The following is a 57224-nucleotide window of genomic DNA, read 5'->3' on the forward strand; positions in this document are numbered from 1 at the left end:
CACGTCGAGCAGCACCACCTCGGGCGCGAGCGAGGCGACCAGGCCGACGGCGGAGTCGACGTCGGCCGCCTCCCCGACGACCTCGAGCTCGGGGGTGGGTGTCGGGGTGGCGTCGGCGTCCGGCGCAGTGGTGCCGGAGTCGGCGCCCGGTGTGGAGTCCTGGACGCGGATCGACCCGCCCTCCTGGGCGATGCGGACCACGAACTGCTCGGCCTCGGGATCGCCGAAGGTCTGCGTCCACAGCTGACGGCCGTCGGCGGTGCGGACCTCGCGGGGCGCGTCGATCGCGCCTCCGTCGGCGTCCAGAACGAGGAGCTCGGTGTCCTCCGTGGTCGCCTCGAGGCGGACCGCCGTTCCCGCCATCGTGGCGACGGACACGTGCCCGTAGCCGATCCAGAGGTCCAGCGGCTCGCCGGAGGTCTCGTAGCCGGGTGCGACCGTGACGCGCAGGTCGCTCGCCGCGAGCGTCGCGTAGCGGCCGGGAGCGGCGCTCGAGAAGCCGTAGGTGCCCAGCACGGGGAGCAGCTCGCGGTCGGTCGGCAGCACGGCGGCGCAGGCGGCCGTGACCAGCGCGACCGTCGCGAGGGCGACCAGCGCGATCGCGCGCCTCCGGAACAGGCCGGCGAGCACGATCACCACGGCGAGCACGAGCGCGGCCGAGGCGGCTCCGACGACGAGGGCCGTCGGTCCGGAGGCGGTGAGCGAGACCAGTGCGCCGGTCAGGGCGGCGGCGCCCAGGGCGAGCAGCGTGAGGCTCGCCCGCAGCCGGGGGTTCGCGGCGCGTCGGAGGCGCTGGCGCTCCAGGCGCGCGGCGGTGACGGCGGCGGCGGCGAGTCGCGCCTCCTCCGCCCGGGCGCGGGCCGTCTCGCGGGCCGTCGCGCTCTGCTGGGCGCGGAACGCCTCCCGCTCGGCCCGCCAGGCCTCCTGGCGCTCGCGCCACTCGGCGACGGCCTCGGGGGACGAGGGGCGCTCGTCCTGCAGCCCGGGGTCGGGTGCGGGGTAGGCGGGAGCGGAGGGCGCGGGGTAGGGGAGCGTCGCGGAGGGGTGTGCGGACGGGGAGCCCTGGGCCGGGTGAGCGGCCGCGTCGTCCGACCGCCGGCTCCGCCGCACGATCCAGACCACGAAGGCCACGATCAGCCCGAGCACCACGAGCGACCACAGCGTCCGCCCGGTCGCGGGCGCCCAGGGCATCGCCCCGGTGTACGCGCCGCCGAGCGACCAGAAGCCCTGCGCCACCGGCAGCATCGAGGCGAGCACGAGGACGCCGATCCCGGCGTGCACCCGGTCGAGCGAGCCGCGGAGCAGCCGCTCCACCGGCAGGGCGCCGTCCTGGTCGGGCAGCAGCAGCCAGGCCGCGGCGTAGAGGAGGAGCGCGGGCCCGCCCAGCACCGCGACGACGAGCACGATCCCGCGCACGATCAGCGGGTCGATGCCGAGCCGGTCGGCGATCCCCGCGCAGACGCCGCCGATCCAGCCGGGACGGCGGGGCAGGTCGAGGCCTCGCAGCCAGAGCACGAAGCGGTTCTCGGGCGCGGGGGGCGGATCGGCCAGGCCTGGGGCTCCCGGGCCGGGGCTCTCGGGGCCGGCGCTGTCCGGGCCGGGGCTGTCGGGGCCGGCGGCTCCGGGATCCGTCCCGATCGGCGTCGTCGCTGTGCCTTCCGCGCCCGTGCCGTCCGGCTCCGCGGAGCCCGGCGGGGTCGTGCTCTGTCCTGTCATGCTGCGAGTCTCCCGTGCGCCCCACGGCCCGGACCATCGGGGGAACCCCTGATCCGACCCCGAGAGCACCCCCGATCGTGCGGCCGACCTGTTTGGATGCAGGGGTGAGCACAGTCCCCGGCACCGCCGTCCGCCCCCCGCTGCAGCGGCCGCGGACGATGCTGCTCGGCGGAGTGTGCACCGCGGTCGCCGACCACCTCGGCTGGAGCGTGCGGAGGACCCGCCTCCTGGCCGTTCTCACGACCGCGCTCGGCGGGGGCGGCGCGCTCCTCTACCTCTGGCTCTGGGCGCTGGTGCCCCTCGCGCCGCTCGACTCGCGCGACGCGGATCCGGCCGTCCGCCGCTCCGCTCCCGTGGCCGGCCTGCTGACCCTCGCCGCCGCCGTCGCGGCGCTCGCCGTGCTGATCACCGTCGACAGCGGTGACGACGCGGACATCACGCGCGCACTCGTCGCCGTCGGCCTGCTCGCGGGAGGAGCCGTCGGCTGGAGTCTCGGACTCGACCGCGGCGACGCCGTCCGCCCCGCCCGGTACGGCTCCGCGGTGCGCCTCGCCTCCTGCGCGCTGCTGGTGCTCGCCGGAGCGGCCGTGCTCACCGGCCGCCCGAGCGCGCTCAACGCGGTGCTCGCCGTGGGCGTGCTGCTGATCGCCGCCGGTGTGCTGGCCGCGCCCCGGGTGGTGACCCTCTGGTCCGAGCTGATGGGCGAGCGGGCCGCCCGCGTGCGCGAGGAGCAGCGGGCCGAGATCGCCGCGCACCTGCACGACTCCGTGCTGCAGACCCTCGCGCTCATCCAGAACCGCGCCGGAGCCTCGAGCGAGGTCGCCCGCATCGCGCGCGCCCAGGAGCGGGAGCTGCGCGACTGGCTGTTCGAGCGCGACGTCCCGGTCGCCAACGACCTGGCCGCCGAGGTCCGGGCGATCGCCGCCGCCGTCGAGCTCGACTACCCCGTGCACCTCGAGGTGGTGGCCGTCGGAGCGTCCGTCCCCGGCGCCGCCGCGCTCCTCGCCGCGACCCGCGAGGCCGTGCTCAACGCGGCCCGACACGCGGGCGGCGACGTCTCGGTGTACCTCGAGTCCTCCGTGCAGGGCGTCGACGTGTTCGTGCGCGACCGCGGCCCCGGCGTCGTCCTCGACGAGGTGCCCGGGGACCGCCTCGGCATCCGCGAGTCGATCATCGGCCGGATGGCGCGCGCGGGCGGCAGCGCGACCGTGCGTCCCGGAGTCGGCGGCACCGGCACCGAGGTGCATCTGCGGCTCCCCGCGGAGGTCGAGCGGTGACCCGCGTGCTGCTGGTCGACGACCACTCCATCTTCCGCTCCGGCCTGCGGGCCGACCTCGCCCCCGAGCTCGAGGTCGTCGGGGAGGCGGCCGACGTCGACTCCGCCGTCGGCCTGGTCGCCTCGCTCGCGCCCGAGGTGGTGCTGCTCGACGTGCACCTGCCGGGCGGTGCGGGCGGAGGCGGGGCCGAGGTGCTGCGGCGCAGCGCCGGGTCGTCGTCGCGCTTCCTGGCGCTCAGCGTCTCGGACGCCGCGGAGGACGTGGTCGGCGTGATCCGCGCCGGCGCCCGCGGCTACATCACCAAGGCCAGCTCCGGAGCCGAGGTCAGCCGGGCCGTGCTCGCGGTGGCGGGCGGGGACGCCGTGTTCTCGCCGCGCCTGGCCGGCTTCGTGCTCGACGCCTTCGGGGCGCTGGCGGGCGAGCAGGCGGAGTCGGTGGACGAGCTCGACCGGCTCTCGGCCCGCGAGCGCGAGGTGATGCGCCTGATCGCCCGCGGCTACGCCTACAAGGAGGCGGCCGCCGAGCTCTTCATCTCGGTCAAGACGGTCGAGTCCCACGTCTCCGCCGTCCTCCGCAAGCTGCAGCTCTCCTCCCGCTACGAGCTCACCGCCTGGGCCTCCGCCCGCCGCCTGCTCTGAGGCGCGCGCGAGCAGTCAACCCCGCCCCTCCTCCCGCTCCTGCCGTCCGACACTGTCGGGACACGACAGGAAAGGACGACCCGATGGTGACCACCACCCCCGCTCTCCCGACCCTGGCCGAGCTCCTCCGCGACTCCCGGCCCGTGTCGCAGCTCTACGTCGACCTCGCGATCGACTCCGGGGATCCGCCGGACATCTCGCTCGAGCGCGCCACGTCCCTCGGAGACGAGCTCGCCCGCCAGGGTGCGCCCCAGGCCGACATCCGGGCCCTCACCGCTCTGCTCGAGGAGGCCGGGCGCCCCCAGGGCGGCTGCTGCCTCTTCGCGGTCGCCGTGGACGGGAGGGTCGTGCTGAACGAGGTGCTGCCGGGTCGGCCGGTCGCGCCCGAGGGCGTCTCCTACAGCCCGCTCCCGGACATCGTGCCGCTGCTGCAGCACCGGCCCGACCTGCGCGTCCTCGTCGTCGAGACCTCGCGGGACGGCGGCGAGATCCGCCTGCACCGCCTGGGCGCGCAGCGACCCGAGGCCGAGCAGGCCGTGCAGGGCCGCACCGACACCCTCCACAAGGCGCAGGCCGGCGGCTGGCGGCACGACCGGTTCCACCACCACGCGGAGGAGATCTGGCGGCGCACGCAGGCCGAGCTCGCCGCCGCGGTGGACGAGCTCGTGCGCGTGCACCGGCCGCGCCTGCTGGTCGTCGCGGGGGACATCCACGCCCGGCAGCTGCTCGCGCAGCAGCTCTCGCCGAGCAGCGCCGCGATCCTGGCCGTCGAGCCCGTGAACACGCGGGCCGCCGGCAGCGAGGAGGGGGCGCTGGAGCGGTTCGTCGACGAGCAGCTCGACCGGATCCTGCTGCGCGAGAAGGAGGACGTGCTCGACGCCCTGCGCACCGGGGAGCCGCGCCGCATCGTCGAGTACTCGCTCGGCGCGATCGTCACGGCGCTGGCCTCGGCGCAGGTCGAGACGCTGGTGCTCGACCCCGGCCGGCTGCGCGAGCGCGCTCTGCTGGCGCTCGCCGCGGAGCCGTGGGTCGCGTCGGCCCCGGAGGAGGCGCTGGGCGCCGAGGTGATCGACTCCGTCGACGCCGCCCTCGCGCTGGCCCGCGCCGCCGTGCTCACGGACGCGCGCGTGCTCGTCACCGACTCCCGCACCGCTCCGGAGGGGGCCGACGTGGTGACGCTGCCGCACGACGCCGACGCCGCGGCGATCCTCCGCTGGCGCACCGGCCCGCCGGTCCCGGGGGCCTGAGCGGCGGGTCCCCGAGCGTGGCAGGGCCCGGGCCCCGATCCTGTGATCGGTCCCGGGGGCCTGAGCGGCGGGTCCCCGAGCGCGACAGGGCCCGGGCCCCGATCCTCTGATCGGTCCCGGGCCCTGTCCGGCCTCACGCCTGCGGGTCGTCCTCGCCCTCGGCGGCCGCGCGGCGGCGCGCTCCGAGGCCGAGCGCGGTGGCGCCCGCGGCCAGGAGCGCGGTGGCGCCCGCGATCAGGCCGACGCTCTCGACTCCGGTCGAGGCCAGCCCGCCGCCCGAGCCGCCGACGGGCAGCGGGGTGGGCGTGCCGGTCGGCGCGGTCGTGGGCACCGGGGACGGAGCCGCGGTGGGCGCCGCGGTCGGCCCGGCGGTCGGCGCCGTGGTGGGAGTCGCCGTGGGCGCGGTGGTCGGCGGGGTCGTCGGTGCCGTGGTCGGCCCGGCGGTCGGCGTCGGAGTCGGCGCCACCACCTGCGAGGCCGGCAGGATCTGCACGATGGTCGGACGCGGTGCCGCCACCGCCCCCGCCGCCGTGGATCCGTAGTCCGGGAAGAACGAGGTCGGCGCCTCGAAGGTGCCCTCCTCGCCCGGGTGCTGCACCGCCACGAACACGTGCTGGTCGAGGTCGTGGACGATCGGTCCGCAGGTCTCGGCGTCGCGGGGCACCGAGAGGAACTGCTCCACTCCGCCGCGCGTCGCGCCCTCGAGCGCGACCTTGAAGAGCCCGTCGTTGTAGCCGATGCCGCTCGGGGCGCCGTCGGTCGAGATCCAGAGGTTCCCGACCGAGTCGAAGGCCAGGTTGTCCGGGCACGAGATCGGCGAGACCTGGTCCGCCGGGAAGCCGGAGAAGTAGACGACGTCGCCCTGCGCCTGGTCGCCGCAGAGCATCAGCAGGTTCCAGGTGAAGGTGCGGCCGGTCTGGTCGCCGCCGTCCTCGATGATCTCGACGATGTGGCCGTCGCGGTTCTCGGTGCGCGGGTTGACCTCGGTCGCGCCCTCCTTGGCGCCCTCGGTGCCGCGGGCGGAGTTGTTGGTGCAGGCCACGTAGATCCGGCCGCTGACCAGGCTGGGCTGCACGTCCTCGCAGCGGTCCATCTTGGTCGCGCCCGCGGCGTCCGCCGCCTGGCGGGTGTGCACGAGCACCTCGGCGACGCTCATCCCGGCGATCGTCGAGGCGCCGTTCAGCACCAGGGGCAGCCACTCGCCGATGCCGTCGAAGCCGCCGTCCGAGGGGACCGCCCCGGTGCCGGTGATCTCGGCCACGGGGGAGTCGCCGGTGAAGCGGGCGACGTAGAGGTCGCCCTCCTCCAGCAGGGTCTTGTTGTGGGCGCGGTCGCCCTCGATGTAGCGCTTCGTCGAGACGAACTTGTAGAGGTAGTCGAAGCGCTCGTCGTCCCCCTGGTACGCGACCACGCGGCCGTCCGGGGCGATGATGACGTTCGCGCCCTCGTGCTTGAGCCGGCCGAGCGCCGTGTGCTTCTTCGGCGTGGAGTCGGGGTCGAAGGGGTCGAACTCCACGATCCAGCCGAAGCGGTTCGGCTCGTTCTCGTAGCCCGGGGTGCGGGCGTCGAAGCGGGGGTCGTCGAGCTCCCAGAGGCGCGAGGTCTCGGAGTCGGCGAGGCCGTAGCGCTTCTCGGCGTCGCTCGTGCCGACGGCGCGGAAGTAGCCGTTGAAGTTCTCCTCGCCCGAGAGGATCGTGCCCCACGGCGTCGTGCCCCCGGAGCAGTTGCCGAGCGTGCCGAGCACGGTGCGGCCCTCGGGGTCGGCGACCGTCTTCAGCAGGTCGGTGCCGGCGGCGGCGCCGGTCACCTCGTAGGGGGTGTCGAGCAGGTAGCGGCGGTTGCGCTCGCCCCCGCGGACGTAGGCCCACGGGCGGTCGACCGCGGTGCGGACCAGCTCGACGACGCTGAGGCCGTGGGCGGCGCGGCCGACGGCGCGCACGCGCTCCGGCTCCTCCTCGAGCTGCGCGGCCGGGAACATGATGCTCTCGTTCGTGTACTCGTGGTTCACGACGAGCAGGGCGCGGAGGCGCTTCGAGCCCGGGATCTCGACGATGTCGGTGTAGTCGTTGTTGTAGCCGAACTGCGCGGCCTGGGCAGCCTCCGTCTGGTCGGCGATGTCGAAGGCGGGGCTGTCGGCGAAGAGCGGGTCGCCCCAGCGGATGATCGGCTGCCAGGCGAAGCCCTCGGGGACCGTGAACCGGTCGACCGTGTACGGCACCGGAGCGATCGGAGTGAAGGCGAGCGGCGAGCCGTCGGCCGAGGTCGCCACGGCCGCCTCGGCGGTGGGTGCTCCTCCGGCGGACGCGACGGCGACGGTGACCGCGCCGGCCAGGCCGAGGCCGAGGGCGCTGCGGCGGGAGAGCTGCGACGAGACGATGTCGCGGAAGTAGCTGTTGTGCGACGTGTTGCAGGTCGCGGTGGAGCAGGCGTTGGCGCACTTCAGCGCGCAGGTGACGGGGCTGCGCTTGCCGCGCACGTGGCCGGCCATCGGGAGGAGGAGCGGGCGGCGGGCGGTGTCCGACATGGAGGTCCTTCGATCACGAGCAGGAGACGCGATCGAGGCAAGCAGGGGGAGGGGTCGCCGATGCCGCCGGGTGGAGGCTCCTCCCTGAACGGATTGTGAACGTTCTCACAAGAAGGTGAGGCTCACCTTCCCTCCCGGCGGCCCTCCGAGCGCGCCTCCAGGACCGCCCCGACGTTCCCCGCGATCCACTCGACGACCGGCAGCAGACGCTCCGCCAGCTCCGCTCCCAGCGGCGTCAGCCGGTACTCGACGTGCGGCGGGACGACCGGCCGCGCCTCGCGGTGCACGAAGCCGTCCTCTTCCAGGATCCGCAGCGTCTGGGCGAGCATCTTCTCGCTGATCCCGCCGATCCGGCGCCGCAGAGCGCCCCAGCGCAGCGTGCCCGGAGCGAGCGCCGCGAGCACCAGGACGCCCCACTTGCTGGTGACGTGCCCGAAGACCTCGCGGCTCGGGCAGTCGGCGGAGTAGACGTCCCCGGCGAGCAGGGGGGAGTCGGCGATCGTCATGGGTGCTCCTCGGGACAGGGGTGATGACAGTACTAACGAAATAGTGGGTACTGCATTCCGGGAAGCAGGAGGAGGATGCGCCGGTTGCACCCTCCTGGCGGCGGACCCCGCCCGCCCCACCCGTCAGGAAGGACCCCTCATGACCATCGTCGTCACCGGAGCCACCGGCCACCTCGGCCGTCTCGCCGTCGAGCACCTGCTCGCCCGCGGCACCGCCGCCTCCGACATCGTCGCCACCGGCCGCGACGCCGCGAAGCTCGAGGCGCTCGCCGCCGACCTCGGCGTCCGCACCGCCGTCGCGGACTTCGACGACTCCGCCTCGCTCGACGCCGCCTTCTCCGGCGCCGAGGCCGTCCTCCTCGTCTCGGGCTCCGAGGTCGGCAGGCGCGTCGCACAGCACACCGCCGCGATCGACGCCGCCGTCCGCGCCGGCGCGCGCCTGGTCTACACGAGCGCCCCGAAGGCGACCACGAGCGCGCTCATCCTCGCCCCCGAGCACAAGGCCACGGAGGAGGCGATCGCCGCCAGCGGCGTCCCCGCTGTCATCCTCCGCAACGGCTGGTACAACGAGAACTACGAGCAGACCGTCGCCGAGCTCGCCTCCACCGGCAGCACCCTCTCGAGCGCCGGCGAGGGCCGCGTCGCCAGCGCCGCGCGCACCGACTACGCCGAGGCCGCAGCGGTCGCCCTGACCGACCCGTCCCTGGTCGGCACCGTGCACGAGCTCTCCGGCGACACCGCCTGGAGCTTCGACGAGCTGGCCGCGATCGTCGCCGAGGTCGCCGGACGCGACGCCGCGATCAGCCACGTCTCCTCCGACGAGCACGCCCGCGTCCTCACCGGCGCCGGCGTCCCCGAGGGCGGAGTCGGCTTCGTCGTCGGCCTCGACGCGAACATCGCCGACGGCCTCCTCGGCGGGACCGACGGCTCGCTCGCCCGCCTGATCGGGCGGCCGACCACGCCGATCCGCGCGTACGTCGAGGAGCAGCTCGGGCGCTGACGCTCCGGCGTCCCCGTCGGCCACCGTCCGGCTCGCAGGAGCAGTCCGCCCCCGCGAGCCGGACGGTGGCGCGCCCGGCCCTCCCGCGGCTCCGCGCCGGGCACTCCCGTCCGCGGCTCCGCGCCCGCCCTCCGCGGCTCCGCGCTCGACCCGCCGCACCTCGCGCCACCGTGTCGGCGCCCCGACGTAGGCTGTCCGCCATGACCTCGACGACGCCTCGCTCCGGTATCGACCGCTCCGAACTCGACCCCGCGACGCGCCCGCAGGACGACCTCTACCGGCACGTCAACGGGCTCTGGATCGACCGCACCGAGATCCCCGCCGACAAGGCGCGCTACGGCTCCTTCCACGTGCTCCAGGAGGAGGCGGAGAAGGCCGTGCGCGACATCATCGTCGAGGCGCAGACCGCGCAGCACGGCACCGAGGAGCGACTGTTCGGCGACCTCTACGCCTCCTTCATGGACGAGGAGCGGGCCGAGGAGCTCGGCGCCGCCCCGATCGCCGACGACCTCGCCGCCGTGCAGCGGGTCGACTCGATCCCCGGCCTGCTCCGCGCGGTCGGCGCCTTCGAGCGCACCGGCGTCCCCGGGCTCTTCGGCCTCTTCGTCGACAACGACCCGGGCAGCCCCGAGCGCTACCTCGTCTTCGTCAACCAGGGCGGCCTCGGCCTGCCGGACGAGAGCTACTACCGCGAGGAGGAGTTCGCCTCCGTCCGCGAGGCCTACACGCCGTTCGTCGCGCGGATGCTGGCCCTGGCCGGCATCGACGCCGCCGAGGCCCGCGCCGAGCGCATCGTCGCCCTCGAGACCGACCTGGCTGCCGCGCACTGGGACAAGGTCCGCAGCCGCGACAGCCAGGCGACCTACAACCTCCGCTCCTGGTCCGAGGTCGAGGAGCTCGCCGCGGGCGTCGACCTCGGCGTCTGGCTCACCGCGATGGGCGCTCCGGAGGGGGCGCTCGCCGAGGTGGTCGTCCGCCAGCCGAGCTTCCTCCAGGGTCTCGCGGGCCTGCTCACCGAGGACCGGCTCCCGGCCTGGCGCGACTGGCTGTCCTGGCAGGTGATCCGCGGAGCCGCGGCCTACCTGTCCAGCGGCTTCGTCGACGCCAACTTCGACTTCTACGGCCGCACCCTCACCGGCACCCCGCAGAAGCGGGAGCGCTGGAAGCGCGCCGTCTCGCTCGTCGAGGGGTCGCTCGGCGAGGCGGTCGGCCGCACCTACGTCGCCCGCCACTTCCCCGAGACGGCGAAGGCCGCGATGGACGTGCTGGTCGCGAACCTCATCGAGGCGTACCGCCGCTCCATCGTCGACCTGGAGTGGATGAGTCCCGCCACCCGCGAGCGCGCGCTCGAGAAGCTCGCGAAGTTCACGCCCAAGATCGGCTACCCGGTGCGCTGGCGCGACTACTCCGCCCTCTCGATCGACCCGGCCGACCTGCTCGGCAACGCCCGCCGCGTGGCCGAGTTCGAGTTCGCCCGCGAGCTTGGCAAGATCGGCCGCCCGCTCGACCGCGACGAATGGTTCATGACCCCGCAGACGATCAACGCGTACTACAACCCGGGCTTCAACGAGATCGTCTTCCCGGCCGCGATCCTGCAGTTCCCCTTCTTCGACGAGGCCCGCGACCCCGCCGCGAACTACGGAGCGATCGGCGCCGTCATCGGCCACGAGATCGGCCACGGCTTCGACGACCAGGGCTCGCGCTTCGACGGCGACGGCCGCCTCACCGACTGGTGGACCGAGGAGGACCGGGCCGCGTTCGAGGAGCGGACGAAGGCGCTCATCGCGCAGTACGACGCGCTCGCTCCCGCGACCACGCCCGGGCACCACGTGAACGGCGCCCTGACCATCGGCGAGAACATCGGCGACCTCGGCGGTCTCGGCATCGCCTGGAAGGCGTACCTGCTCTCGCTGGACGGCGAGGAGCCGCCCGTCGTGGACGACCTGACAGGCGCCGAGCGCTTCTTCCTCTCCTGGGCGCAGGCCTGGCAGCAGAAGTCCCGCGACGAGGAGACGATCCGCCTCCTCGCCATCGATCCGCACGCTCCGGCCGAGTTCCGCTGCAACCAGATCGTCCGGAACATCGACGAGTTCTACGCTACTTTTGACGTCTCCGAAGGCGACGCCCTCTGGCTCTCCCCGAGCGAGCGCGTCACCATCTGGTAGTCGCCGCCGACCACCTCCGCACCACGGACGAGGAGCCCCGGGCATCGAGAGCCGACCGATGCCGCGGGGTCGTCCGCCGATCGCGCGTCCTGCCGGCGCGTGAGGACTCAGGTCCCCCCTCCGCACGACCGCACTCCCGACCCGTAGAGGGGCCGTACCCGTGGTGATCCCCACCAGCGAGACCCGCCGTGAGAGCCGACGCAACCGCCGGGGGCGCCACAAGGGCGGCGGCGACCGCGAGAACTTCCAGCGCGGCTTCGACGCCCTCGGCCGTCTCGCGATCGACGGGGTCGTCGTCTCGGCGCGCGCCGTCGACCTGGCGACCGGCCGCACCCTGTTCGCGGTCGACGACTCCGTCTCGATGCCCACCGCCTCCCTCGGCACCGTCGTGCTGCTGATCGAGGTCGCCGCCCGGCTGGAGGACGAGCTGCAGGAGAACCTGCGCCTGGTCGACCGGACCGCGGCGGACGCGGTCTCGGGCTCCGGGCTCTGGCAGCACCTCCAGGTGCCGTCGATGCCGATCGCCGACCTCGCCGCCCTCGTCGGGGCCTCGAGCGACAACCTCGCGACCAACGTCCTGCTGCGTCGCGTCGGCCTCGACGCCGTGCGCGAGCGGGCGGAGGCGCTCGGCCTCTCCCGCACCGCCCTGCTCGACGTCGTGCGCGACGAGCGCGGCCCGGACGACGCGCCGCAGCTCTCGATCGGCTCCGCCCGCGAGCTGACCTGGCTGCTCGCCACGCTCGCGAACGGCGAGATCGTCGACGCCGCCGTGAGCTCGCGGGTGATCGGCTGGCTCTCGCTCGGCACCGACCTCTCGATGGTCGCCGCCTCGTTCGGGCTCGACCCGCTCGCCCACCGCCACCCCGACCACGGCGTCCTGCTCGTCAACGCGACCGGCACCGACGTCGGCGTCCGCGCCGAGGCCGGAGTCCTCCGCGGCCCGCGCGCCGGAGTCGCCTACGCGGTCGCCACCCAGTTCGACGACACGACCCTGCACTACCGCCTCGCGGTGCTGGAGGGCATGCGCACCCTCGGGGCCGACCTGCTCGAGTACGTGCACTGACGGCTGCCGGGACGGAGGCTCCACCGGAGCAGGCCGATCCCGCGGGGCCCCTCGGGTGCCCCGTCAAGTCCGTGACCGCCTCCGGGGGCGCGACCTAGGCTGCCCGCAGCGGCGCCGCCTCCCGGGCGCACCGCGGAGAGGGAACCATGAGCAGCTTCGGCTTCGACGCCCCCGAGGACGTCACCGACACCACCCGCCCCGACGGCGACTCCCTGCCGGTCCCGCCGGAGGACCCGGCCGAGATCGACGACCCCGAGTCGATAGACGAGGCGCTCGACCAGGGCGCCGACGCCCGCCTCGGCGACGACCAGGACCCGCCGGAGCACCCCTTCATCCCGTCGCCCAGCTGATCGGCCGGCCGGGCGCCTCAGCGGCGCCCGGCCTTGTCCGACCTGGCTGCTCCTCCGAGCCGACTACTCCTTCGACCCCGGCTTCAGGCGGTTCGCGAGGCGCTTGATCGGGTGGGCGGGCTCGCGCTCCGCCGGATCCTCGACCTCGAGGCCGTAGAACGTGCCGATGTCGCCGACGAACGCCTTGCGGCGGGCCTTGTCGTAGGCGCGGATCTCGCGGCGGAAGGCGATCACCGTCGCGACGCACATCAGGATCATCACGACGCTGAACGGCAGGGCCGAGAGGATCGCGGCGGTCTGCAGGGCGTCGAGGCCGCCGGCGACCAGGAGCGACAGGGCGAGCAGCGCGGTCGCGACGGCAAAGAACACGCGGATGCGGTTGCGCGGCTCCGGCTCGCCGCCGGTCGCGATCATCGACATCACCAGCGCTCCGGAGTCGGCGGAGGTCACGAAGAAGACGCCGATCAGGAGGATCGCGCCGATCGTCAGCACCGAGCCCGCGGGCAGTCCCTGCAGCATCGAGAAGAGCGCCAGGTTGGTGTCGACCGAGCCGTCGGCGCCGACGAGGCCGCCGGCGCCGTAGAGCTCCCGGTAGATGGCCGTGCCGCCGAGGACGCTGAACCAGAGGAAGGTCATGATCGTCGGCACGAGCAGCACGCCGCCGACGAACTCGCGGACCGTCCGGCCCTTCGAGACGCGGGCGATGAAGATGCCGACGAACGGCGCCCACGACATCCACCAGCCCCAGTAGAACGTGGTCCACGAGGCCTGCCACTGCTCGCCCTCGCGGCCGGCGTAGGCGCTGACCGTGAAGGTCAGGCCGATGAAGTTCTGCAGGTAGTTGCCGAGCGACTGCACGAACTCGCGGAGGAGGAACTGGGTCGGGCCGGCGACGAGCACGAAGACGAGGAGCGCGGCGGCGAGCAGCAGGTTGCCGGTCGAGAGCCACTTCATGCCCTTGCCCACGCCCGAGATCAGCGAGAAGACGGTCAGGCCCGTGACCACGGCGATGACCACGATCTGCACGGTGAGCGACGACTCCACGATGCCGCTCGCCTCCAGGCCCGCCGAGATCTGGGTGACGCCCAGGCCGAGCGAGGTCGCGACTCCGAACATGGTGCCGACCAGGGCGACCACGTCGATCGCGTTGCCCCAGCCGCCGCGGACCCGGCGGCCCAGCAGCGGCTCCAGCGCCCAGCGGATCGACACCGGCCGCTTGCGGCGGTGGATCGCGTAGGCGAGGGCGAGGCCGACCACCACGTAGATGGACCAGGCGTGGACGCCCCAGTGCAGGTAGGTCTGCGAGATCGCGCTCTGCGCGAGCTGCGTCTCGGTGCCGGTGACGCCCGGGCGCGGAGTGGCGAAGTGGGTGAGCGGCTCCGCGACGCCGTAGAAGACGAGGCCGATGCCCATGCCGGCGGCGAAGAGGAGCGAGATCCAGGCGAGCATCGAGAACTCGGGCTCGTCGTCGTCGGCGCCGAGCTTGATGTCGCCGAAGCGGCTGACGCCCATCCAGATCGCGAAGGCCACGAAGACCGCGGCGATCAGCACGTAGTACCAGCTGAACGTGTTGACGACCGTGGTCTGCAGTGTCGAGAACACGGAGGTCGCGGCGTCGGGCGCGAGGATCGCGAAGGCCGCGATCGACAGCGTGAGGACGGCGGCGGGCCAGAAGACCCACCGCGCGAGGCGGTGCGGAGGGGCGGTCGTGCCCGCGGTGGCGGGGGCGGTGTCCGGGGAGGACGGGTGCTCGGACATGGGGTCCTCTCGTCGGCGGCAACCGTCCACGGTACACGGGGGCCCGTCGGCGGCCCCGGCCGGGGGAGCCGGGCTGGCATGATCCGGCCCCGGTGCGGGAGGCTGGACCCGTGCAGTTCAGAGTGTTCACCGAACCCCAGCAGGGCGCGAGCTACGAGGACCTCCTCGCCGTCGCGCAGGCCGCCGAGAGCCTCGGCTACGACGGCTTCTTCCGCTCCGACCACTACCTCCGAATGGGGGACGGCGACCCCGGCGTGGGCCCGTCCGACGCGTGGACGACGCTCGCCGGCCTCGCCCGCGAGACCGAGCGGATCGCGCTCGGCACCCTCGTCTCCTCCGTCACCTACCGGCCGCCGGGGATCCTCGCGATCCAGGTCGCCCAGGTCGACGCGATGTCCGGGGGCCGTGCCGAGCTCGGCCTCGGCACCGGCTGGTTCGAGCAGGAGCACGCCGCCTACGGCATCCCCTTCCCTCCGCGCCGCTTCGACCTCCTCGAGGAGCAGCTCGAGATCGTGACCGGCCTGTGGTCGACGCCGGTCGGCGAGCGCTACTCCTTCGCCGGCGAGCACTACACGCTGACCGACTCCCCGGCCCTGCCCAAGCCCGCCCGCCTGCCGCTGCCGGTGATCGTCGGCGGCGGCGGCCCCAAGCGGACCCCGGCGCTCGCGGCGCGGTTCGCGAGCGAGTTCAATCTGCCCTTCCCCGAGTTCGACGCGATCCCGGGGGCCTTCGAGCGCGTCGACGAGGCGTGCCGGGCGATCGGGCGCGAGCCCTCGTCGCTCGTGCACTCGGTCGCGCTGATCGCGGTCGGCGGAGGGGACGAGGCGGAGTTCACGCGTCGTGCGGCGGCGATCGGCCGCGAGCCCGCCGAGCTGCGCGAGCACGGAGTGGCCGGCGGCGTCGACGAGGCGGTCGACCGCCTCGAGTCCCTCCGCGAGGCCGGCTGCGAGCGCGTCTACCTGCAGTTCATGGACCTGCAGGACCTCGACCACCTCGACTTCTTCGCCCGGGAGGTCCTGCCGCGCCTGTCGGCGTAGGGCGGGCGCCGCTGCTGACTCTGCTCCGACCGTCCAGGAGTCGTCGCACTCGCGCTCGACTGCGACGACTCCTGGCTTCTCGCGGTCCCCGCCTCGTGCCCCCGCGCCGAGTGCGACGACTCCTGGACACTCGCGGGCTGCGGGCGGCGCGCTCCGGGCCGCGCGCCCGGGCGTCCGCCCGCGCCGCGGCCTACGCTGGAGGGATGGCGGACACGATCGAGCGCGCGGACGAGCGCCTGGCGACCCGCTCGGCGGCCGAGGTCCCGTGGATCGTGCTGGTCTGGGACGATCCGGTCAACCTGATGTCGTACGTCTCGTACGTCTTCCGCAGCTACTTCGGCTTCGGCCGGGCCGAGGCGGAGCGGCTGATGCTGCAGGTGCACACCGAGGGGCGCGCGGTCGTCGCGACCGGCAACCGCGAGGAGATGGAGCGGCACGTGGAGGCGATGCACGGCTACGGCCTGTGGGCGACGCTGCAGAAGGCCGACGCGTGAGCGCCCCGCTGCTCCCCGCCGCCGCGGAGACCGGAGAGCACCCCGCTCGCGGCATCCGAGGACTCGGCTGATGCGCGCGTTCCGCCGCGACTCCTCCGGAGCGGCCGTCGCCCGCTTCGACCGCGAGGAGGCCGGGATCCTCCGCCACCTGGCCGGCGAGATGCTCGAGCTGCTCGACCGCGGGGCGTCCTCGGAGGAGGCCCGCTCCGATCCGGCGCTCGCGCGCCTCCTGCCCGACGCCTACCGCGACGACGCCGAGGCGGCCGACGAGTTCCGCCGCTTCACCGCTCCGGACCTCGCCGCCCGCAAGATGGACGACGCCCGCGCCGTCACGGCGGCCCTCGACGCCGGCGACGGCACGAGTCACGGCCGGATCTTCGAGGGGCTGGGTGAGGTCGCGGTCCGTCTCGAGGAGCCGCAGGCGATCGCCTGGCTCCGCGCACTGACCGACATGCGGCTCGCTCTGGCCGTGCGGCTGGGGATCGACGACACCGACGACGTCGTCCCGGAGGAGGGGAGCGCGGCCGCGGTCCGCAGCGTCTACGACTGGCTGGGCGGCGTGCAGGACGGACTCGTCCGCGCCGTCGACGTGTGATCCGCTCGTCCCTCCAGCGATTCCACAGCTGTGGACAACCCTGTGGAAAGGTGTGGAGAACCGGCTCCGGGAGCACCTCCGAACGGCGGAGCGCCGGGCGCGGGGGTGTGGAAACGCGTAGCGTCCACCCTGTGAACACTCCGAGCACCGCCGACGCCCAGCGCACCGCCGACGACATCCAGGACTCCCGGGCGGTGCGGACCCTCGCCCGCGGCGGCTTCGCGGCGAACGGCCTCGTCCACCTCCTGATCGGAGTGATCGCGCTCGGCGTGGCCCGCGGCGGCGGAGGCGAGGCCGACCAGAGCGGTGCTCTCGGCGCCCTCGCGGCGCAGCCCGGCGGTCTGGTGATCCTCTGGATCTGCACGGTCGGCCTCTTCGGCCTGGCGCTCTGGGGGCTGCTCGAGGCGTTCCTCGTCCGCCCGCGCGAGAGCGCCCTGAAGACCTGGGGCAGCCGGCTGAAGGAGGCGGGCAAGGCCGTCGTCTACGGCGCCCTCGGCGTGACGGCGCTGAAGTTCGCGACGGGCGGCGGGTCGAGCTCGTCCGAGTCGTCCGAGAGCGCGAGCGCGCAGGTGCTCTCGGCGCCGGGCGGAGTCGTGCTGCTCGTGATCGCGGGACTGGCCGTCCTCGCGGTCGGCGGCGTCTTCGTGTACCGCGGAGCGAGCAGGAAGTTCCTCGAGAACGTCGCGGAGCCGGGCGGCACGGCGGGCACCGTCGTCACCGTGCTCGGCGTCGCCGGCTACGTCGCCAAGGGCGTGGTCCTCGGCGCTCTCGGCGTGCTGCTGATCGTCGCCGCCGTCACTCACGATCCGGAGCAGGCGGGCGGGCTCGACGAGGCGCTGAAGTCGCTCGTGGAGCTGCCGGCGGGCGTGCTCCTCCTCGGCTTCGTCGCGGTCGGGCTCATCGCCTACGGGCTCTTCTGCTTCGCCCGCGCGCGCTGGCCGCGCCTCTGATGTCGGATAGCGGATCCGCTCCTTACATGTCACCCCCCTTCCGCGCAACTGGTCCCGCCGTCACGGAGTCGGTGACACGCTGGGGCCTGTGAGTGCTGGAGGCGAGGACGCGACCGGTGGACGGGTGCGTCCGCCGCTGACGCAGGACGCCGCCCGTCTGCTGGCCCGCTCCGCCACGGGGGACGCCTCCGCTCTGGGAGAGCTCGTCGACCGCTTCGGCGGCCTCGTCTCGGCGTGCGTCGGCACGGTCCAGGCCGACCCGGCCGGCCGCGACCGGCTCTGCACCGACGTCTTCACCGCCGTCTGGCGCCGCTCCCGCGAGGGCGCCCGCTCGCCGGAGCCCGTGCTCTGGGTGCTCGAGGTCCTCTGCGAGACCCTCGGCACCGCGCACGAGCTCGCCCGGCGGCCGCTCGGCAGCGGCCTGCTCGCCCTCGACTGCCCGGACCGCGAGCTCCTGCTGCTGGCTGCGGCCGGCGGCTTCTCGCAGGCCGAGATCTCGGCGCTTGCCGGGATCGACGAGCTCCGGCTGCGCTCGATCCTCCGGAACGCGCTCGAGACGCTCCAGGGCCGCGACAGCGATCTTCTGACGGCCTGACCGCCGGAGCCGTCGCGGGAGTAAAGTTGAGTCCGTCGAACTCAACTTTCGAGCCACGGAGGAGACCCCCATCATGCAGGCCGGTCGGATGCCCCAGCAGGACGAGAAGTCCGCACTCGAGCAGTACGGCGTCAACCTGACCGCCATCGCGGCGAGCGGCAAGCTCGACCCGGTGATCGGGAGGGACGCCGAGATCCGGCGCGTCAGCCAGGTGCTCACGCGCCGCACCAAGAACAACCCCGTCCTCATCGGCGAGCCCGGCGTCGGCAAGACCGCCGTCGTCGAGGGGCTCGCGCAGCGGATCGTCGCGGGCGACGTCGCCGAGAGCCTCAAGGGCAAGCAGCTCGTCAGCCTCGACCTCTCGGCCCTGATCGCCGGAGCGAAGTACCGCGGCGAGTTCGAGGAGCGGCTGAAGGCCGTGCTCCAGGAGATCGAGGAGTCCGACGGCCGGATCATCACCTTCATCGACGAGCTGCACACGCTGATGGGCGCGGGTGGAGGCGAGGGGTCGGTGGCGGCCGCGAACATGCTCAAGCCGATGCTGGCGCGCGGCGAGCTGCGGATGATCGGCGCGACGACGCTCGACGAGTACCGCCAGTACATCGAGAAGGACGCCGCTCTCGAGCGCCGCTTCCAGCAGGTCTTCGTCGGCGAGCCGACCGTCGAGGACACCGTGGCGATCCTCCGCGGGCTGAAGGAGCGCTACGAGGCGCACCACAAGGTGGCGATCGCCGACTCCGCCCTGGTCGCCGCCGCGTCGCTCTCGAACCGCTACATCACCTCCCGCCAGCTGCCGGACAAGGCGATCGACCTGATCGACGAGGCCGCGTCGCGGCTGCGCATGGAGATCGACTCCGCTCCCGTCGAGATCGACGAGCTGCGCCGCTCCGTCGACCGGCTGAGGCTCGAGGAGCTGGCGCTGAAGAAGGAGAAGGACGAGGCCTCGAAGGCGCGGCTGGAGAAGCTGCGCGAGGACCTGGCCCGCCGCGGCACCCAGCTCGAGGAGCTGCAGGAGCGCTGGGAGCGCGAGCGCGCCTCCCTCAACCGCGTCGGCGAGCTCAAGAACCGGCTCGACGCCCTGCGGATCGCCGCCGAGCGGGCGCAGCGCGAGGGCAAGCTCGAGCGCGCGTCGAAGCTGCTCTACGGCGACATCCCGGTGATCGAGCGCGAGCTCGCGGCCGCCGAGGCGGAGGAGGAGCCGGCCGAGGGCCGCATGGTCAACGAGCAGGTGACGGCCGACGACATCGCCGCGGTGATCGCCGCCTGGACGGGGATCCCCGTCGGGCGCCTCCTGCAGGGCGAGACCGAGAAGCTGCTGCACCTCGAGACCGAGCTGCACCGCCGACTGATCGGCCAGGACGAGGCGGTGTCGGCCGTCGCGGACGCGGTGCGCCGCACCCGCGCGGGCATCTCCGACCCCGACCGGCCGACCGGCTCCTTCCTCTTCCTCGGGCCGACCGGGGTCGGCAAGACCGAGCTGGCGAAGGCGCTCGCCGACCACCTCTTCGACGACGAGAAGGCGATGGTCCGCATCGACATGTCGGAGTACGGCGAGAAGTTCGCCGTCTCGCGGCTGGTCGGCGCCCCTCCCGGCTACATCGGCTACGAGCAGGGCGGCCAGCTCACGGAGGCGGTCCGCCGCCGCCCGTACTCGGTGGTGCTCCTCGACGAGATCGAGAAGGCGCACCCCGAGGTGTTCGACGTCCTGCTCCAGGTGCTCGACGACGGCCGGCTCACCGACGGCCAGGGGCGGACGGTCGACTTCCGCAACACGATCCTCATCCTCACCTCCAACCTGGGGTCGCAGTTCCTCGTGGACCCGGCGCTGTCACGGCCGCAGAAGGAGGAGGCGGTCCAGCAGATGGTGCGCCAGGCCTTCAAGCCCGAGTTCGTGAACCGGCTCGACGACATCGTGATCTTCGACGCGCTCGACCGCACCGAGCTCGGCGAGATCGTGTCGCTGTACGTCGACCGGCTGTCGAGGAGGCTCTCGGAGCGACGGCTCGACCTGGCGGTGACGCCCGCGGCCCGCGGGTGGCTGGCCGAGCGCGGCTACGACCCGCAATACGGCGCGCGGCCGCTGCGCCGGCTGATGCAGCGGGCGATCGACGACCAGCTGGCGACGGCGCTGCTCGGCGGCACGGTGCGCGACGGGGACGTGGTGCTGGTGGACGTGGCGCCGGACGGCGAGAGCCTGTCGGTGACGGCCGGGATGCCCGCGTCGGACTGACCGGGGTGCTCGACCCCTGTCGCGAGTCCGCAGAGGTCGCGGTGGTCGCGGTCGACGCCGACGTCTAGGGGGACGGGAAGGAGCGCGCCGGCGGTGACGGGAGGTCCCTCCACAGGGCGCTCGCGGGCGGTACTCGTCCACAGTGGCGGGATCCGCGGGCGGCGCGTCCGGCGGGCTCCGTAGCGTCGGCGGCATGTCCTTCGAAACGCCCGGCCCCCGCATGGCCGACCTCCCTCCCGAGGAGCGGCCGAGGGAGCGCCTCCGCGCCTACGGACCGGAAGCGCTCACTGACGCCGAGACCCTCGCCGTGCTCATCGGGGCCGGCGTCCGCGGCGCCAACGCGACCGTCGTCGCGCAGCGCCTCCTCGCGCGCTTCGGCGGCATCGACGCCGTCGCCCGGGCCGGGGTGGGCGATCTGATGCGGCACCGCGGAGTCGGCGAGGTCGCCGCCTGCCGCCTGGTCGCCTCCTTCGAGCTGCGGCGGAGGATGAACCGCGCCTCGCGCGCCGCCCGCGTGACCGACGCCGCCGGCCTGGCCGGGCTCGTCGCTCCGCTGCTGGCCGCCCGGCCGGTCGAGACCGTGCTGGCGGTGGCGCTCGCCGAGTCCGGAGCCGTCCGCGACGTCCTGACGCTGGCCGACGGAGCCCCGGCGCACGCCGAGATCCCCGTCGCCGCCGTGCTCGCCGAGGTGCTGGCGCGCGGCGCGGCGGGCATCGGCCTGGCGCACAGCCACGCGGGCGAGGCCGTGGTGCTCCCCTCCGACCGTGCGGCGACGCGGGCGGTCGCCGACGGGGCAGAGGCGTGCGGCCTGCGGTTCCTCGCGCACGTCGTGATCGGGCGCGACGGCTGGGCGGAGGCGCAGCCGTGACGCGGCGCAGGGCTGCTGCGGGGCTGCTCCGTTCCGGCACGACGCCTCCCGCCCCGCGCCGGACCGCCCCCGGCTCTCCACCCGTGCCGCGTCGGCGCGCGTTCGTGCAAGCCCCCGCCTCTCCGGCACCCGCGGCCGGTCGCGGGCGTACCGTGGACGCCGACCCCACCCCCCTCCCGACCAGGAGCACCCATGCGAGCAACACTCATCCACGGCGAGCGCGACATCCGACTCGAGGAGGTCCCCGACCCGCAGCTCTCGACGGGGCGCGACGCGATCGTCCGCGTCACCGCGGCCTGCGTCTGCGGCTCCGACCTCTGGCCCTACCGCGGCGTCACTCCCACCAAGGAGGCGCACCGCATCGGCCACGAGTTCGTCGGCGTCGTCGAGGAGATCGGCGACGACGTGCACGACGTCGCGGTCGGCGACTTCGTGATCGCCCCGTTCTACGTCTGCGACGGCACCTGCGCGAACTGCGCCAACGGCGTCTCCACCTCGTGCCTCACCGGCGGCTGGTGGGGCGCCGAGGTCCGCGAGGAGGGCTTCGCGGACGGCGCCCAGGGCGAGAAGGTGCGCGTGCCCCTCGCCGACGGCACGCTCTTCCGCGTGGGCATCGATCCGGACCCGGCGCTCATCCCCAGCCTGCTCACCCTCGCCGACGTGATGGGGACCGGCCACCACGCCGCGGTCTCGGCCGGCGTCACCGCTGGCTCGACCGTCGCGGTCGTCGGCGACGGCGCGGTCGGCCTCTGCGCCGTCCTGGCGGCCAAGCGCCTCGGCGCGACCACGATCATCGCGATGTCGCGGCACGAGTCGCGGCAGAACCTCGCCCGCCGCTTCGGGGCGACCCACATCGTCGAGACCCGCGGCGACGAGGGCGTCGCGCGCGTCCGCGAGCTGACCGGCGGGATCGGCGCCGACTGCGTGCTCGAGTGCGTCGGCACCAAGGAGTCGATGCAGCAGGCCCTCGACTCCGCCCGCCCCGGCGGCATGGTCGGCTACGTCGGCGTCCCCAATGGAGGCCCCGAGCTGCCCGTCCGCCAGATGTTCGGCTCGAACGTGGGCGTCAACGGCGGAGTCGCGCCGGTCCGCGGCTACATGGCCGAGCTGCTGCCCGACGTGCTCAGCGGCGCGATCGAGCCCGGTCTGGTCTTCGACCTCGAGCTGCCCCTCGAGGAGATCGCCGAGGCGTACGCCGCCATGGACGAGCGCCGCGCGATCAAGACCCTCGTGCGTCCGTAGTCCCGCCGAGGGGCGCCGGCACGGTCGTGAGGAGTAGCCTCCCGCGCATGACCGCGTCAGCCCGCACCGCCGCGACGGCGCCCCTCTTCCACCCCGACCTCGCGCTCGGCCGCTTCCTCCCGCCGATCGTCCTCGGCCCGCGACTGCTGCGCCTCGCCACGCGACGCGCCGCCGAGGGAGGCGAGGCCCCGCCCGACATCGTGGTCGACGACGTCGAGATCCCCGTCGCCGGAGCCGCTCCCGTCCGGGCCCGCAGCTACCGGCCGCGCATCCTCCGCGGTACCGCTCCCGCGCTCCTCTGGGTGCACGGCGGCGGCATGGTGCTCGGCAGCCACCTCCAGGACGAGGCGTCCTGCATCGACTTCGCCCGCACCCTGGGCATCACGGTCGTCTCCGTCGACTACCGCCTCGCGCCCGCGCATCCGGCCCCGGCTGCCGTCGAGGACGTGCTGGCCGCGTTCGACTGGCTCGTCGAGCACGCGCAGGAGCGCGGCGTCGACCCGGCGCGCATCGCCGTCGGAGGCGCGAGCGCGGGCGGCGGCATCGCCGCGGGTGCGACCCTCCTCGCCCACGACCGCGGAGGAGCGCAGCCCGCGTTCCAGCTGCTCGTCTACCCGATGCTCGACGACCGCACCGTCACCCGGCCCGGTCCTCCTCCTCGCGGAGTCCGCGTCTGGACCCCGGGCAGCAACCGCTTCGGCTGGACCGCCTACCTCGCCGGCGAGCCCGGCGGCCCCGGCGTCACGGCCTACGCCGCCCCCGCCCGCCGCGACGACCTCACGGGCCTGCCGCCGGCCTGGATCGGCGTCGGCGGCCTCGACCTCTTCCACGACGAGGACGTCCGCTACGCCGAGCGCCTGCGCGCGGCCGGAGTGCCGTGCGGGCTCGAGATCGTGGAGGGCGCCTTCCACGGCTTCGACGCCCTGTTCCGCCGGACCGGCGTGGCGAAGCGCTTCTGGGCGGCGCAGGCCGCGGCGCTCGGCGAGGCCCTCCTCGCCTGACCTCCGCGTCGACGCGCCGGGCCGATTCCGTCTCCGGCGCTCGGCACTGCGAGGCTGAGGGGCGACGGCCGCCGCCGTCCGCGCGTCACCCGTGCCGTGCCTGCCGCGCACCCGTCTCCGCCCCGTCGCCCCGCCGCCCCGCCCCGCCCCGTCTCCCGGAGGACCCATGGACATCGACCGCCTCGCCACCCGCTACGAGATCGCCCTGCCCGCCTGGATCGGTGACGCCCTCCGCGACGTCCCCGAGGTCCTCCCGAACCTCGAGGACCGGATGGCCCTCGTGCACGCGCTCGCCGACCGCAACTTCCGCGAGGGGAACGGCGGCCCGTTCGCGGCGATCGTCGTCGAGCGCGACTCCGGTCGTCTCGTCTCGGTCGGAGTGAACGTCGTCCTCGGCAGCGGGGTCTCGTCCGGCCACGCCGAGGTGACGGCGCTCGGTCTCGCGCAGACCGCGCTCGGCACCTGGGACCTCGGCGGCGAGGGCCTCCCCGCGCACGACCTGGTCGTCAACTGGCGCCCGTGCGTGCAGTGCTACGGAGCGACGATGTGGTCGGGGGTGCGCCGCCTGGTCGTCGCGGGCTCCGGCCCCGAGCTCGAGGAGATCAGCACCTTCGACGAGGGGCCGATGCGCGAGGACTGGGCCGCGCAGTTCGAGGCCCGCGGCATCGAGGTCGTCGACGGCGTACTCCGCGACGAGGCCCTCGACGTGTTCCGCGCCTACCGCGCCTCCGTCGACTCCGGCGAGGTGCTCGTCTACAACGCCCGCGCCGACTCCTGATACCGCGGCGGGTCCGGTCCTCGCATCGGTTCCGCGCCGGACGCACGGGAGCCCCGCCTCAGCGGGGCCCCGTGCGGTCCTGAGCTGCCGGCCGCTGGATGCGGTCAGCGGCGGCTCAGCGCCACCAGTCGTCGAACATCGACAGCGGCACCTGGCGCTTGTGCTCGGTCGCGGCGTACCGCGCCTCGATGGCCTCGGCGACGGCCCGGTCGACCTCGCCGCCCTCGAGGTACGTGTCGAGGTCGGCGTAGGTGAGCCCGAGGTTCGTCTCGTCGGTCTGGCCGGGGTTGTCGTCGAGCAGGTCCGCCGTCGGCGCCTTCTCGTAGAGCCGGGCCGGTGCGTCCAGGTGCTCGAGGAGCGAGCGCCCCTGCCGCTTGGTGAGACCGGTGAGCGGGAGGACGTCGGCGCCGCCGTCGCCGTACTTCGTGAAGAAGCCGGTGACCGCCTCGGCCGCGTGGTCGGTCCCGACGACGAGCATCCCGGCCTGGCCGGCGATCGCGTACTGCGCGATCATCCGCATCCGCGCCTTCACGTTGCCCTTCACGAAGTCGCTGATCGGCTCGTCGACCGCGTCGCCGAATGCTGCGGCCACGCCGTCGACGCCCTGGTGGATGTCGAAGACGACCTGGCGGTCCGGGCGGATGAACGTGAGGGCGAGCTGGGCGTCCTCCTCGTCGGCCTGCACCTTGTACGGCAGGCGGACCGCGATGAAGGAGGCGTCGCCGCCGCTCGCGCGGACCTGCTCGACCGCGAGCTGGCAGAGGCGCCCGGCGAGGCTCGAGTCCTGGCCGCCGCTGATGCCGAGGACGAGGCCCTTCGCGCCGGTGCTGCGGAGGTAGTCGGCGAGGAATCCGCTGCGCCGTTCGACCTCGACGGCCGGATCGACGGCGGGGGAGACGTGGAGCTCGGAGATGATCTGCTGTTGGACGTCGCGCACGGCTTCACGCTACTCCGGATGCTCCCCGGCGGCCCCTCCTCGCCGCGGACGCGCAGGCTCCCGACGCCTCCCCGAAACAGGGGCCGCCCGCCGCGTCCGCTCGGCGCGGCGCCTACCCGCGCTCGGCGACGATGCGGGCGATGCGCGCCGGGACGGTGTCGTCCTGGAGGCTCGTCACGTCTCCGAGCGGGCGGCCGTCGCGGATGTCGCCGAGCAGCCGCCGCATGATCTTGCCGGAGCGGGTCTTGGGCAGATCCGGCACCACCACCACGTCGCGCGGCTTGGCGATCGGCCCGATCGCGACCGCCACGTGGTCGCGCAGGAGCGCCGAGAGCGTCGTGCCGAGCGCGGCCCAGTAGGCCGGGTCCTCCTCGGCGCGGTCGACGGCCTCGTCGGAGGGGATGACGAACGCCGCGATGGCCTGGCCGGTCGTCGCGTCGGCGACTCCGACGACTCCGGCCTCGCCGACGGCCGGATGGGCGACGAGTGCCGACTCGATCTCGATCGTGGACAGGCGGTGCCCGGAGACGTTGATGACGTCGTCGACGCGGCCGAGCACCCAGACGTCGCCGTCGGCGTCGTACTTCGCGCCGTCCCCGGAGAAGAACCACCCCTGGGACGCGTAGCGGGCCCAGTAGGAGTCGCGGTACCGCTCCGGGTCGCCCCACACGGTGCGGGCGAGCGCCGGCCCGGTCCGGTCGACCACGAGGTAGCCGCCGGAGCCGTTCGGCACCCGCTCGCCGTGCTCGTCCACCACGAGGACGCCGAGCCCGGGCAGGGCTCCGAGCGACGAGCCCGGCTTGAGGGTCGAGACGCCCGGCAGCGGGCACATCACCGCAGCGCCGGTCTCGGACTGCCACCAGGTGTCGACGATCGGGCAGCGCCCGCCGCCGATCGCCTCGTGGAACCAGACCCAGGCCTCGGGGTTGATGGACTCGCCGACGGTGCCGAGCAGGCGCAGGCTCGACAGGTCGTACCGGTCGGGCACGCCCTCGGGGAACCAGGTCATCAGCGTCCGGATCAGCGTCGGCGCCGTGTAGTAGACGGTCACCCCGTACCGCTCGATGATCTCGAAGTGCCGGGCGGTGTGCGGGGTGCTCGGGGTGCCCTCGTAGATCACCTGGGTGAGCCCGTTCGAGAGCGGTCCGTAGATCTCGTAGGTGTGCGCGGTGACCCAGGCGAGGTCGGCGGTGCACCAGTGCACGTCGTCCGGCTTCGCGTCGAACACCGCCCAGTGCGTCCAGGAGGCCTGCGTGAGGTAGCCGCCGCTGGTGTGCACCAGTCCCTTGGGCTTCCCGGTCGTGCCGGAGGTGTAGATGATGAACAGCGGCGTCTCGGAGTCGAAGGCCTCGGCCTCGTGGACGTCGCTCTGCGCGTCGACCAGCTCGTGCCACCAGACGTCGCGGCCCGGGGTCCACGGGACGTCGGTCTCACCGGTGCGGCGGACGACGAGGACGTGCTCGATCGACGCGACGCCCTCGACCGCCCGGTCGGCGCTCGCCTTGACCGGCACCGCCGCTCCGCGCCGGAACTGCCCGTCCGTGGTGACCAGGAGCTTCGCGCCGGTGTCCTCCACGCGGAACCGCACCGCCTCGGCGGAGAAGCCGCCGAAGACGAGCGAGTGGATCGCGCCGATCCGCGCGATCGCGAGCGTGATGACGACGGTCTCGGGGATCACCGGGAGATAGACGACGACGCGGTCGCCCTTCCCGATCCCGAGCGCGGTCAGCGCGTTCGCGGCGCGGGAGACCTCGCGCTGGAGCTCGGCGTAGGTGATCGACCGCCGGTCGCCGCGCTCGCCCTCGAAGTGGAGGGCGGTCTTCCCGCCGCGTCCCGCGTCCACGTGGCGGTCGACGCAGTTGACGGCCACGTTCAGCCGTCCGCCCTCGAACCAGGTCGTGCGCGGCACCGAGAGCGAGCCGTCGGGCAGCGGAGCGGCAGGCTCCCAGCTGTGGGCGGTGTGCCACGGCTCCGCCCACTCGAGGCGGCGGGCGGCCTCCTCCCAGAACGCGACCGGATCGGCGGCGGCGCGCGAGTACTCCTCCGCGCCCGCGTTCGCCTGCGCGGCGAAGGCCGCGGGCGGGGGGAACCGGCGGTGCTCGTCGAGCAGGTTGGCGATCGTCCCGCTCACGCTCGGAGCTCCCTCCCCGGCGCTCACGCCCACTTCCTCACGGCGTAGCGCTGGAACACGCCGACGACGGCATCGGTGAGCTTGCCCAGCACGGCCAGCAGGACGATCGCCAGGAACACCCGGTCGATCCGGCCGTTGTTCTGGCTGTCGATGAGGCGGAAGCCGAGGCCCATCGAGGAGGCGATGAGCTCGGAGGCGACCAGGAACAGCCACGACTGGGCGAGCGCGAGGCGCAGCCCGGAGATCACGGAGGGGATCACCGCGGGCAGCTGCACCGTCGTGAAGAGCCGGACGCCCGAGAGGCCGAAGGCGCGGCCCGCCTCGACGAGGTGCCGGTCGACGTGGCCGAGCGCCGTGGCCACCGTGGTGAAGACCGGGAAGAACGCGCCGATCGTGATCAGCGTGATCTTCGACTCCTCGCCGATGCCCATCCAGAGCAGCAGCAGCGGGACCCAGGCCAGCGACGGGACCGCCCGGATCGCGCCGAGGGTCGGCCCGAGGACGACCTCCCAGACGCGGGAGAGCCCGAAGAGCGCGCCGACCACGAGCCCGAGCGCCGAGCCGAGCGCGAACCCGATGAGCACGCGCTGCGTCGAGATGGCGACGTCCTGGCCGAGGTCGCCGCGCTGGGCGAGGTCGACGCCGGCCGCCCAGACCATCGCGGGCGAGGGGAAGACCGCCACCGAGACCATCCCGGTCGTCGTCGCGATCTGCCAGGCGGCGAGCAGCAGCACGGGCAGGATCGCGCCTCCCGCGACCACGAACCACCGTCGCGTGGTGAGCGGGTGGGAGCGGTCCTCGCGGAGGCGGCGCTGGGAGGCCGCGACCGACGGGCCCGCAGTCACGAGTCCGGGCTCACCCGGCATCGGCGCGGACAGCGCGCTCCGCCGCAGCACATCGGCGTCGGTCGCGGTGTCGTCGTCGCGGATCGTCATCGTCGGTCTCCTCGGATCACGGGGTCGGGGGCGGAGGGCCGGACCCTCAGGCGCCGATGGCGCTCGGGTCGGCCGCCGAGGCGTAGGTGTCGTCGAGCAGCGAGTCGAGCGCGTCGTCGACCTGCTGCTGCGAGGCGACGTCGCCGTTCTCGACGAAGATCGGGCCGATCACGGCGAGCACGTCGGTCTGCGCGGAGCCGGGGACGTTGTCGACGTCGAGGTTGCTGCGCTCGGTGATGACCGTCGTCGCCACCGCCACGTCGAGGCCGGCGACGGAGGCGAGGATGCTCGCCGTCTCGTCCTGGTTCTCGAGCGCCCAGGCGCGGGCGTGCTCGTACGCGTTCACGACGGTCTGCGCGAGGTCCGGCTTCTCGGCGAGGAAGCTCTCGGTCGCGTTGAGCAGGCCGTAGGAGTTGAAGTCGACGTTGCGGTAGAGCAGGGTCGCCCCGGCCGCCTCGGCGCCGGCCATGATCGGGTCCAGGCCCGCCCAGGCGTCGACGGAGCCGTTCTGCAGCGCCGCCCAGCCGTCGGCGTGCTGCAGGTTCTGCACCGTCACGTCGCCGATGCCCAGCCCGGCGGCCTCGAGCGCCTGCACCAGGAAGAAGTACGGGTCGGTGCCCTTGGTGGCCGCGATCTGCTTGCCCTCGAGCTGCTCGACCGACGTGATCGCCGAGCCGGCGGGGACGACGAGGGCCGACCACTCCGGCTGCGAGAAGATGTCGATCGTCTTGATCGGCGAGCCGTTCGAGCGGGCGAGCAGCGCGGCGGAGCCGGCGGTGGAGCCGACGTCGATCGCTCCGGCGCGCAGGGCCTCGTTGGCCTTGTTGGAGCCGGCCGACTGCACCCAGGCGACGGTGACCTGCTGCTCGGCGAGGGCGGCCTCGAGCCAGCCCTTCTCCTTGATGACCAGGCTCAGCGGGTTGTACGTCGCGAAGTCGAGCGTGAGCGTGCCGCCCTGAGTTCCTCCGGAGGCGGCGTCGGCGGTCGCGGCCGCCGCTCCTCCTCCGCCCTCGCCCTGCACGCAGCCCGCGAGGAGCGGGACGGCGGCGGCGGTGAGCAGACCGGCGAGAGCGGTGCGGCGGGTGAGCGGGGAGCTGGTGAACGACATGGGGGCCTCGGCTTCGGGGATGCGGTGACAGCGAGTGTGGACGCTGCAGGGGAGGGGCGGTGCGGGGAGGTGCTCGTGCGGTGGAGAGCGGGAGGAGGAGGCGGCTGGGGAGGGAGGTCGTGCCGCCCGGACCGTGCCGCCCGGGTGGAGGGATGCGGGTCGATCCGCCCGGGGTCAGTGCCGCTCGATGCCCAGCCCCGCGAGGAGCTCGGCCCGGTGCTCGGCGAGCTCCGCCGAGCCGCGGTCGCGCGGCCGCGCTCCGGGGACGGTGACGATCCGCTGGATGCGCGAGACGCCTCCGGGCTCGTCGCGCCCGAGGAGCACGATGCGGTCGGCCAGCTGGAGGGCCTCGTCGACGTCGTGGGTGACGAGCAGGATCGTCGCCGGAGCCGCCGCGTGCACGTCGAGCAGCAGGTCCTGCATCCGCAGGCGGGTCAGCGCGTCGAGCGCCCCGAAGGGCTCGTCCAGGAGGAGCACGCCGGGGTTCCGGGCGAGGGCGCGGGCGAGGGAGGCGCGCTGGGCCATGCCTCCGGATACCTCGCGGGGCCGCGAGCGGGCGTGCGCGGTGAGGCCGACCAGCGAGAGCAGCTCGTCGACGGCGGCGCGGGCGGCCGGGCGCGGGGTGCCGCGCGGCAGGCCGAGCGCGACGTTGTCGGCGATGCTCCGCCAGGGCAGCAGCCGCGGCTCCTGGAACGCCACCGCGCAGCGCGGGTCGATGCCGGAGACGGGGGCGCCGTCGATGAGGACGGACCCCTCGGAGGCGGTGTCCAGGCCCGCCGCGATGCGCAGCAGCGTGGACTTGCCGCAGCCGCTCGGGCCGAGGATCGCGATGACCTCGCCCGCGGCGGCCTCGAGCGTCACGTCCGTCAGTACGGGGGACCCGGGCGCGAAGGTGCGGCCGACCCCCTCGAAGCGCACGGGGAACGCCGACTGGCCGAGCTCGGCGTCGAAGGCCAGGCTCGTGCGGGCGGCGGGGGTGGCGGGCATGTCTCTCCGGGCAGCGGGACGGGCGGGCGGATCGTCCGATCGTACGGAGAGGCTCCCGGCGGCACAGCGGGGACCGACACGGGGAGTAACACAGGGGGTGGGACGCGGAAGGCCTCCCCGGTCCGCGGACGGGGGAGGCCTTCCGCCGGAGGGCTACGCCTGGACGAGCACGAGCTCCTCGAGGGGCAGGCGGGTGCGCGGCGCGGTCTCGCGCTCGCGGAGGGTCTCGTTCGCCAGCGCGTCGGCGTCGGCCGCGACTCCCACCGCGGCGATCGTCACCGGGTCGAAGCGCTCGTCGACGCCGAACGCGGCGCGGACGGCGTCCTTGTCGAAGCCGGCCATCTGGTGCACGTGCAGGCCCTCGTGGTGCGCCTGGACGCTGAGGTGGGCGATCGACTGGCCGAGGTCGTAGACGGCCCAGGGGCGCGGCTTCCCCTCGGAGTCGACGGTCTCGGCCAGCGCGACGACCAGGACGGCGGCGGAGCCGGCCCAGGCGCCGTTGAAGCCGGCGAGCGTCGAGACGATGCGGTCGAACCCGTCGGTTCCGCGGCGGGCGACGATGAAGCGCCACGGCTGCGAGTTGCTGGCGGACGGGGACCAGCGCGCGGCCTCGAGGAGGGACGCGAGGGTCTCGTCGGAGACGGTCGCGGACGCGTCGTAGGAGCGGGGGCTCCAGCGCTCCGCGAGGACGTCGAGGATCGGGGCGCTGGTGCTGGCGGTGCGGGAGGCGGTGGCGGACATCGCGGGGCTTCTTCCGTGCGGGGGACTGGGGGAGGGGCTCCGTCGCCCGTGGAGCCCAACCGTCCCCGCCCCGCGGGCATTCCCGCGCGTGCACGGCAGGCGCCCGCGCGCGCGTTCGCCCACGGAGGAGCGGGCCGCCTCCGAGCCCCGGAACGGTACGGTGGGAGACGGCGTGGTCACCCCGCGCACCACCATCCACGACTCTGGAGGATCATCCATGGCCCAGCACTTCGACGTCGTCGTCCTGGGGGCAGGCCCCGGCGGATACGTGGCCGCGATCCGCGCCGCCCAGCTCGGCAAGTCCGTCGCCGTCGTCGAGAAGCAGTACTGGGGCGGTGTCTGCCTCAACGTCGGCTGCATCCCGTCCAAGGCGCTGCTGCGCAACGCGGAGCTCGCCCACCTCTTCCACACCCAGGCGAAGCAGTTCGGCATCTCGGGCGACGTCTCGTTCGACTTCGGCGCGGCGTTCGACCGCAGCCGCTCGGTCGCGGACGGCCGCACCAAGGGCGTCCACTTCCTGATGAAGAAGAACAAGATCGCCGAGTTCGACGGCGTCGGCTCCTTCACCGGCCCGCAGGGCCTCGACGTGCAGCTGAGCAAGGGCGGCACGGAGTCGCTGACCTTCGACGACGCGATCATCGCGACCGGCGCGAGCGTCCGCCTCCTCCCCGGCGTCGAGCTCTCCGAGAACGTCGTCACCTACGAGACCCAGATCATGACCCGCGAGCTCCCCGACACGATGGCCATCGTGGGCGCGGGCGCGATCGGCATGGAGTTCGCCTACGTCCTCAAGAACTACGGCGTCGACGTGACGATCATCGAGTTCATGGACCGCGCCCTCCCCAACGAGGACCCGGACGTCTCCAAGGAGATCCAGAAGCAGTACAAGAAGCTCGGCGTCGAGATCCTGACCTCGACCAAGGTCGAGTCGGTCGTCGACAAGGACGGCTACGTCACGGTCACCTACACCGCGAAGGACGGCACGCAGTCGACCCTCGAGGTCGACAAGGTGCTCATGTCGATCGGCTGGGTCCCCCGCACCGAGGGCTTCGGCCTCGAGAAGACGGGCGTCGAGCTCACCGAGCGCGGCGCGATCGCGATCGACGACCACATGCGCACCAACGTGCCGCACATCTACGCCATCGGCGACGTCACCGCGAAGCTCCAGCTCGCGCACGTCGCGGAGGCGCAGGGCGTCGTCGCCGCCGAGACCCTCGCCGGTGCCGAGACCCAGACCCTGGGCGACTACCGGATGATGCCGCGCGCGACGTTCTGCCAGCCGCAGATCGCCTCCTTCGGCCTCACCGAGAAGCAGGCGACGGACGAGGGACACGAGATCACCGTCTCGACCTTCCCCTTCATGGCGAACGGCAAGGCCCACGGCCTCGGCGAGCCCACCGGCTTCGTGAAGCTCATCGCGAGCAAGAAGTACGGCGAGCTCCTCGGCGCCCACATGATCGGCCCGGACGTCTCGGAGCTGCTCCCCGAGCTCACGCTCGCCCAGAAGTGGGACCTCACCGCGACCGAGCTGGCCCGCAACGTGCACACCCACCCGACGCTGTCGGAGGCGCTGCAGGAGGGCTTCCACGGCCTCAAGGGGCACATGATCAACATGTAGGGCTCGTCCCTCCACGGCCTCCGGCCCGCAGGATCCCGCTCGGCTCGTCCGCGGCGGATCCTGCGGGCCGGAGCCGTCTCCGGGGGTGCCCGCCGGGCTCCGGCGCCGCTCCCGCTACCGTGGCCCGATGGATCCGCGCCTGCTCGACCGCCTCGCCGCCGACGCCTGGCCCGCGCTCGTGCGGCGCCCCCTCGGCCCATGGGAGCTGCGCGCCTCCTCGGGGGTCACGAAGCGCGCGAACTCGGTGCTCGCGTCCGGCGACGTCGTCGACCAGGGGGCGGCCCTCGACGCGGCGGAGGCGTTCGCCCGCGAGCACGGGATCGCACCCCTCGTGCAGATCGGACCGCCGAGCCCTGCCGGTCTGACCGGGTTGCTCGCCGAGCGGGGCGCCGCGCCGATCGACCGGACGCTCGTGCTGACGGGTTCGGTGCAGGAGGCGCTCGCCGCCCTGTCCACGACGTCGGGGTCCGCGCCGTCGAGGCCAGTGCCGCCGAGGCCCGCGCCGCAGCCTCGCGTCCGCCTCGCCCCGGCTCCCGACGAGGACTGGCTCGCCCTCTGGTGGTCGGTGGACGGTCGCGGTGGCGCGGAGGAGCGTGCGGTCGCCGAGCGCATCCTCGCGGGCTGCCCCTCCTCCTACGCGCTCGCCGTCGACGGGGACGGCCCGGCCGCGACCGGCCGCCTCGCGCTCGTCACGGCGCCGGACGGCGAGCTCTGGGGCGGCCTCTTCGCGCTGGCGACCCGGCCGGACGCCCGGCGCCGCGGGCTCGCCTCCGCCGTGATCCGCGCCCTCCTCGAGGACGCGTCCGGCCGGGGCGTCGCGCGCTTCTGGCTCCAGGTGCTCGCCGAGAACGCCGGCGCCCGCCGCCTCTACGCGTCCCTCGGTTGCCGCGAGTCGTCCTGGTACGAGTACTGGCGCTGACCCGCTCGCGGAGGAGGAGCGGGGTGCCCGGGTCAGGCGTTCGCGAGCACGGCGCGGGCGACGGCCTCGGCCTTCGCCGCGTCGCCGGTGACGGTCACGCGCCACCACACGTCGTCGGCGAGCGCGTCGATCTCGCAGACGCCCGCCGCGCAGCCGGTGAGGGCCTTCTCGCCGAAGCCGTCGAGCGGCTCGAGCGGGATCGCCAGGCCCGAGGTCAGCGAGAGGTTCCGCCAGCCGTCGTCGCCGTTCGGGAGCGCGTCGACCGTCACGCCCGAGTAGGCGGCGCTGGAGGCGTCGCTCCAGCTGCAGGAGGCGTACCCGGCCCGGGCGGCGGCAGCGGCCGACGCGGTGGTCGGCGTCCCGGTCCCCGTCCCCGCGGTCGCCTGCGCGAGACCGGCGGCACCGAACAGCTGCTCGGCCGTCAGGACCTCGGTGCAGACGGGCGCCGTCGCGGTGACCGGCTCGTCGAGGGTGCCGAGCGCGGCGGAGGCGGTGCCGGTCGCCAGCGCGGCGAGGTCGACGGCCGCGGGGGCGCCGCGCAGCTGCAGCGTCACCCAGGTGGCGCCGGCGAGCAGGTCCAGGTCGCAGCTGCCGTCGGTGCAGGAGCCGTAGGCCTCGACGGCGGTCTCGAGGCGCGGGCCCGGACGGCCGGCGAAGGCCTCGGCGGCGTCGTCGACCGCGGCCGCGGTGATCGAGGCGTCCTCGTCGTACCAGGCGCAGCGGAGCACTCCGCCGTTCTCCTCCGCGGCCTCGCGGATCAGCTCGCCCGAGGAGCGCGTCGTCACCTCGCGGCTGCCCTCGAGAGCGCTGCGGGAGACCCCCAGCGCCGAGGCCGCCCGCGTGGCGGGGAGGAGGGAGTCGCAGCCCAGGCGGGTCGAGGCCGTGGGCGTGGGCGAGGGCGTCGGAGTCGCGGAGGGAGTCGGAGCGGCGGTCTCGGACGCCGACGGGGTGGCCGCGACGTCCGAGCGCTCGGCCGACGTGCAGCCCGTCAGCGCGACGAGAACGGCGAGCGCGGCGCCGACCGTCGTCAGGCGCGGGAGGCGGGCCCTCACGCGGCCAGCTCGCGCTCGATCGCGGCCGTGAACGCGTCGATGTCGTCCTCCGTCGTGTCGAAGGAGCAGACCCAGCGGACCTCGCCGGTCGCCGGGTTCCAGTCGTAGAAGCGGTAGGCGGCGCGGAGCCGGTCCGCGACTCCGGGCGGCAGCGTCGCGAACACCGCGTTGGCCTGGGTCTGCTGCGTGAACTCGAGCCCGGTGATCCGGCCGGCGGCGATCGCCTCCTCGAGCCCCGAGCGCAGGCGCGCCGCCATGGCGTTCGCGTGCCGGGCCGAGCGGAGCCACAGGGGCTCCTCCTCGCCGCCGTCGCCGAGCAGGGCGAGCAGCTGCGCCGAGATGAAGCGCATCTTGGAGGACAGCTGCATGTTGGTCTTGCGGAGGAAGGTCAGCCCGGTCGAGGCCGCCGGGTCGAGCACGACGATCGCCTCGCCGAGCAGGATGCCGTTCTTGGTGCCGCCGAACGAGAGCACGTCGACGCCTGCGTCGGTCGTGAAGGAGCGCAGGGGCAGGCCGAGGGCGGCCGCGGCGTTCGCGATGCGCGCCCCGTCCATGTGCAGCCGCATGCCGAGGCCGTGCGCGTGGTCGGCGAGCGCGCGCACCTCCTCCGGGGTGTAGACGGTGCCGAGCTCGGAGGACTGGGTGATCGAGACCACGAGCGGCTGGGCGCGGTGCTCGTCGCCGAAGCCCCACGCCTCCTGGTCGACCAGCGCCGGGGTCAGCTTGCCGTCGGGCGTGGGGACCGTGAGGATCTTGATCCCGCCGACCTTCTCCGGCGCTCCGCCCTCGTCGGAGGTGATGTGCGCGGTGCCCGCCGAGACGACGGCGCCCCACCGCGGCAGCATCGACTGCAGGCCGGTGACGTTGGCGCCCGTGCCGTTGAAGACGGGGAAGGCCTGGGCCTGCTCGCCGAACTCGCGGCGGAACGCCTCCTGCAGGCGCTCGGTGTAGACGTCCTCGCCGTAGGCGATCTGGTGCGCTCCGTTGGCCGCGGCGATCGCGGCGAGGACCTCGTCGTGCACTCCGGAGTAGTTGTCGGAGGCGAAGCCGCGGACGTCGGGATCGTGCAGAGCGCTCATCCCTCCATCTTCGCAGCCCGCCGCCCGGAGGAGCCCCGGAGGCGCCCGCCGAGACACCCCTCCTGCCTCCCGCATGTTTCGGGCAGGTGAAAGGACGACGACCCGAAAGCCGATCTCCGTCAAGAAGTTGGTATCGGCTGGGAGGCAGGCCACTCTTGACGTATGCGCATGGACACGACGGGAGCTGTCCGCGACATGCCCGCCCCTCCCGGGGTGGACGAGATCGCGGCTCGCTTCGGCGATCCCGTCCTCGCGTTCGCGCCCCAGCCGAGGCTGGAGGAGTTCGCCGCGGCGCAGACGATGGCGCTCGGCCGCTTCGTCGAGATCTCGCTCTCGTACTCGTTCTACAAGAACCCGCGCAACCGCGCCGACCCCGTCAACCACGTCCCGCTGTCCCCCGAGCAGAAGCGCGCGATCGAGCGCGCCGAGAACGACCACCTGCCGCCGTGGATGGTCGACCAGGTGACGCGGATGCGGTACCCGGTGCTCTGGGAGGCGGTCCGCACCTCCGTGCCGATCCCCGCCGAGCGCAGCCGGCCCCTGGAGTCCCGCCTCGCGGCCCACATGGGCGACGTGCTCCGCAACACCTTCCCGGGCCGCGTGCGCAGCCGCCGCGGCGGGATGCCGGTGGTCGCCGCCGCCCTCCGCGACGAGGACGTCGTGCGGGGCGTCCCGGTGATCGTGGACGGTGAGGCCCTGCGCGGCTACCGCGTGGACACCGATCCGGACGTGGTCGCGATCGGCGCCCGCGTCGACGGCCGCTACATGACGGTCGTGCTCGACCGGAAGATCGTGCCGGAGATCCGGATGGAGTTCGTCCGCCGCACCCCGCCGCGCCCGGCCTCGAGCCAGTCCCGGCGCTGACCGCCCGGCCGACCGCTCAGGGGCGCCCCGGTACCGCGATCCCGTGCTCGTAGGCGAACACGACCGCCTGGATCCGGTCGCGCACGCCGAGCTTCATCAGGATCTTCGAGACGTGCGTCTTCACGGTCGCCTCGCCCACGAACAGCTCGGCCGCGATCTCGGCGTTCGACCAGCCCCGCGCCAGGTGCACGAGCACCTCCCGCTCGCGGTCCGTCAGGTCGGCCACTCCGGAGTGCTCGGCCGCGGCCGGCGTGTGCTCGGGCACGGACGCGAACCGCTCGATCACGCGCCGGGTGACGTCGGGGGCGAGCATCGCGTCGCCGCGGGCGACCACCTGCACGGCCTCGACCAGCTCCTCCGGCGACGCGTTCTTGAGCAGGAACCCGCTGGCGCCGGCCGAGAGCGCCTCGAAGAGGTAGTCGTCGCGGTCGAAGGTGGTGAGGATGAGCACCCGCGAGCACAGGCGCGGGTCGGCCACGATCTCGCGGGTCGCGGCCAGGCCGTCGAGGCCGGGCATCTGCACGTCCATGCAGATCACGTCGGGGCGCAGCTCGGAGGCGCGCTGCAGGGCCTCGAGACCGGTGCGGGCCTCGCCGACCACCTCGATCCCCGGCTCCGACTCGAGGATGATGCGGAAGCCCACGCGGACGAGCTCCTGGTCGTCGACGAGCAGCACGCGCACGTGCTCGGTCATGGGCGGCCCCCGCTCGCTCGCTCCTGACGCCCCCGCGACGTCTCCGACGACGGTACCGGGTCGTCGGCGTCCGGCAAGCTCGCCCGGACGGGGGACAGCGGCACCCGGGCGTGCACGAGGTAGCCTCCGCCCCTCGGCCCCATCTCGATCCAGCCGCCGACCGCGGCCGCGCGCTCGCTCATGCCGGTGTGCCCCAGTCCGCAGGAGGCGGGAGCGCTCGGGTGCGGGCCGGACCCGCCGTCGTCGGCGATCTCGAGCTCGACCGCGTCGGGGGCGTAGCGGAGGCGCACCTCGGCGTGCGCGCCGCGCCCCGCGTGCTTGCGGACGTTCGTGAGCGACTCCTGCGCGATGCGGTAGAGGCTGAGCCCCACCGTCGCGGGGATCTCGCGGGGCGTGCCGAGGGTGAGGAAGACGGTGGGCAGGCCCGATCCGCTGGACGCCGCGACCAGCTCCTCGAGCTGGGCCACCCCGCGGGTGGACGCGGCGTCGGTGAGCGGATTCGGGACCGCGTCCTCGGCGCGCAGCGCGACCAGGATGCGGTGCAGCTCCTCGATCGCCGAGCGCGCGTCGCCCTCGATGGCGCTGAGCGATGCCGCCGCCCGCTCCGGATCCCGCGCCAGCACCCGCCGCGCCGCTCCCGCCTGCACGCCCATCACGCTGACGTGGTGCGCGACCACGTCGTGCAGCTCGCGCGCGATCCGCAGCCGCTCGGAGGACACGGCCTGCCGCGAGGAGCGCTCCCGCTCGTCGTCGAGCTCGGCCGTGCGCGTCTCGAGCGCCTCCAGCCGGCGGGCCGACTGCCACGACGCCTCGCCGAAGACGTAGGCGCTGCCGAAGTAGAGCAGGTTCGAGACGACCGCGAGGGCCGACTCCGCCGCGTAGGGCGAGAGCAGCCCGGGGGAGTCGTCGACCGGCACGGAGCTGCCGAAGTACTCGCCCGTGGCGAGGGTGGTGAGCAGCCAGCCCAGCATCCCGACCGCGATCGCCACTCGGACGACGAGCGCCGTGCGCCGGTTCCGGCCCCACGCGCCGACCGTGTAGAGCGCGAGGAACAGGCAGATCTGGCCGAAGAGCGACTCCGGCACCTGGAGCACGATCCCGAGCGCGTAGACGACGGAGAGCCCGGCCGCCACGCTCGCGGGGAACCGGCGGCGCAGCGCGAGGGGAAGGGTCATCAGGACGGCCCAGTGGGCGCTGACGACGGGGTGCGCCGCGTCCGGGAAGCCCGCCGAGGAGTACAGCGCGACGGAGACGATCGTCGCCACCAGCAGGATCCCCGCGGTGACCGCATCGCGCACGTATCCGGCCCGGCTCGGCGCTCGCCGGATCCAGCCCGCGTCGAGCGGGTCCGCGGCTCCGTCACCTGAGGGCATGCGCCCCACGCTAACCGACGCCGGTCGGACGGGGCCCCGGGAGGCGGAGGAGCGCACCCCGCCACCTCCCGGGCGCGACGTCAGTCCCGGCCGGTGATGCCCCGGGTCGAGGCGATGACGTCGCCCATCTTCTTCCCGAGGGCCTCGTAGAACATCGACAGCGGGAACTCGTCGTCCAGCACCGCGTCGGTGAGCCCGCGCGGGGCGCCGAGCAGCACCTCGTCCGGGAGCCCGCGGGCCCAGGCGGAGGCGGGGTGCGGAGTGAGAGTGGCCGCGATCAGCTCGTGCGCGGCCAGCCAGTGCGCCGTCTTCGGCCGGTCGATCGAGCGCCAGTAGAGCTCGTCGATCGCGTCCGAGAGGGCGACGACCACGTCGGCGACGCCGTCCCACTCGAACGCCAGCCGGGTGTCGGTCCAGTGCAGGACGCCGTGCTGGTGCAGCCAGGCGAAGAGCAGCTGGCCGCCGAGGCCGTCGTAGTTGCGCACCCGCGACCCGGTGAGCGGGAAGCGGAAGAGCCGGTCGAACAGGATCGCGTACTGCACGAAGCGCGAGCGCTCGGCCAGCGCCTCCTCCTCGTCGTCGCGGCGGTCGAGCGCGCCGAGGCGGCGCTCGATGGCGACGGCCTCGCGGAAGGCGGTGAGGTCGCACCGCAGCTCCTCCAGCGAGTAGAGGAAGAAGGGCATCCGCTGCTTGATCATGAACGGGTCGAACGGCAGGTCGCCGCGCATGTGGGTGCGGTCGTGGATGAGGTCCCACATCACGAAGGACTCCTCCGCCAGGCGCTGGTCGGCCAGCAGGCGCTGCGCGTCCTCCGGGAGCTCGAGACGGGTGATCCGGGCCGCCTCCGTGACGACGCGGCGGAACCGGGCCGCCTCGCGGTCGGCGAAGATCGCGCCCCAGGTGAAGGACGGGACGGAGCGCATCGCGACCGTCTCGGGGAACAGCACAGCGCTGTCGGTGTCGTAGCCGGCGGTGAAGTCGACGAAGCGCACGGGCACGAAGAGGGCGTTGGAGTAGTCCCCGGCCTCCAGCTCGGCGACGAACCGCGGCCAGACGACCTCGACGAGGACGGCCTCGACGTGGCGGTCGCGGCTGCCGTTCTGGGTGTACATGGGGAAGACGACGAGGTGGCGGCGGCCGTCGACGCGCTCGAGCTGCGGCTGGAACGCGGTGAGCGAGTCGAGGAAGTCGGGCAGGCCGAGTCCGCCGGCGCTCCAGCGCTCGAGGTCGACGACCAGCGCGTCGAGGTACGCGGCGTCGTGCGGGAACGCGGGGGCGAGGGTGCGGACGCCGGCGACGATCCGCTCGACGAGGGTGCGCGCCTCCTTGAGCCGCTCGGGCTCGGCGAGCGAGCCGTCCTGGGACTGGAGCGGCTGCAGCGCGGCGGCGGCGGCCTTCAGGTCGAGCCAGGCGGCGGAGTCCTCCACGCGGTCCTCGACGACCTCGGGTTCTCCGACGACGGTGCTCTGCACGGCTTGCGACATGGTGATCCTCCTCACGCTGGTGATACGGGGCTGCAGGAGCGGAACGCGCTCCGACTCCGAGCGTATGGGCTCGTGCGCGCGCTTTTCTTGCGTCTCGGCGGAGCGAAGCGGCGATCTCGCGGGGGCGGGCGCACGTCTCCGCCGCCCCTCTCCGGCCCCGCGGTCAGCGGTTGCCCAGGTGTTGTGCAGGTGCCACCCCCCGTCCGGGGCTAGATTCCTCACCGCTTCCGTTTCCCTCCCCTCATCGGGTCGAAGATGGGGCGACACCGTGTCCGCATCCCGAGTGCGGAGACATCCGATCGGACAGGCGCGCCGAACACCCTGGCGGCGCGCTCGATCGGCGAGCCATCCTGAGAGAGAGGATCGGAGAGCGTGACGGGACCCGAACCCGGAAGCGACCAGAGAACAGCCAGCATCGACCACCACCCCGAGAACCTCCGCCTGCTCCCCTGGCCGCAGGCGGACTCCTCCGTCCTGCGCGACACCCTCGCGCACGCGGGCGGCGGACTCGAGAGCGAGAGCGAGATCCTCGTGCGCCACGACCGCTACCTGCGCGGTTGGGCGGACGGCGACGCGTTCTTCTACGTGGTCGAGCTGGACGGACTCTCCGTCGGCTCCATCGGCTATTGGTACGGCTGCTCGCGCGGCGTCGTCGCCTACGAGGCGGCGTGGAGCATCGCTCCGCACGCCCGCGGCATCACCGCGGACTCCGTGCGGATGCTGCTCGAGGAGGCGGCGGCGTTCCCCGTGCCCCGCTTCGTGCACGCCTTCGTGGCGGAGAGCGACCTGGACGCGGGCGCGACCTGCGTCGAGGCCGGCTTCGACCGGATCGACCTCGTCGAGCAGGGCGAACCGCCGGAGCTCTACGTGGACTGGGCGTTCGACCTGGCCGCCGTGGCCTGATCAGATCCCGTGGCGCTCCAGCCACGGCCGCAGCACCGCGAGGAACTCCTCCGGGTGCTCGAGGCCGGGCAGGTGCGCCGCGTCCTCGAGCACGTGCAGCTCGGCACAGCCCACCTCGGCGGCGAGGTGCTCGCACACCGGCAGCGACTCCGAGAGGTCGTGCGCGCCCGCCACGACGAGGGTCGGCACGGCGATCTCCCCGAGCCGCTCGCCCGCCGGCCCGGAGGGCTCGATCGGGCGGGGGGCCTCCTCCTCGTGGCCGACGCCGGTGAGCGCGAGCTCCCGGACCCGCGCGAGGAACTCCGGAGCGACGTCGTCCGCGGAGCGGTCGGGACCCACGGCCCAGAGCTCCGCCTCGACGATCGCCGCCGCCTCCCGCTCGCCCGCGAGCTCCAGCGCCTCGACCTCCCCGAAGCGCCGCTCCTCCTCCGCCGTCAGCGCGGGGTAGTCGAAGCCCGCCAGGCCCGGCGCGATCACGACCAGGCCGGTCACCCGCTCCGGATGCTCGAGCGCCAGGTCGAGCGCGAGCGTTCCGCCCCGCGAGCAGCCGATGACCACCGCGCGCTCGACGCCGAGGTGGTCGAGCACGTCCAGGGCGTCCCGGCGCGGGTCGTACTCCACGTCCTCCGTGCTCGTTCCGCCCGCGCCGCGGACGTCGTAGCGGACCACCAGCCGGTCGCGCGAGAGGTCGGGGACGAGCGGGTCCCACATCCGCAGGTCGGCGATGCCCGCGTGCACGAGCAGCAGGGCGGGCGCGGAGGCGTGGCCGTCCGCCTCCCAGTGGAGGCTCGCGCCGGGGACCTCGAGATGCGGCATGCCGCACACCGTAGGCGCGTCCCGCCGACGCTGCAACGCCCGGCCACTGCCTAGGGTGGAGGCGCGACAGCGGACGGGCCGCGGCGGGGAGGCGGCGGCGTGGAGGGCGTGCTCACCGGCTTCTCGATCATCGGGGTCGTCATCGCGGTCGGCTACCTGATCGCGCGGTTCCGGATCGTCCCGCCCGAGAGCCGGCTGATCCTGTCGCGGATCGCCTTCTTCGTCACGACGCCGGCGCTGCTGTTCACCGTGCTGTCGCGGGCCGACGTCTCCGTCCTCTTCTCCTCGTTCCTGCTCGTCTCGCTCCTGACGGTGCTGACCGTCGCCCTGCTCTACGTGCTGGCCTCGCGGCTGCTCTTCCCCCGCCCGCTGCCGGAGACGGTGATCGGGACCGCGGCCTCCTCCTACGTCAACGCCAACAACATCGGGCTGCCGGTCGCCATCTACGTGCTGGGCGATCCGCAGTGGGTGGCCCCGACGCTCCTCCTGCAGCTGATCGTCCTCGCGCCGACGATCCTGACGCTGCTCGACGTCTCGACGAGCGGGCGGACCTCGGTCGGCGCGATCCTCACGCAGCCGCTGCGGAATCCGATGATCATCGCCTCCGCCCTCGGCCTCGTCGTCGCCCTCACCGGCGTCGAGCTGCCCGCGCCCGTGCTGCAGCCGTTCTCGATCATCGGCAACGCGTCGATCCCGCTGGTGCTGATCGCCTTCGGGATGTCGCTGCGCGGGCAGCGGCCGCTGGAGGCGGGGCCGGCGCGGGTCGAGGTGGTCGTCGCCTCCGTGCTCAAGTCGCTGGTGATGCCGGCGGTCGCGCTGCTGCTGGGGCGCTTCGCGTTCCACCTCGACTCCGAGCACCTCTTCGTGGTGACGGTGACCGCCGCGCTGCCGACCGCGCAGAACATCTTCACCTTCGCCTCGCGCTACGACCGGGGCGTCGCCGTCGCCCGCGACACGGCCCTCGTGACCACGGTCGCCGCGGTGCCCGTGCTCATCGGGGTGTCCCTCCTGCTGGGCTGAGCGGAGCAGCATCCCCGGCTCCCGCTCGGGCCCGGCGGAGGCGCCGGACGGCCCGCGCATCCGCGTCGCGTGTCCCTCGTCCTGGGACGGGGCCGGTGGCGCGGGCCCGGTCGCACTCCGCCGACCGTCGCTTAGGCTCTCTCGAATGAGCACCACCACGTCCGCCGACCGCTCCGCCCGCGGCAGGCCGCGCCGCCGTCGCGGCCTCTGGATCACGCTGATCGTCCTCCTGGTCCTGCTGATCGGCGCCGTCGTCGCGGTGCTCCTCGGCGTGCGCACCTACGACAAGGCGATGACCGTCCGCGACAAGCTGACCGAGGCGATCCCGCTGGTGTCGCAGGTGACGGACAGGCTGACGACGTTCGACACCTCCGGGGCGGAGGAGACCGCGGGCCGGATCGCGACCCTCACCGGCGAGGCGCGCGACGAGACCGAGGACCCGGTGTGGCGGGTGATGGAGGTGGTGCCCGTCCTCGGGCCGAACCTGTCCGCGGTCCGCGCCGCGACCGAGATCGCCGACGACGTCTCCGGCCGGATCGTCACGCCGCTCTCCACGACCTCGCTCGACATCCTCAAGCCCGTCGACGGCAGGGTCGACCTCGCGGCGATCACCGAGCTGTCGCAGAAGATCACCGTCGCCAAGGAGGTCGTCGACGCGGCGCAGACCCGTGTCGAGGGCATCGACCGCGGCCCGCTGGTGCCGCAGGTCGCCTCGGCCCTCGACTCCTTCACTCCGCAGCTGGCCACCGCGACCACGGCGATGGAGCAGGTCGAGCCGCTCACCGCGATCCTCCCCGACTCCCTCGGAGCCTCCGGCCCGCGCCACTACCTGGTGATGTTCCAGAACCTGGCGGAGTCGCAGGCTCTGGGCGGCGGCGCGTCGTCGGTGATGCAGCTCGACGTCGACGGCGGCGCGATCTCGATCGGCCGTCAGCTGGGCAGCGGCGACTTCCGCGGTCTGGCGCCCGTCACCGTCGACCAGAGCGCGCTCGACACCATCGGCGAGAACATGGCGACGACCTTCAACGTCTCGACCAGCCGCCCCGACTTCCCGACGGCCGCCTCGATCGCCTCACAGTTCTGGGCGCAGAAGTTCCCCGAGCAGAGGATCGACGGCGTCCTCGCGATCGACCCCGTCGCCCTCTCCTACCTCCTCGGCTCGACCGGGCCGGTGACCCTCACCGACGGCACGGTCCTCACGAGCGAGAACACCGTCTCGACCCTGCTCAACGAGGTCTACTTCCGCTACCCGGAGTCGGTCGTGGCCGAGCGCACCGACGAGTTCTTCTCGGAGGCGAGCGCGACGGTCCTGGGGAAGATCCTCGGCGGGGAGATGGAGCCCACGAAGATGCTCCCGGCGATCGTGAAGGCGGTCGACGAGAGCCGCATCCTCGCCTACAGCTCCGACGCCGACGAGCAGGCGCTCCTCGCGCCCACGCCGATCGCGGGGGTCCTGCCGCAGACGACGACCGACGGCACGACCACCGGAGTGTTCTTCCAGGACGCCTCGGGCGGCTCGAAGATGGACTACTACCTGAGCACGGCGGTCACGCAGTCGAGCGCGGGCCGGTGCGCCGCCTCCGGCGCGGTCTTCACCACCTCCGTCACCGTGACCAACACGATCTCGAAGGCGGTCGCTCGGACGCTGCCCGGCTACGTCGCCGCGGCCGGCGGGCGCGGTGCGTACCCCCTGGGCGACTTCGTCACCAACATCTACGTCTACGGCCCTCCCGGGACCACGGTGTCGAGCGCGGCCTGGGCCGACGGCACGGGCTACGGACCCGAGAGCCTCGACGACCTCGGCCGTCCCGTCTCGAAGGTCGCCGTGCAGCTCTCGCCCGGCCAGTCCGAGACGTTCGACGTGCAGTTCAGCGCCGGCGACGCCTCCGGCTTCGGCGACCAGACCGTGCGGGTGACCCCGATGATCAACCCCACCGCGGTCACGCTGAACGACGAGCCCGCCTGCGGCTGACCGCGCGATCGCGCCCCGAGCACGCCGACCGCTGACGCGCCCCCGGGTCGGTGCTGGACCAGCGCCGACCGGTCCGACCGCTGACGCGCCCCCCGGGTAAGTGCTGGACCAGCGCCGACCGCTCCGACCGCTGACGCGCCCCCGGGTCGGTGCTAGACCAGCGCCGACCCGGGGATCGAGCTCGTCACGAGCGAGGAGGCGAGGAACGCGGTGGCGATGCAGAGCACGAACCCGATGGCCGGCACGAGGAACGCGCGACGGCCCACGAGGTAGCGCACGACCGTCACGGCCACGGCGATCAGCGTCAGCGCGGGCGGCCCGATCAGCGCGATCGAGACGCCCCAGTCGATCCGGTCGAAGTCGCAGGCGAAGTTCTGGCCCTCGCACTGCGCGGGGAAGACCGAGAGGATCGCGGCGAGGTAGCCGAGCACGATCGTGAGCAGGCCGAGGGCGAGGCAGCCGAGGATCGAGAGCACGAGGTCCCAGCGGCGCCGGCGCGGCTTCCCGGCGGCGATGATCTCGCCCACCGAGCGGTAGGCGTCGGACCGGAACTCGTCGTGCGCGGCTCCGGGGCGGGCGGTCGCGGGGCGGGCGGTCGCAGGGCGCGCCGTCGCGGGTCTGGCGGCGGGGCGGGAGGCGCCGGCCGAGGCGGCCTGGGCCCGCGCGCGCTTCTTCTTCGACGAGGCCATGCTCAGAAGATCATCGGGCGGTCGTCGTCGAGGGTCGTCTCCAGGTCGAGGTCGACCACCACCGGGACGTGGTCGCTCGGGGCGTCGCCCTTGCGCTCGTCGCGGTGGATCGAGGCGCCGGTGACGAGCTCGCCGAACGCGGGGGAGCCGAGCACGAAGTCGATCCGCAGCCCCTCGTTGCGCGGGAAGCGGAGCTGCTTGTAGTCCCAGTAGGTGTAGCCCTCGGGCACGAGCGGGCGGACGACGTCGCGCAGGCCCGCGTCCTCGAAGGCGGCGAAGGCGGCGCGCTCGGGGATCGAGACGTGCGTGGATCCGGGGCCGAGGCTCGGGTCGCCCACGTCGCTGTCGAGCGGCGCGACGTTCCAGTCGCCGACCAGGGCGAGCGGCAGGTCGGGCTCGGCGGCCAGCCACTCGCGGGTGCTCGCCTCGAGGGCCGCGAGCCACTCGAGCTTGTAGAGGTAGTGCGGGTCGTCGACCGCGCGGCCGTTCGGGACGTAGAGGCTCCAGACGCGCACGCCGTCGACCGTGGCGCCGATCGCGCGGGCCTCGAGCGGGAAGGAGCCGTCGGCCGCCGCCTCCTTCGCGAAGCCGGGCATGCCCGGGAAGCCGATCTGCACGTCGTCCATCGGCAGGCGCGAGGCGATGCCGACGCCGTTCCACTGGCTGAGCCCGACCATCTCGACGTGGTAGCCGGCGTCGGCGAAGGCCTCGTGCGGGAACTGCTCGGGCTTGCACTTGAGCTCCTGCATGGCGAGGACGTCCACGTCCTCGCGCACGAGCCAGTCGACGACGCGGCCGGCGCGGGCCCGGATGGAGTTCACGTTCCAGGTGGCGATGCGCATCCTGGAAGTGTAGGAGCCGCCGCCGACACGTCTCCTGCGCGTCCTCCGCGCGTCCCGGCGGCCGCGGGCCGGGGGAGTCATCCCCTCGGCGGATTGCGGAACCGGTGTCGGTGGTCGATGGTTGTCTAGCGCCGTCCCGACCGGCCGTTCGTTGTGCCGTCCGGACGCCGCCGCCGCCCGCGCCGTGCGGGCCCGACGGGCTCCCCGGCGCTCCGCGCTCCCCAGCCCGGTCCCCTCCCCTCCCGCTCCTGCTCCGCCCCTCCGGAGGACCCATGATCCTGCTCCGCCTCGCCTCCGCCTACGCGAAGCCCTACGCGCGCTGGGTGGCCGCCGTCGTCGTGCTGCAGCTCGTCGCGACGCTCGCCGCGCTCTACCTGCCGAGCCTCAACGCCGAGATCATCGACCAGGGCATCGGCCGCGGCGACACCGACTTCATCTGGGGAACCGGCATGACCATGCTCGGCGTCTGCGTCGTGCAGGTCGCCGCGGCGATCGGAGCCGTCTACTTCGGCGCCCGCACCGCCATGTCCGTCGGCCGCGACCTGCGCCGCGACGTCTACCGCCGCGTCGACTCGCTCAGCGGGCTCGAGGTCGGCGGCTTCGGCACGGCCACCCTGATCACCCGCGGCACGAACGACGTGCAGCAGGTGCAGATGCTCGTGCTGATGACCCTCAACTTCATGGTCTCCGCGCCGATCATGTGCGTCGGCGGCATCGTCTTCGCCCTGCGTGAGGACGCCGGCCTCTCCTGGCTGGTCTGGGTGTCGGTGCCGCTGCTGTTCGTCGTGGTCGGCTTCCTGGTGTTCCTGCTGCTGCCGCTGTTCCGCCTCATGCAGGACCGGATCGACGGGATCAACAGCGTGCTCCGCGAGCAGATCACGGGCATCCGCGTGGTGCGCGCCTTCGTGCGCGAGCCGTTCGAGTCCGAGCGGTACCGCAAGGCCAACGCGGCGATCACCGAGGTGTCGATCAAGGTCGGCAACATCTTCGTGCTGATGTTCCCCGCGATCATGATGATCCTGCACCTGGCCACCGCGGCCGTGCTGTGGTTCGGCGGGCAGCGCGTCGACGCCGGTCAGATGCAGGTGGGCTCGCTCACCGCGTTCCTGCAGTACCTCCTCCAGATCCTCACCGCCGTGATGATGGGCGTCTTCATGGTGATGATGATCCCGCGCGCGGTCGTCTGCGCCGAGCGGATCCAGCAGGTGCTCGACGCCCGCACCAGCCTCACCACACCCGAGGGCGGAGTCCCGACGCCCGCGCGCGGCCGCGTCGAGTTCTCCGGGGTCGTCTTCGGCTACCCGGGCGCCGAGCGCCCCGTGCTCTCGGGCATCGACATCGTCGCGGAGCCGGGCCGCACCACGGCCGTCGTCGGCTCCACCGGCGCCGGCAAGACGACCCTGCTCGGCCTCGTGCCGCGCCTGTTCGACCCGCAGGAGGGCACCGTCACGATCGACGGCGTGCCCGTCTCCTCCCTCGACCGGGCGCAGCTCGCCGAGGTGATCGGGCTCGTGCCCCAGCGCCCCTACCTCTTCTCGGGGACGATCGCCTCGAACCTGCGCTTCGGCCGCCCCGACGCGACGGACGCCGAGCTGTGGGAGGCGCTGCGCATCGCCCAGGGCGAGGACTTCGTGCGGAGCAAGGAGCACGGGCTCGACGAGCCGGTCTCGCAGGGCGGCACCAACGTCTCCGGCGGGCAGCGCCAGCGGCTCTGCATCGCGCGGGCCCTCGTCGCGAAGCCGCGGGTTTACCTGTTCGACGACTCGTTCTCGGCGCTCGACGTCGCGACCGATGCGCGGCTGCGGGAGTCGCTGGCCGTCGCCACCACCGACGCGACCGTGATCATCGTGGCCCAGCGGGTGTCGACCATCCGCCACGCCGACCAGATCGTCGTGCTCGACGCGGGACGCGTCGTCGGCCGCGGCACGCACGACGAGCTCCTCGAGACGAACGCGACCTACCGCGAGATCGTCGAATCCCAGCTGAGCGTCGAAGGAGTGTCCTGAGATGGCGCGCACACGCGACACCACCGCCCCCGAGGAGACGACGTCCCCCGAGCCCGAGTTCGAGCCCGGCGAGGGCGACGGCGGCATGTTCGGGGACGGGCCGCCCGCCCGCAAGGCGCAGAACTTCTGGCCCTCGGCCAAGCGCCTCTTCTCGCTGCTCGGCCCCGAGCGCGCCCGGATGGTCCTCGTGGTCGCCCTGGTCTCGCTGTCGGTCGTCCTCACCGTCATCGCGCCCAAGATCCTCGGGCAGGCGATGGACACGATCTTCAACGGCGTGATCGGCTCCCAGCTCCCCGCCGGCGTCCCGCTCGAGCAGATCATCGAGCAGCAGCGCGCCTCGGGCAACGGCACCTTCGCCGACATGCTGGCCAAGACCGACATCGTGCCCGGCGCGGGCATCGACTTCGTGGTCCTCGGCCGCCTGATCATCATCGTGCTGCTGATGTACGTCGTCGCGTCGGTGCTCATGTGGGCGCAGGGCTACATCCTCAACGGCCTCGTGATGCGGGTGGTCTTCGGCCTCCGCCAGGCCATCGAGGCGAAGCTCAATCGCCTCCCGCTGCGCTTCTTCGACACCCGGCAGCGCGGCGACGTGATGTCGCGCGTCACGAACGACGTCGACAACATCCAGACGGCGCTGCAGCAGGCCTTCTCGCAGCTGGTGCAGTCGGTGCTCACCATCATCGGCATCGCCGCGATGATGTTCATCGTCTCGTGGCAGCTCGCGCTGATCGCGCTGATCTCGATCCCGCTCTCGGGCGTGATCGCGGGCGTGATCGGCGCCCGCTCCCAGAAGCTCTTCGCCGCCCAGTGGAAGAACACGGGCGCGCTCAACGGCCACATCGAGGAGACCTTCTCCGGGCTCGAGATCGTCCGCGCCTTCGGCCGCGACCGCGAGATGCTCGAGGAGTTCGACCGCCGCAACGACAGCCTCTACACCGCCTCGTTCGGCGCCCAGTTCGTCTCGGGCATGATCATGCCCGCGATGACCTTCGTCTCCTACCTCTCCTACGTGCTCATCGCCGTGGTCGGCGGCCTGCGGGTCGCCTCCGGTCAGCTCACGCTCGGCGACGCGACCGCGTTCATCCAGTACTCGCGCGAGTTCACCCAGCCGGTGACCCAGCTGGCGAGCATGGCGAACATGCTGCAGTCCGGCGTCGCCTCGGCCGAGCGCACCTTCGAGCTGCTCGACGCCGAGGAGCAGGAGCCGGAGACGGCGACCGCGTCGCTCCCGCAGCGCACCGACGGCCACGTGGAGTTCGAGGGCGTCTCGTTCTCGTACGACCCGGAGCAGCCGCTGATCGAGGACCTGACCTTCTCGGCGCAGCCCGGGCAGACGGTCGCCATCGTCGGTCCGACCGGGGCGGGGAAGACCACGCTGGTCAACCTGGTCATGCGCTTCTACGAGCTCACCGGAGGGCGCATCCTGCTCGACGGTGTCGACATCACGAGCCTCGCGCGCGGCGATCTGCGCTCGCGCGTGGGCATGGTGCTGCAGGACGCGTGGCTCTTCCAGGGCACCATCCGCGAGAACATCCGCTACGGGCGCCTGGACGCGACCGACGAGGAGATCGTCGACGCGGCGAAGGCCACCATGGTCGACCGCTTCGTGCGCCAGCTGCCGGACGGCTACGACACGGTGCTGGACGCCGACGGCGGCAGCGTCTCGGCGGGCGAGCGGCAGCTGATCACGATCGCGCGCGCGTTCCTCGCGAACCCGTCGCTGCTGATCCTCGACGAGGCCACCTCCTCGGTCGACACCCGCACGGAGCTGCTCGTGCAGCACGCGATGAACGCGCTCCGCACCGACCGGACCTCGTTCGTCATCGCGCACCGGCTCTCCACGATCCGCGATGCCGACACCATCCTGGTGATGGAGTCGGGCCGGATCGTCGAGCAGGGCGCGCACGAGGCGCTCCTGAAGCAGCGCGGTGCCTACTACGAGCTCTACATGACGCAGTTCCGCGGAGGAGGCGACGAGGCGGGCGAGCACGCCGCAGCGGGCGCGCTCCCGAGCGGGGGAGGGGTCGCCCCGTAGAGTAGGCGCGTGACCGACGCACGCCAGCAGCTCATCGAGTACATCGGCTCCGACGCCGTCTTCCACGGGGACTTCACCCTCACGAGCGGCAAGAAGGCGTCGTACTACGTCGACCTGCGCCGCGTGAGCCTCGACCACCGCGTCGCGCCGCTGATCGGGCAGGTCATGCTCGACCTCATCGCGCCGCTCGAGCGCGTCGACGCCGTCGGCGGCCTCACCATGGGAGCCGACCCGATCGCCGCCGCGATCCTCCACCAGGGCGCCGCCCGCGGTCTCGCCTACGACGCGTTCGTCGTGCGCAAGGAGCCCAAGGACCACGGCCGCGGCCGGCAGGTCGAGGGCCCCGACCTCGAGGGCAAGCGCGTCGTCGTCGTCGAGGACACGTCCACCACCGGCGGCTCGCCGCTGAAGGCGATCGAGGCCCTGCTGAAGGTCGGCGCCGAGATCGCAGGAGTCGCCGTCGTCGTCGACCGTGCGACCGGGGCCCGCGAGATCATCGAGGACGCCGGCTACCCGTACTTCGCCGCGATCGGTCTGGCCGACCTCGGCCTGAGCTGATGGTCGACGAGGGGGGACGCGGCGGGGGCCCGGGAGGCGGCGAGCACCCGGAGCCGGAGGGCCGCGGGTCCGAGGGCCGCGAGCCGGAGGGCCGCGAGCCCGAGCTTGCCGGATCGGAGACCTCCGAGCCGGAGCGACCCGAGCCGGAGCGTCCCGTCGGCAGCAGCGAGTGGCTGCTCCAGCAGCTCAGCGGCGGCCGCCTGAAGAGCATCTTCGACTCGCCCCGCCCCGTCCCTCCCGTGGAGGAGTCGCGCGCGGAGCGGACGTCCGGTCCTGCTGAGTCCGCAGCCGACGAGGCCCACGCGTCAGCGGAGGAGCGGAGCGTTGCGAGCGAGTCGGCCTCCTCCGCCGACGCGGCCGGACCGTCGTCGAGCGACCGTGACAGCGACAGCGACAGCGACAGCGACAGCGACAGCGACAGCGACTCCGACGCTGCGCCGCGCCGTGCCCCTGCCGCTCCGGTCGGCCTGTGGCCGGGGGAGCCCGTGCTGAGCGCGGCGCCCGCCGCCGAGGAGGCCGACGGCGACCTCCCGAAACCCGCGGACGACTCCGCTCGGGTGGAGGAGCAGGACGCCGACGCCGACCGCGGAACGGTCGTGGAGCCGGAGCGCTCCTCCGACCGCGACGGCGTCTCCGCCGAGGGACGGAGCTCTCGGGGCGGCGACATGGGGGCCCCCGACACGGGAGTCTCCGACACGGGAGCCCGCGCCATGGGAGTGCACGAGGCGGGTGCCCGCGAGGCGGGTGCCCGCGAGACGGGTGTCCGCGAGGCGGGTGCCGGTGGGACGACTGCCCGCGACACGAGTGCCTCCGACGCGGACGTGTCCGACGAGGACGCCTTCGACGCGTTCTTCGCTCCCCTCCTCGACGACGATGCCGACGGCTCCGGCCCCGGCTCCGACGCCTCCGCCGACGCCGGGCGCACCGAGGTGCACCGCCGCGGGGCGGACTCCGTGCGCCCGGTCCTGCCGCACACCGACCCGCCCGCCGACCTGCCGACCGCCCCCGCCGGGCTGCGCAGCGCCCACCGGCCGGACGACGAGCCCGATGCCGGATCCTCGACCGACGTCGACCCGGCGGGCCGCTCCGGCGTCCCCTCCCCCGCCGACGGACGCCCGGTCGGCGCGACCCCGCCGACTCCGCGCGAGCCGACTCCGCCCGCCGTCTACGAGTGGCCCGACCCGCGAGGGGACTGGGACCAGCCGCCCGTGTGGGAGCAGGTCGTCGCTCCGCATGACGAGCCCGACGAGGACAGCGGCGACGAGGAGCTGTGGCGCGAGACCGCCGGCGCCTACTCGTGGAACCTCGAGCCGGCCGCCGAGCCCGCCGACCGCGCCGAGCCCGCACCCTTCCGCACCGCTCCCGCGGCCGCCCACGTCAACGCCGCTCCGCCGCGGAAGCGCCGCTCCGCCCGGTCCCGACCCGAGAGCCGCGAACGCGACTCGGCGCCCGCGTGGCGCACGCTCAGCCGACGCCGGCTCCTGATCGGCCTGATCGCGGCGGGTGCGGTGATCCTCCTCGCCGGGCTCTTCGCGATCGGCATCGCCGTCGGGAGCGCCGGCGGTCGAGCAGAGCCGCAGGCCGTCCCGGTCGTCAGCGAGACGCCCACGGCGGAGCCGACCCCCTCGCCCACGCCGACCGCGACCCTCCCGACCGTCGGACCGCTGCCCGTCGGCACCTGGGCCTGGAGCGCGCTCCTCGGCGGCGAGTGCGTCGAGCCCTTCGACTCCGTCTGGGCGGAGGAGTTCACCGTCGTGGACTGCGCGGCGGCTCACTCCGCCCAGCTCGTCTCCACCGCGGAGCTGACCGACCCGGCGTTCCCCGGCCAGGACGCGCTGGCCGTCACCGTCTCCTCGCTCTGCCAGGCGCAGGGCGTCGTGGACGTCGCCGCGGCCGAGACCTACGGCGACGTGCAGGTCGCCGGTGCGTTCCCCGTCACCCAGGAGCAGTGGGACGCGGGCGAGCGCAGCTACTACTGCTTCGTCGACCGGGCGGGCGGCGGCGAGCTGACCGGCTCCCTCGCCGGCACCCCCGCGGCCTGACGCGCGCCGTCGCTCGGGCCTCGGAGGACGCCGCCGGGCACCGGCCCGGTGCACCCGGCCGAGCCGCGGAGCGCCCAGTAGGATCGCTCGTCGTGCAGGAGAACGAGGCGACCCCCGCGACCGGACCCACCGCCTCCGTGGAGCTCACCACGAACGGCGTCGGCCCCTGGCAGGGCGAGCGGCCCGAGGACGACCGCCTCGACCCGGAGCTGCTGGAGCGTGGCGACGCGCGCAACGTGGTCGACCGCTTCCGCTACTGGCGGATGGACGCGATCGTCGCGGAGCTCGACCGCACGCGGCACCCGTTCCACGTCGCGATCGAGAACTGGCAGCACGACATGAACATCGGCTCGATCGTCCGCAGCGCGAACGCGTTCGGCGCGGAGGGCGTCCACATCGTCGGCCGGCGGCGGTGGAACAAGCGCGGCGCGATGGTCACCGACCGCTACCAGCACGTCCAGCACCACGAGACGGTGGCCGACCTCGTGCAGTGGGCCGCGAAGGCGGACGTGCCCCTCCTCGCCGTCGACAACGTCCCCGGCTGCGTGCCGCTCGAGACCTACCGGCTCCCCGAGCGCTGCCTCCTGCTGTTCGGGCAGGAGGGACCCGGCCTCTCGGAGGAGGCGATCGCCGCCTCGGAGGCCGTGCTCGAGATCACGCAGTTCGGCTCGACCCGGTCGATCAACGCCTCGGCGGCGGCAGCCGTCGCGATGCACGCCTGGGTACTCCAGCACGTCCGCTTCTGACCCCCGCGAGCCGCGGTGCCGTGTCAGGAACCGGCGCCCGACCCGCTGCCGGGCCGCCGGGACTCAGACCGCCGAATCCGGCGGGAACTCGGACTCCAGCGGCTCCGACGACAGGAGCTCGTGCACCCCGCTCAGCACCTCGTCCGGGCGGAACGGATAGCGCTCGATCTCGGCCTCGTCGCTGATCCCCGTCAGCACCAGCACGGTGTGCAGGCCCGCCTCGATGCCCGCGACGATGTCGGTGTCCATCCGGTCGCCGATCATCCCGGTGTTCTCGCTGTGCGCGCCGATCTTGTTCATCGCCGAGCGGAACATCATCGGGTTCGGCTTGCCGACGACGTACGGATCCTTGCCCGTCGCCTTCGTGATGAGCGCCGCGATCGCCCCCGTCGCCGGGAGCACGCCCTCGGCGCTCGGCCCCGTCGCATCGGGATTGGTGACGATGAAGCGCGCACCCGCGACGATCAGGCGGATCGCCTTCGTGATCGCCTCGAAGCTGTAATTGCGGGTCTCGCCCACGACCACGTAGTCCGGCGCCGTCTCCGTCATGATGAAGCCCGCCTCGTGCAGCGCGGTGGTGATCCCCGCCTCGCCGATCACGAACGCGCTCCCGCCCGGCTTCTGCGACGCGCAGAAGTCCGCCGTCGCCAGAGCGCTCGTCCAGATCCGCTCCTCCGGCACGTGCAGCCCCGACCCGCGCAGCCGCGCCGCCAGATCCCGCGGCGTGAAGATCGAGTTGTTCGTCAGCACCAGGAACGGCGTGCCCGAATCGGTCCACTCCTGGATCAGCTCGGGCGCGCCGGGGAGCGCCTTGTTCTCGTGCACCAGCACGCCGTCCATGTCCGTGAGCCAGGCCTCGACTTCACTGCGGTTCGTCGCCATGGGTCGATGCTATCGGCGGCACCCCCGCGCACGACGGCGACGACCGGCGAACCGGCCGGCTCCCTCCGCTGACGCCCCTGTGGAGGGACGACCGTCGTGCGCCGGACGGCCGGACCCCGGACCCGCACAGCCGCGAGCGGGATAGCCTGGGAGGCATGAGTGGCGAGAACCTGCTGGGCCCCGAACCGACCCTCCTCCCCGACGAGCCCGCGGTCACCGCGGCCCTCGCGAAGCACGCGAACCCGGGAGCCGTCAAATTCGCCGCCCTCGCCGCCGCCCACCCGCGCTCCCCGCTGGCCTGGGCACTGCTCGCCGACAGCGTCTGGGGCATCGACGCGGCCCTCCCCTCCTACGCCTACGCCCGCGTCGGCTACCACCGCGGTCTGGACCTCCTGCGATCCGCCGGCTGGCGCGGCCAGGGTCCCATCCCGTGGCGCCACGGACCCAACCGCGGTTTCCTCCTCGCCCTCTACGCCCTCCGCCGCGCCGCCGACTCGATCGGCGAGACGGAGGAGGTCGCGCGACTCACCCATTTCCTTCAGCAGGCCGATCCCGCCGCCATCGACGAGATCGAGCGCTATCACGAGGACGCGCTTCCCCCCACTGCCGCCATCGTCATCCTCGGCAACGACTAGGCGGCGCCGGGGACGCGGTCCCGGGGGCGTCGGGCTCGGAGGCCGGCCCGGAGGGCTTGAGGCGGAGTCGCGATCCCGTCCACCCGCAGTCCTGCGCATCGTCTCCTGTCGGCGTGCCACCCGCCGGCGAGGATCCGGCGGAAGCCCGACCGCTCAGGTCCTCCTCGTCCCTTCCCCTGGGTAGTGTTCGCTCCTGTGACGCTCTTCTCGGACCTCCCCGTCCTTCCCGTCCTCAGGCGCGCACGCGAGCGCGATCGCCTCGCGTCCGCGGAGGCGGGCTGCTGGGCGTGACACGGTCGGCCGGGGAGGCTCCGGTGAGCCGGTGGCGCCTGCGGGTCGCCGGGACCACGGCGGTCCTCGCCTTTCTGCTCCTGCTCGTCTGCGCCGATCCCTTCGGATCGGACTCCTCGCGGCAGTTCGTCCGGATCGCCCGCTCCCATGATCCGACTGGTCTCGTCCACGCCCTGGGTGGAGAAGGGATCGCAGTCTGCGCTCTCGCCTCACCGGCTGCAGCGGCGGCAGCCGCGCTGGTGGCGGCGAGCAGCCGTCGACCCTTCGTCCCCGCACTCGGAGTGCTCGCGCTGCTCGAGGGGGCGTCGACCGTCGAGATGATCGTCACTCCGCCGTCGGTCGGTGGCGTGCTGTACGGCCTCCTCTCGGTTCTCGCGGGCACGGCGGTCGGGGCGCTGGTCGGCACGATCCTCCGACGAGTCGTCCCGAATCGATCCGCCGCACGCTCACTGCGGATCCTCTGGCGCACGTGGCTCGCCGTCCTCCTCGCCGTCGCACTGCTCGCCGCGGTGGCGGTGCCCCTCTTCGTCCGCCCCGTTCTCGATCCCGTGGGGGGAGCCGATGCGCTCGTGGTGCTGGGTCCTGCTACTGATCGCAGGGTCGGCCGTGCGCTCGCTCTGCTCGAGGAGCACCGGGATGTCACCCTCGTGCTCTCGACTCCGCGCCTGGAGAACGGTTCGTTCGCCCGAGCCGAATGCGATGCCGGCGAGGAGGTCAGAGTCGTCTGCTTCACTCCCTCCCCGTTCACTACGGGCGGTGAGATCTCCGAGCTGAACACGCTCTCCTCGGAGTACGACTGGACCTCGGTGGCACTGATGACCTCCACTCCGCATGTGACCCGGGTCCGCACGATCGCGTCTCGCTGCCTGCGCACACCGTTCTCGGTCGGCTCGGTCGACGAGCCGCGGCGGGTGAGCGAGTGGACTCTGGCGGTGGTCTACCAGGTGCTGGCGTTCGGCAAGCTGCTGATCCTGCAATCCTGTGAGAGCGGCCGCTCGTGAAGAAGGATCCGCCCCTTGGGCCCCCCTTCTAGGGGCGGAACCATGGATCCGCGTCGTCGTTCCAGGAAAACGACAGAGTCTCCTCTGCTTCCCTCCGCGGTCGGGGGGTGCGGCCGTCGACAGCCGATGGCGGGATGATCCGAGCATGAGGAGATGACGACGACTCTCGAAACAGGACCCGGATCCCGCCGCACGTTCCTCCGCTACGGAGGGGCCGCGGCCGCGGCCGTCGTCGTCGCCGCACCCGCCGCGGAAGCCGCGGACGAGACTATACCTGCGACCCGCGTCAACGGAATCCACAACTACCTCGAATTCGCCGGGACCACTGACGAGGACAAGCTCCGCGCCGCGATCGACTATTTCGTCGCCGCTCGCCAAGAGGTCACGTTGACGATCTCGAAGAGCTTCAAGATCACGCGCACCCTCGTGATCGACTCCTCGTACATCTCGCTCGAGTTCACCTGCGGTCCGCTGAATGCGACCGCCATCACCAGCGGTCCTGCTCTCACGGTGATCGGCAGTGCCACGTCCGGCTACCCCAACAACAGGGCGGCGATCACCGGACTCCGTCTGCTGGGGCCGGGAGCGTCCGCGACGGCCAGCACCGGAATCCTGTTCAACACCGACAGCACGACTGCCGCCACCACGCGCGGGCTCGGACTCTGGGGCCTGGAGATCTCGGGCTTCGGGACCGGCGTGTCCTTCGAGAACGATGCGTTCCTGATCAGCTTCTACAACTTCCACATCTTCCGCTGCAGGACGGCCGTTTCCATGCCCGCAGGCAGAGTCAACTACGGCGAGAACATCAAGTTCATCGGCGGTGGTAT

Annotated in this window: 50 protein-coding genes (1 of these 50 running past the window's edge); 31 read left to right on the forward strand and 19 right to left on the reverse strand. The window is 73.4% G+C overall.

The window, feature by feature from the left end; genetic code table 11:
• The coding region (locus C5B98_RS08705) for a PspC domain-containing protein (RefSeq protein ID WP_104327633.1) at positions 1–1716 on the reverse strand (1716 nt) is incomplete at its 3' end.
• A 104-nt stretch (positions 1717–1820) separates the two neighbouring features.
• Between C5B98_RS08705 and C5B98_RS08710 the strand changes: the two genes are divergently transcribed.
• The 3 genes from C5B98_RS08710 to C5B98_RS08720 all read left to right on the forward strand — a co-directional run bounded on the left by C5B98_RS08710 (position 1821) and on the right by C5B98_RS08720 (position 4878).
• Positions 1821–2993, forward strand: coding sequence for a sensor histidine kinase (locus C5B98_RS08710; RefSeq protein ID WP_104222840.1), 1173 nt, complete (start codon positions 1821–1823; stop codon positions 2991–2993).
• Complete coding sequence (locus tag C5B98_RS08715; RefSeq protein ID WP_104225749.1) at positions 2990–3631, forward strand: response regulator transcription factor; 642 nt, start codon at positions 2990–2992, stop codon at positions 3629–3631. Before C5B98_RS08710 ends, C5B98_RS08715 begins: the two co-directional genes overlap by 4 nt.
• A gap of 83 nt (positions 3632–3714) precedes the next feature.
• Positions 3715–4878: a Vms1/Ankzf1 family peptidyl-tRNA hydrolase gene (locus C5B98_RS08720; protein WP_104327634.1), complete on the forward strand. Its 1164-nt coding sequence runs from the start codon at positions 3715–3717 to the stop codon at positions 4876–4878.
• 133 nt (positions 4879–5011) lie between these two features.
• Here the strand turns inward: C5B98_RS08720 and C5B98_RS08725 are convergent, their stop codons facing one another.
• Both C5B98_RS08725 and C5B98_RS08730 read right to left on the reverse strand, forming a co-directional pair.
• Positions 5012–7402, reverse strand: a complete 2391-nt coding sequence (locus C5B98_RS08725) for a PhoX family phosphatase (RefSeq protein WP_104327635.1) — start codon at positions 7400–7402, stop codon at positions 5012–5014.
• A gap of 122 nt (positions 7403–7524) precedes the next feature.
• Complete coding sequence (locus C5B98_RS08730; protein ID WP_104256663.1) at positions 7525–7908, reverse strand: helix-turn-helix domain-containing protein; 384 nt, start codon at positions 7906–7908, stop codon at positions 7525–7527.
• A gap of 139 nt (positions 7909–8047) precedes the next feature.
• On the opposite strand from C5B98_RS08730, the gene C5B98_RS08735 reads away from it, so the two are divergent.
• The 4 genes from C5B98_RS08735 to C5B98_RS08750 all read left to right on the forward strand — a co-directional run bounded on the left by C5B98_RS08735 (position 8048) and on the right by C5B98_RS08750 (position 12486).
• Positions 8048–8908, forward strand: coding sequence for an NmrA family NAD(P)-binding protein (locus C5B98_RS08735; RefSeq protein ID WP_104327636.1), 861 nt, complete (start codon positions 8048–8050; stop codon positions 8906–8908).
• Positions 8909–9108: 200 nt separating this feature from the next.
• Complete coding sequence (locus C5B98_RS08740) at positions 9109–11073, forward strand: M13 family metallopeptidase (protein ID WP_104327637.1); 1965 nt, start codon at positions 9109–9111, stop codon at positions 11071–11073.
• A 160-nt stretch (positions 11074–11233) separates the two neighbouring features.
• Complete coding sequence (locus C5B98_RS08745; RefSeq protein ID WP_104327638.1) at positions 11234–12136, forward strand: serine hydrolase; 903 nt, start codon at positions 11234–11236, stop codon at positions 12134–12136.
• 146 nt (positions 12137–12282) lie between these two features.
• On the forward strand, positions 12283–12486 hold the full coding sequence (locus C5B98_RS08750; protein ID WP_104222832.1) for a hypothetical protein: 204 nt from the start codon (positions 12283–12285) through the stop codon (positions 12484–12486).
• A 63-nt stretch (positions 12487–12549) separates the two neighbouring features.
• Here C5B98_RS08750 and C5B98_RS08755 read toward each other — a convergent pair whose 3' ends face one another.
• On the reverse strand, positions 12550–14244 hold the full coding sequence (locus tag C5B98_RS08755; RefSeq protein WP_104327639.1) for a BCCT family transporter: 1695 nt from the start codon (positions 14242–14244) through the stop codon (positions 12550–12552).
• A gap of 110 nt (positions 14245–14354) precedes the next feature.
• On the opposite strand from C5B98_RS08755, the gene C5B98_RS08760 reads away from it, so the two are divergent.
• The 10 genes from C5B98_RS08760 (at position 14355) to C5B98_RS08805 (ending at position 24034) form a co-directional block, all read left to right on the forward strand.
• Positions 14355–15281, forward strand: coding sequence for an LLM class F420-dependent oxidoreductase (locus C5B98_RS08760; protein WP_104222830.1), 927 nt, complete (start codon positions 14355–14357; stop codon positions 15279–15281).
• Between the two features lie 203 nt (positions 15282–15484).
• The gene (gene clpS / locus C5B98_RS08765; protein ID WP_104222829.1) at positions 15485–15775 is read left to right on the forward strand and encodes an ATP-dependent Clp protease adapter ClpS; all 291 of its coding nucleotides are present in this window, start codon (positions 15485–15487) and stop codon (positions 15773–15775) included.
• Between the two features lie 70 nt (positions 15776–15845).
• Entirely contained in the window at positions 15846–16370 is a 525-nt protein-coding gene (locus C5B98_RS08770; RefSeq protein WP_104222828.1) for a DUF2017 domain-containing protein, read from the forward strand.
• A 131-nt stretch (positions 16371–16501) separates the two neighbouring features.
• On the forward strand, positions 16502–17320 hold the full coding sequence (locus C5B98_RS08775; RefSeq protein WP_104225741.1) for a DUF1206 domain-containing protein: 819 nt from the start codon (positions 16502–16504) through the stop codon (positions 17318–17320).
• An 88-nt stretch (positions 17321–17408) separates the two neighbouring features.
• On the forward strand, positions 17409–17915 hold the full coding sequence (locus C5B98_RS08780; protein ID WP_146076939.1) for a hypothetical protein: 507 nt from the start codon (positions 17409–17411) through the stop codon (positions 17913–17915).
• An 88-nt stretch (positions 17916–18003) separates the two neighbouring features.
• On the forward strand, positions 18004–20145 hold the full coding sequence (locus C5B98_RS08785) for an ATP-dependent Clp protease ATP-binding subunit (RefSeq protein ID WP_374953054.1): 2142 nt from the start codon (positions 18004–18006) through the stop codon (positions 20143–20145).
• 193 nt (positions 20146–20338) lie between these two features.
• Positions 20339–21013 (forward strand): RadC family protein, encoded by a 675-nt coding sequence (locus C5B98_RS08790; protein ID WP_104327642.1) that lies wholly within the window; start codon positions 20339–20341, stop codon positions 21011–21013.
• 192 nt (positions 21014–21205) lie between these two features.
• Positions 21206–22255: a zinc-dependent alcohol dehydrogenase family protein gene (locus tag C5B98_RS08795; protein ID WP_104222823.1), complete on the forward strand. Its 1050-nt coding sequence runs from the start codon at positions 21206–21208 to the stop codon at positions 22253–22255.
• A 47-nt stretch (positions 22256–22302) separates the two neighbouring features.
• Positions 22303–23256, forward strand: coding sequence for an alpha/beta hydrolase (locus tag C5B98_RS08800; RefSeq protein WP_104222822.1), 954 nt, complete (start codon positions 22303–22305; stop codon positions 23254–23256).
• Positions 23257–23422: 166 nt separating this feature from the next.
• Positions 23423–24034 (forward strand): nucleoside deaminase, encoded by a 612-nt coding sequence (locus C5B98_RS08805; RefSeq protein ID WP_181065506.1) that lies wholly within the window; start codon positions 23423–23425, stop codon positions 24032–24034.
• A gap of 115 nt (positions 24035–24149) precedes the next feature.
• Here C5B98_RS08805 and nadE read toward each other — a convergent pair whose 3' ends face one another.
• The 6 genes from nadE to C5B98_RS08835 all read right to left on the reverse strand — a co-directional run bounded on the left by nadE (position 24150) and on the right by C5B98_RS08835 (position 30873).
• Complete coding sequence (nadE, locus tag C5B98_RS08810) at positions 24150–24971, reverse strand: ammonia-dependent NAD(+) synthetase (RefSeq protein WP_104222821.1); 822 nt, start codon at positions 24969–24971, stop codon at positions 24150–24152.
• A gap of 112 nt (positions 24972–25083) precedes the next feature.
• Positions 25084–27102, reverse strand: coding sequence for an acetate--CoA ligase (acs, locus tag C5B98_RS08815; RefSeq protein ID WP_104273546.1), 2019 nt, complete (start codon positions 27100–27102; stop codon positions 25084–25086).
• 23 nt (positions 27103–27125) lie between these two features.
• A complete protein-coding gene (locus tag C5B98_RS08820; protein ID WP_244229541.1) occupies positions 27126–28037 on the reverse strand; it encodes an ABC transporter permease in 912 nt (303 codons plus the stop codon).
• Between the two features lie 46 nt (positions 28038–28083).
• Positions 28084–29145 carry an aliphatic sulfonate ABC transporter substrate-binding protein gene (locus tag C5B98_RS08825; RefSeq protein WP_104327643.1) on the reverse strand — a complete coding sequence of 354 codons (1062 nt, stop codon included), beginning with the start codon at positions 29143–29145 and terminating at the stop codon, positions 28084–28086.
• Positions 29146–29319: 174 nt separating this feature from the next.
• Complete coding sequence (locus tag C5B98_RS08830) at positions 29320–30132, reverse strand: ABC transporter ATP-binding protein (protein ID WP_104222820.1); 813 nt, start codon at positions 30130–30132, stop codon at positions 29320–29322.
• A gap of 153 nt (positions 30133–30285) precedes the next feature.
• On the reverse strand, positions 30286–30873 hold the full coding sequence (locus C5B98_RS08835) for a nitroreductase family protein (protein ID WP_104250693.1): 588 nt from the start codon (positions 30871–30873) through the stop codon (positions 30286–30288).
• A 217-nt stretch (positions 30874–31090) separates the two neighbouring features.
• Here C5B98_RS08835 and lpdA point away from each other — a divergent pair, with 217 nt between their 5' ends.
• Together lpdA and C5B98_RS08845 are read left to right on the forward strand one after the other, a co-directional pair.
• Positions 31091–32491, forward strand: coding sequence for a dihydrolipoyl dehydrogenase (gene lpdA / locus C5B98_RS08840; protein ID WP_104222818.1), 1401 nt, complete (start codon positions 31091–31093; stop codon positions 32489–32491).
• Between the two features lie 127 nt (positions 32492–32618).
• Complete coding sequence (locus tag C5B98_RS08845; protein ID WP_104327677.1) at positions 32619–33410, forward strand: GNAT family N-acetyltransferase; 792 nt, start codon at positions 32619–32621, stop codon at positions 33408–33410.
• 32 nt (positions 33411–33442) lie between these two features.
• On the opposite strand, the gene C5B98_RS16940 is transcribed toward C5B98_RS08845, so the two are convergent.
• Positions 33443–34462, reverse strand: a complete 1020-nt coding sequence (locus tag C5B98_RS16940) for a hypothetical protein (RefSeq protein WP_181065507.1) — start codon at positions 34460–34462, stop codon at positions 33443–33445.
• Complete coding sequence (locus tag C5B98_RS08855) at positions 34459–35541, reverse strand: low specificity L-threonine aldolase (protein WP_104222816.1); 1083 nt, start codon at positions 35539–35541, stop codon at positions 34459–34461. Before C5B98_RS08855 ends, C5B98_RS16940 begins: the two co-directional genes overlap by 4 nt.
• Before the next feature lie 168 nt (positions 35542–35709).
• Here C5B98_RS08855 and C5B98_RS08860 point away from each other — a divergent pair, with 168 nt between their 5' ends.
• On the forward strand, positions 35710–36405 hold the full coding sequence (locus C5B98_RS08860) for a hypothetical protein (RefSeq protein ID WP_104317757.1): 696 nt from the start codon (positions 35710–35712) through the stop codon (positions 36403–36405).
• A 16-nt stretch (positions 36406–36421) separates the two neighbouring features.
• Here the strand turns inward: C5B98_RS08860 and C5B98_RS08865 are convergent, their stop codons facing one another.
• The 3 genes from C5B98_RS08865 to C5B98_RS08875 form a co-directional block, all read right to left on the reverse strand.
• Positions 36422–37099 carry a response regulator transcription factor gene (locus tag C5B98_RS08865; RefSeq protein ID WP_104250690.1) on the reverse strand — a complete coding sequence of 226 codons (678 nt, stop codon included), beginning with the start codon at positions 37097–37099 and terminating at the stop codon, positions 36422–36424.
• A complete protein-coding gene (locus C5B98_RS08870; protein ID WP_104327644.1) occupies positions 37096–38472 on the reverse strand; it encodes a sensor histidine kinase in 1377 nt (458 codons plus the stop codon). Before C5B98_RS08870 ends, C5B98_RS08865 begins: the two co-directional genes overlap by 4 nt.
• Positions 38473–38552: 80 nt before the next feature.
• Positions 38553–39956, reverse strand: coding sequence for a DUF6421 family protein (locus tag C5B98_RS08875; protein ID WP_104327645.1), 1404 nt, complete (start codon positions 39954–39956; stop codon positions 38553–38555).
• Positions 39957–40328: 372 nt separating this feature from the next.
• Between C5B98_RS08875 and C5B98_RS08880 the strand changes: the two genes are divergently transcribed.
• Positions 40329–40859 carry a hypothetical protein gene (locus tag C5B98_RS08880; RefSeq protein ID WP_104327646.1) on the forward strand — a complete coding sequence of 177 codons (531 nt, stop codon included), beginning with the start codon at positions 40329–40331 and terminating at the stop codon, positions 40857–40859.
• Here C5B98_RS08880 and C5B98_RS08885 read toward each other — a convergent pair whose 3' ends face one another.
• Complete coding sequence (locus tag C5B98_RS08885) at positions 40860–41675, reverse strand: alpha/beta fold hydrolase (protein WP_104327647.1); 816 nt, start codon at positions 41673–41675, stop codon at positions 40860–40862.
• A gap of 99 nt (positions 41676–41774) precedes the next feature.
• On the opposite strand from C5B98_RS08885, the gene C5B98_RS08890 reads away from it, so the two are divergent.
• Positions 41775–42695, forward strand: a complete 921-nt coding sequence (locus C5B98_RS08890; protein ID WP_104222809.1) for an AEC family transporter — start codon at positions 41775–41777, stop codon at positions 42693–42695.
• A 145-nt stretch (positions 42696–42840) separates the two neighbouring features.
• Positions 42841–44667: a DUF4012 domain-containing protein gene (locus C5B98_RS08895; protein WP_104327648.1), complete on the forward strand. Its 1827-nt coding sequence runs from the start codon at positions 42841–42843 to the stop codon at positions 44665–44667.
• Between the two features lie 152 nt (positions 44668–44819).
• Here the strand turns inward: C5B98_RS08895 and C5B98_RS08900 are convergent, their stop codons facing one another.
• Positions 44820–45356, reverse strand: coding sequence for a hypothetical protein (locus tag C5B98_RS08900; protein ID WP_104327649.1), 537 nt, complete (start codon positions 45354–45356; stop codon positions 44820–44822).
• 2 nt (positions 45357–45358) lie between these two features.
• The gene (locus C5B98_RS08905; RefSeq protein WP_104327650.1) at positions 45359–46198 is read right to left on the reverse strand and encodes an exodeoxyribonuclease III; all 840 of its coding nucleotides are present in this window, start codon (positions 46196–46198) and stop codon (positions 45359–45361) included.
• Between the two features lie 272 nt (positions 46199–46470).
• Here C5B98_RS08905 and C5B98_RS08910 point away from each other — a divergent pair, with 272 nt between their 5' ends.
• The 5 genes from C5B98_RS08910 to C5B98_RS08930 all read left to right on the forward strand — a co-directional run bounded on the left by C5B98_RS08910 (position 46471) and on the right by C5B98_RS08930 (position 53588).
• Positions 46471–48204: an ABC transporter ATP-binding protein gene (locus tag C5B98_RS08910; RefSeq protein ID WP_104327651.1), complete on the forward strand. Its 1734-nt coding sequence runs from the start codon at positions 46471–46473 to the stop codon at positions 48202–48204.
• Between the two features lies 1 nt (position 48205).
• Positions 48206–50242, forward strand: a complete 2037-nt coding sequence (locus C5B98_RS08915) for an ABC transporter ATP-binding protein (protein ID WP_104327652.1) — start codon at positions 48206–48208, stop codon at positions 50240–50242.
• Positions 50243–50251: 9 nt separating this feature from the next.
• Entirely contained in the window at positions 50252–50800 is a 549-nt protein-coding gene (gene pyrE / locus C5B98_RS08920; protein WP_104225724.1) for an orotate phosphoribosyltransferase, read from the forward strand.
• Positions 50800–52842 (forward strand): septum formation family protein, encoded by a 2043-nt coding sequence (locus tag C5B98_RS17410; RefSeq protein WP_104327653.1) that lies wholly within the window; start codon positions 50800–50802, stop codon positions 52840–52842. The genes pyrE and C5B98_RS17410 overlap by 1 nt, the downstream gene beginning before the upstream one ends.
• A 92-nt stretch (positions 52843–52934) precedes the next feature.
• A complete protein-coding gene (locus C5B98_RS08930; protein WP_104327654.1) occupies positions 52935–53588 on the forward strand; it encodes a TrmH family RNA methyltransferase in 654 nt (217 codons plus the stop codon).
• Positions 53589–53651: 63 nt separating this feature from the next.
• On the opposite strand, the gene C5B98_RS08935 is transcribed toward C5B98_RS08930, so the two are convergent.
• Complete coding sequence (locus tag C5B98_RS08935; protein WP_104225721.1) at positions 53652–54470, reverse strand: HAD-IIA family hydrolase; 819 nt, start codon at positions 54468–54470, stop codon at positions 53652–53654.
• Between the two features lie 155 nt (positions 54471–54625).
• Between C5B98_RS08935 and C5B98_RS08940 the strand changes: the two genes are divergently transcribed.
• From C5B98_RS08940 to C5B98_RS08950, 3 genes are all read left to right on the forward strand, one after another.
• The gene (locus C5B98_RS08940) at positions 54626–55105 is read left to right on the forward strand and encodes a DUF3151 domain-containing protein (RefSeq protein ID WP_104327655.1); all 480 of its coding nucleotides are present in this window, start codon (positions 54626–54628) and stop codon (positions 55103–55105) included.
• Between the two features lie 314 nt (positions 55106–55419).
• Positions 55420–56397, forward strand: a complete 978-nt coding sequence (locus C5B98_RS08945; RefSeq protein WP_104222799.1) for an ElyC/SanA/YdcF family protein — start codon at positions 55420–55422, stop codon at positions 56395–56397.
• A 153-nt stretch (positions 56398–56550) separates the two neighbouring features.
• Positions 56551–57224, forward strand: partial view of a twin-arginine translocation signal domain-containing protein gene (locus tag C5B98_RS08950; RefSeq protein ID WP_104327656.1) — the 5' portion only. The gene runs 949 nt beyond the window's last position; only the first 674 of its 1623 coding nucleotides appear in the window; it begins with the start codon at positions 56551–56553; its stop codon lies off the right edge, out of view.

It is taken from the genome of Rathayibacter sp. AY1A5 (genome assembly GCF_002930875.1).
GTDB lineage: Bacteria > Actinomycetota > Actinomycetes > Actinomycetales > Microbacteriaceae > Rathayibacter.

Bases quoted from the DNA above. Each gene is read 5' to 3' on its own strand.
- C5B98_RS08785 (WP_374953054.1), top strand. From the start codon at position 18,004: ATGCCCCAGCAGGACGAGAAGTCCGCACTCGAGCAGTACGGCGTCAAC.
- C5B98_RS08875 (WP_104327645.1), bottom strand. From the start codon at position 39,956: ATGTCGCAAGCCGTGCAGAGCACCGTCGTCGGAGAACCCGAGGTCGTC.
- C5B98_RS08910 (WP_104327651.1), top strand. From the start codon at position 46,471: ATGATCCTGCTCCGCCTCGCCTCCGCCTACGCGAAGCCCTACGCGCGC.
- C5B98_RS08825 (WP_104327643.1), bottom strand. From the start codon at position 29,145: ATGTCGTTCACCAGCTCCCCGCTCACCCGCCGCACCGCTCTCGCCGGT.
- C5B98_RS08725 (WP_104327635.1), bottom strand. From the start codon at position 7,402: ATGTCGGACACCGCCCGCCGCCCGCTCCTCCTCCCGATGGCCGGCCAC.
- C5B98_RS08770 (WP_104222828.1), top strand. From the start codon at position 15,846: ATGCGCGCGTTCCGCCGCGACTCCTCCGGAGCGGCCGTCGCCCGCTTC.
- C5B98_RS08865 (WP_104250690.1), bottom strand. From the start codon at position 37,099: ATGACCGAGCACGTGCGCGTGCTGCTCGTCGACGACCAGGAGCTCGTC.
- C5B98_RS08720 (WP_104327634.1), top strand. From the start codon at position 3,715: ATGGTGACCACCACCCCCGCTCTCCCGACCCTGGCCGAGCTCCTCCGC.
- C5B98_RS08885 (WP_104327647.1), bottom strand. From the start codon at position 41,675: ATGCCGCATCTCGAGGTCCCCGGCGCGAGCCTCCACTGGGAGGCGGAC.
- C5B98_RS08795 (WP_104222823.1), top strand. From the start codon at position 21,206: ATGCGAGCAACACTCATCCACGGCGAGCGCGACATCCGACTCGAGGAG.
- C5B98_RS08740 (WP_104327637.1), top strand. From the start codon at position 9,109: ATGACCTCGACGACGCCTCGCTCCGGTATCGACCGCTCCGAACTCGAC.
- C5B98_RS08800 (WP_104222822.1), top strand. From the start codon at position 22,303: ATGACCGCGTCAGCCCGCACCGCCGCGACGGCGCCCCTCTTCCACCCC.
- C5B98_RS08845 (WP_104327677.1), top strand. From the start codon at position 32,619: ATGGATCCGCGCCTGCTCGACCGCCTCGCCGCCGACGCCTGGCCCGCG.
- C5B98_RS08870 (WP_104327644.1), bottom strand. From the start codon at position 38,472: ATGCCCTCAGGTGACGGAGCCGCGGACCCGCTCGACGCGGGCTGGATC.
- C5B98_RS08805 (WP_181065506.1), top strand. From the start codon at position 23,423: ATGGACATCGACCGCCTCGCCACCCGCTACGAGATCGCCCTGCCCGCC.
- C5B98_RS08830 (WP_104222820.1), bottom strand. From the start codon at position 30,132: ATGCCCGCCACCCCCGCCGCCCGCACGAGCCTGGCCTTCGACGCCGAG.
- C5B98_RS08905 (WP_104327650.1), bottom strand. From the start codon at position 46,198: ATGCGCATCGCCACCTGGAACGTGAACTCCATCCGGGCCCGCGCCGGC.
- C5B98_RS08820 (WP_244229541.1), bottom strand. From the start codon at position 28,037: ATGACGATCCGCGACGACGACACCGCGACCGACGCCGATGTGCTGCGG.
- C5B98_RS08735 (WP_104327636.1), top strand. From the start codon at position 8,048: ATGACCATCGTCGTCACCGGAGCCACCGGCCACCTCGGCCGTCTCGCC.
- C5B98_RS08835 (WP_104250693.1), bottom strand. From the start codon at position 30,873: ATGTCCGCCACCGCCTCCCGCACCGCCAGCACCAGCGCCCCGATCCTC.
- clpS (WP_104222829.1), top strand. From the start codon at position 15,485: ATGGCGGACACGATCGAGCGCGCGGACGAGCGCCTGGCGACCCGCTCG.
- C5B98_RS17410 (WP_104327653.1), top strand. From the start codon at position 50,800: ATGGTCGACGAGGGGGGACGCGGCGGGGGCCCGGGAGGCGGCGAGCAC.
- C5B98_RS08790 (WP_104327642.1), top strand. From the start codon at position 20,339: ATGTCCTTCGAAACGCCCGGCCCCCGCATGGCCGACCTCCCTCCCGAG.
- C5B98_RS08730 (WP_104256663.1), bottom strand. From the start codon at position 7,908: ATGACGATCGCCGACTCCCCCCTGCTCGCCGGGGACGTCTACTCCGCC.
- C5B98_RS08855 (WP_104222816.1), bottom strand. From the start codon at position 35,541: ATGAGCGCTCTGCACGATCCCGACGTCCGCGGCTTCGCCTCCGACAAC.
- C5B98_RS08935 (WP_104225721.1), bottom strand. From the start codon at position 54,470: ATGGCGACGAACCGCAGTGAAGTCGAGGCCTGGCTCACGGACATGGAC.
- C5B98_RS08895 (WP_104327648.1), top strand. From the start codon at position 42,841: ATGAGCACCACCACGTCCGCCGACCGCTCCGCCCGCGGCAGGCCGCGC.
- lpdA (WP_104222818.1), top strand. From the start codon at position 31,091: ATGGCCCAGCACTTCGACGTCGTCGTCCTGGGGGCAGGCCCCGGCGGA.
- C5B98_RS08940 (WP_104327655.1), top strand. From the start codon at position 54,626: ATGAGTGGCGAGAACCTGCTGGGCCCCGAACCGACCCTCCTCCCCGAC.
- C5B98_RS08755 (WP_104327639.1), bottom strand. From the start codon at position 14,244: ATGTCCGAGCACCCGTCCTCCCCGGACACCGCCCCCGCCACCGCGGGC.
- C5B98_RS08915 (WP_104327652.1), top strand. From the start codon at position 48,206: ATGGCGCGCACACGCGACACCACCGCCCCCGAGGAGACGACGTCCCCC.
- C5B98_RS08860 (WP_104317757.1), top strand. From the start codon at position 35,710: ATGGACACGACGGGAGCTGTCCGCGACATGCCCGCCCCTCCCGGGGTG.
- C5B98_RS08900 (WP_104327649.1), bottom strand. From the start codon at position 45,356: ATGGCCTCGTCGAAGAAGAAGCGCGCGCGGGCCCAGGCCGCCTCGGCC.
- C5B98_RS08750 (WP_104222832.1), top strand. From the start codon at position 12,283: ATGAGCAGCTTCGGCTTCGACGCCCCCGAGGACGTCACCGACACCACC.